Source organism: Poseidonibacter lekithochrous (assembly GCF_018861145.1).
GTDB lineage: Bacteria > Campylobacterota > Campylobacteria > Campylobacterales > Arcobacteraceae > Poseidonibacter > Poseidonibacter lekithochrous_A.
Genome location: NZ_JAHKQT010000003.1, coordinates 57,672 through 114,794, shown reverse-complemented (window position 1 = coordinate 114,794; position 57,123 = coordinate 57,672). Strand labels below are relative to the sequence as shown.

At 27.6% G+C, this 57,123-nt stretch carries 64 protein-coding genes (2 of these 64 running past the window's edge); 32 read left to right on the top strand and 32 right to left on the bottom strand.

Features of this window, described 5'->3' with window-relative positions; genetic code table 11:
• The 5 genes from KO488_RS01425 to KO488_RS01405 form a co-directional block, all read right to left on the bottom strand.
• Window positions 1-184, bottom strand: partial view of a hypothetical protein gene (locus tag KO488_RS01425; RefSeq protein WP_216057002.1) — the 5' portion only. The gene continues 77 nt to the left of window position 1, outside the view; only the first 184 of its 261 coding nucleotides appear in the window; its start codon is at window positions 182-184; the stop codon falls past the left edge of the window.
• Window positions 177-941, bottom strand: a complete 765-nt coding sequence (locus KO488_RS01420; protein WP_216057001.1) for a hypothetical protein — start codon at window positions 939-941, stop codon at window positions 177-179. Before KO488_RS01420 ends, KO488_RS01425 begins: the two co-directional genes overlap by 8 nt.
• A 30-nt stretch (window positions 942-971) precedes the next feature.
• Window positions 972-1,538: an HlyD family efflux transporter periplasmic adaptor subunit gene (locus KO488_RS01415; RefSeq protein WP_216057000.1), complete on the bottom strand. Its 567-nt coding sequence runs from the start codon at window positions 1,536-1,538 to the stop codon at window positions 972-974.
• Between the two features lie 171 nt (window positions 1,539-1,709).
• Complete coding sequence (gene rho / locus KO488_RS01410) at window positions 1,710-3,038, bottom strand: transcription termination factor Rho (protein ID WP_216056999.1); 1,329 nt, start codon at window positions 3,036-3,038, stop codon at window positions 1,710-1,712.
• 192 nt (window positions 3,039-3,230) lie between these two features.
• The gene (locus KO488_RS01405; protein WP_152191287.1) at window positions 3,231-3,827 is read right to left on the bottom strand and encodes a peroxiredoxin; all 597 of its coding nucleotides are present in this window, start codon (window positions 3,825-3,827) and stop codon (window positions 3,231-3,233) included.
• Window positions 3,828-4,118: 291 nt separating this feature from the next.
• Between KO488_RS01405 and KO488_RS01400 the strand changes: the two genes are divergently transcribed.
• The 6 genes from KO488_RS01400 to KO488_RS01375 all read left to right on the top strand — a co-directional run bounded on the left by KO488_RS01400 (window position 4,119) and on the right by KO488_RS01375 (window position 7,525).
• Window positions 4,119-4,394: a 4Fe-4S dicluster domain-containing protein gene (locus KO488_RS01400; protein WP_152191285.1), complete on the top strand. Its 276-nt coding sequence runs from the start codon at window positions 4,119-4,121 to the stop codon at window positions 4,392-4,394.
• A gap of 119 nt (window positions 4,395-4,513) precedes the next feature.
• Window positions 4,514-4,927 (top strand): nucleoside-diphosphate kinase, encoded by a 414-nt coding sequence (gene ndk / locus KO488_RS01395; protein WP_216056998.1) that lies wholly within the window; start codon window positions 4,514-4,516, stop codon window positions 4,925-4,927.
• Window positions 4,928-5,043: 116 nt separating this feature from the next.
• Entirely contained in the window at window positions 5,044-5,331 is a 288-nt protein-coding gene (locus KO488_RS01390) for a hypothetical protein (protein WP_228318949.1), read from the top strand.
• 12 nt (window positions 5,332-5,343) lie between these two features.
• The gene (gene rpmF, locus KO488_RS01385) at window positions 5,344-5,496 is read left to right on the top strand and encodes a 50S ribosomal protein L32 (protein ID WP_216056996.1); all 153 of its coding nucleotides are present in this window, start codon (window positions 5,344-5,346) and stop codon (window positions 5,494-5,496) included.
• Window positions 5,496-6,488, top strand: coding sequence for a phosphate acyltransferase PlsX (gene plsX, locus KO488_RS01380; RefSeq protein WP_216056995.1), 993 nt, complete (start codon window positions 5,496-5,498; stop codon window positions 6,486-6,488). Before rpmF ends, plsX begins: the two co-directional genes overlap by 1 nt.
• Before the next feature lie 38 nt (window positions 6,489-6,526).
• Window positions 6,527-7,525 carry a beta-ketoacyl-ACP synthase III gene (locus KO488_RS01375; protein WP_216056994.1) on the top strand — a complete coding sequence of 333 codons (999 nt, stop codon included), beginning with the start codon at window positions 6,527-6,529 and terminating at the stop codon, window positions 7,523-7,525.
• Between the two features lie 69 nt (window positions 7,526-7,594).
• Here KO488_RS01375 and KO488_RS01370 read toward each other — a convergent pair whose 3' ends face one another.
• The 3 genes from KO488_RS01370 to KO488_RS01360 are packed head-to-tail and all read right to left on the bottom strand — an operon-like array spanning window position 7,595 to window position 9,041.
• Window positions 7,595-7,915, bottom strand: a complete 321-nt coding sequence (locus tag KO488_RS01370) for a branched-chain amino acid transporter permease (protein ID WP_216056993.1) — start codon at window positions 7,913-7,915, stop codon at window positions 7,595-7,597.
• The gene (locus KO488_RS01365) at window positions 7,908-8,594 is read right to left on the bottom strand and encodes an AzlC family ABC transporter permease (protein WP_216056992.1); all 687 of its coding nucleotides are present in this window, start codon (window positions 8,592-8,594) and stop codon (window positions 7,908-7,910) included. The genes KO488_RS01370 and KO488_RS01365 overlap by 8 nt, the downstream gene beginning before the upstream one ends.
• Window positions 8,595-8,606: 12 nt before the next feature.
• A complete protein-coding gene (locus KO488_RS01360) occupies window positions 8,607-9,041 on the bottom strand; it encodes a hypothetical protein (protein WP_216056991.1) in 435 nt (144 codons plus the stop codon).
• A gap of 42 nt (window positions 9,042-9,083) precedes the next feature.
• Here KO488_RS01360 and KO488_RS01355 point away from each other — a divergent pair, with 42 nt between their 5' ends.
• Window positions 9,084-9,731: a transglutaminase-like cysteine peptidase gene (locus KO488_RS01355; protein WP_216056990.1), complete on the top strand. Its 648-nt coding sequence runs from the start codon at window positions 9,084-9,086 to the stop codon at window positions 9,729-9,731.
• Here KO488_RS01355 and KO488_RS01350 read toward each other — a convergent pair.
• Genes KO488_RS01350 through KO488_RS01340 form a run of 3 tightly spaced genes read right to left on the bottom strand, consistent with a single transcriptional unit; the run spans window position 9,713 to window position 12,156 of the window.
• Complete coding sequence (locus tag KO488_RS01350; protein ID WP_216056989.1) at window positions 9,713-10,285, bottom strand: aminotransferase class IV; 573 nt, start codon at window positions 10,283-10,285, stop codon at window positions 9,713-9,715. The two genes, KO488_RS01355 and KO488_RS01350, sit on opposite strands and share 19 nt — an antisense overlap.
• A 28-nt stretch (window positions 10,286-10,313) precedes the next feature.
• Window positions 10,314-11,276 (bottom strand): aminodeoxychorismate synthase component I, encoded by a 963-nt coding sequence (locus KO488_RS01345; protein WP_216056988.1) that lies wholly within the window; start codon window positions 11,274-11,276, stop codon window positions 10,314-10,316.
• 1 nt (window position 11,277) lies between these two features.
• Complete coding sequence (locus KO488_RS01340; protein WP_216056987.1) at window positions 11,278-12,156, bottom strand: aspartate carbamoyltransferase catalytic subunit; 879 nt, start codon at window positions 12,154-12,156, stop codon at window positions 11,278-11,280.
• A gap of 96 nt (window positions 12,157-12,252) precedes the next feature.
• Here KO488_RS01340 and KO488_RS01335 point away from each other — a divergent pair, with 96 nt between their 5' ends.
• The 3 genes from KO488_RS01335 to KO488_RS01325 all read left to right on the top strand — a co-directional run bounded on the left by KO488_RS01335 (window position 12,253) and on the right by KO488_RS01325 (window position 17,033).
• Complete coding sequence (locus tag KO488_RS01335) at window positions 12,253-14,598, top strand: fatty acid cis/trans isomerase (RefSeq protein WP_216056986.1); 2,346 nt, start codon at window positions 12,253-12,255, stop codon at window positions 14,596-14,598.
• 79 nt (window positions 14,599-14,677) lie between these two features.
• Entirely contained in the window at window positions 14,678-15,862 is a 1,185-nt protein-coding gene (locus KO488_RS01330) for an aspartate aminotransferase family protein (protein ID WP_216056985.1), read from the top strand.
• Window positions 15,840-17,033, top strand: a complete 1,194-nt coding sequence (locus KO488_RS01325) for a TolC family protein (RefSeq protein ID WP_216056984.1) — start codon at window positions 15,840-15,842, stop codon at window positions 17,031-17,033. The genes KO488_RS01330 and KO488_RS01325 overlap by 23 nt, the downstream gene beginning before the upstream one ends.
• Window positions 17,034-17,047: 14 nt before the next feature.
• Here the strand turns inward: KO488_RS01325 and pyk are convergent, their stop codons facing one another.
• Complete coding sequence (pyk, locus tag KO488_RS01320) at window positions 17,048-18,496, bottom strand: pyruvate kinase (protein WP_216056983.1); 1,449 nt, start codon at window positions 18,494-18,496, stop codon at window positions 17,048-17,050.
• Window positions 18,497-18,628: 132 nt separating this feature from the next.
• Between pyk and KO488_RS01315 the strand changes: the two genes are divergently transcribed.
• The 4 genes from KO488_RS01315 to KO488_RS01300 all read left to right on the top strand — a co-directional run bounded on the left by KO488_RS01315 (window position 18,629) and on the right by KO488_RS01300 (window position 21,449).
• The gene (locus tag KO488_RS01315) at window positions 18,629-19,345 is read left to right on the top strand and encodes an OmpA family protein (protein ID WP_216056982.1); all 717 of its coding nucleotides are present in this window, start codon (window positions 18,629-18,631) and stop codon (window positions 19,343-19,345) included.
• A gap of 69 nt (window positions 19,346-19,414) precedes the next feature.
• Entirely contained in the window at window positions 19,415-20,452 is a 1,038-nt protein-coding gene (locus tag KO488_RS01310; protein WP_216056981.1) for an SAM-dependent methyltransferase, read from the top strand.
• Complete coding sequence (locus KO488_RS01305; protein ID WP_216056980.1) at window positions 20,433-21,098, top strand: response regulator transcription factor; 666 nt, start codon at window positions 20,433-20,435, stop codon at window positions 21,096-21,098. The genes KO488_RS01310 and KO488_RS01305 overlap by 20 nt, the downstream gene beginning before the upstream one ends.
• Window positions 21,099-21,116: 18 nt before the next feature.
• A complete protein-coding gene (locus tag KO488_RS01300) occupies window positions 21,117-21,449 on the top strand; it encodes a YraN family protein (protein ID WP_216056979.1) in 333 nt (110 codons plus the stop codon).
• 25 nt (window positions 21,450-21,474) lie between these two features.
• On the opposite strand, the gene KO488_RS01295 is transcribed toward KO488_RS01300, so the two are convergent.
• Window positions 21,475-22,659 (bottom strand): YbfB/YjiJ family MFS transporter, encoded by a 1,185-nt coding sequence (locus KO488_RS01295; protein WP_216056978.1) that lies wholly within the window; start codon window positions 22,657-22,659, stop codon window positions 21,475-21,477.
• Window positions 22,652-23,491 carry an AraC family transcriptional regulator gene (locus tag KO488_RS01290; protein WP_216056977.1) on the bottom strand — a complete coding sequence of 280 codons (840 nt, stop codon included), beginning with the start codon at window positions 23,489-23,491 and terminating at the stop codon, window positions 22,652-22,654. The genes KO488_RS01295 and KO488_RS01290 overlap by 8 nt, the downstream gene beginning before the upstream one ends.
• Window positions 23,492-23,733: 242 nt before the next feature.
• On the opposite strand from KO488_RS01290, the gene KO488_RS01285 reads away from it, so the two are divergent.
• From KO488_RS01285 to mqnE, 5 genes are read left to right on the top strand one after another with little or no spacing between them, the layout of a single operon-like run.
• On the top strand, window positions 23,734-24,828 hold the full coding sequence (locus KO488_RS01285) for an aminotransferase class I/II-fold pyridoxal phosphate-dependent enzyme (protein WP_216056976.1): 1,095 nt from the start codon (window positions 23,734-23,736) through the stop codon (window positions 24,826-24,828).
• Entirely contained in the window at window positions 24,825-25,061 is a 237-nt protein-coding gene (locus KO488_RS01280; protein WP_216056975.1) for a hypothetical protein, read from the top strand. The genes KO488_RS01285 and KO488_RS01280 overlap by 4 nt, the downstream gene beginning before the upstream one ends.
• A 1-nt stretch (window position 25,062) precedes the next feature.
• Window positions 25,063-25,713, top strand: a complete 651-nt coding sequence (locus KO488_RS01275; protein ID WP_216056974.1) for a carbonic anhydrase — start codon at window positions 25,063-25,065, stop codon at window positions 25,711-25,713.
• Complete coding sequence (locus tag KO488_RS01270; protein ID WP_216056973.1) at window positions 25,706-26,026, top strand: hypothetical protein; 321 nt, start codon at window positions 25,706-25,708, stop codon at window positions 26,024-26,026. The genes KO488_RS01275 and KO488_RS01270 overlap by 8 nt, the downstream gene beginning before the upstream one ends.
• Before the next feature lie 7 nt (window positions 26,027-26,033).
• Entirely contained in the window at window positions 26,034-27,095 is a 1,062-nt protein-coding gene (gene mqnE, locus KO488_RS01265) for an aminofutalosine synthase MqnE (protein WP_216056972.1), read from the top strand.
• Window positions 27,096-27,114: 19 nt separating this feature from the next.
• Here mqnE and KO488_RS01260 read toward each other — a convergent pair whose 3' ends face one another.
• Genes KO488_RS01260 through KO488_RS01245 form a run of 4 tightly spaced genes read right to left on the bottom strand, consistent with a single transcriptional unit; the run spans window position 27,115 to window position 30,875 of the window.
• Window positions 27,115-28,668: a hypothetical protein gene (locus KO488_RS01260; RefSeq protein ID WP_216056971.1), complete on the bottom strand. Its 1,554-nt coding sequence runs from the start codon at window positions 28,666-28,668 to the stop codon at window positions 27,115-27,117.
• 21 nt (window positions 28,669-28,689) lie between these two features.
• Window positions 28,690-29,304 carry a lysophospholipid acyltransferase family protein gene (locus KO488_RS01255; RefSeq protein ID WP_216056970.1) on the bottom strand — a complete coding sequence of 205 codons (615 nt, stop codon included), beginning with the start codon at window positions 29,302-29,304 and terminating at the stop codon, window positions 28,690-28,692.
• Window positions 29,304-30,614, bottom strand: coding sequence for a tRNA (N6-isopentenyl adenosine(37)-C2)-methylthiotransferase MiaB (gene miaB / locus KO488_RS01250; protein ID WP_216056969.1), 1,311 nt, complete (start codon window positions 30,612-30,614; stop codon window positions 29,304-29,306). The genes KO488_RS01255 and miaB overlap by 1 nt, the downstream gene beginning before the upstream one ends.
• A gap of 15 nt (window positions 30,615-30,629) precedes the next feature.
• Entirely contained in the window at window positions 30,630-30,875 is a 246-nt protein-coding gene (locus KO488_RS01245; RefSeq protein WP_216056968.1) for an HP0268 family nuclease, read from the bottom strand.
• A gap of 158 nt (window positions 30,876-31,033) precedes the next feature.
• Between KO488_RS01245 and nusA the strand changes: the two genes are divergently transcribed.
• Window positions 31,034-32,206: a transcription termination factor NusA gene (gene nusA / locus KO488_RS01240; RefSeq protein ID WP_216056967.1), complete on the top strand. Its 1,173-nt coding sequence runs from the start codon at window positions 31,034-31,036 to the stop codon at window positions 32,204-32,206.
• A gap of 1 nt (window position 32,207) precedes the next feature.
• Complete coding sequence (gene cysS, locus KO488_RS01235) at window positions 32,208-33,611, top strand: cysteine--tRNA ligase (RefSeq protein WP_216056966.1); 1,404 nt, start codon at window positions 32,208-32,210, stop codon at window positions 33,609-33,611.
• Between the two features lie 89 nt (window positions 33,612-33,700).
• On the opposite strand, the gene rpsR is transcribed toward cysS, so the two are convergent.
• From rpsR to holA, 4 genes are all read right to left on the bottom strand, one after another.
• Complete coding sequence (gene rpsR / locus KO488_RS01230) at window positions 33,701-33,958, bottom strand: 30S ribosomal protein S18 (protein WP_216056965.1); 258 nt, start codon at window positions 33,956-33,958, stop codon at window positions 33,701-33,703.
• 18 nt (window positions 33,959-33,976) lie between these two features.
• Entirely contained in the window at window positions 33,977-34,504 is a 528-nt protein-coding gene (locus tag KO488_RS01225; protein ID WP_216056964.1) for a single-stranded DNA-binding protein, read from the bottom strand.
• A gap of 21 nt (window positions 34,505-34,525) precedes the next feature.
• The gene (rpsF, locus tag KO488_RS01220; protein WP_216056963.1) at window positions 34,526-34,879 is read right to left on the bottom strand and encodes a 30S ribosomal protein S6; all 354 of its coding nucleotides are present in this window, start codon (window positions 34,877-34,879) and stop codon (window positions 34,526-34,528) included.
• Between the two features lie 82 nt (window positions 34,880-34,961).
• Window positions 34,962-35,942, bottom strand: a complete 981-nt coding sequence (gene holA / locus KO488_RS01215) for a DNA polymerase III subunit delta (protein ID WP_216056962.1) — start codon at window positions 35,940-35,942, stop codon at window positions 34,962-34,964.
• Between the two features lie 71 nt (window positions 35,943-36,013).
• Between holA and KO488_RS01210 the strand changes: the two genes are divergently transcribed.
• Complete coding sequence (locus KO488_RS01210) at window positions 36,014-36,391, top strand: flagellar assembly protein FliW (protein ID WP_216056961.1); 378 nt, start codon at window positions 36,014-36,016, stop codon at window positions 36,389-36,391.
• Here KO488_RS01210 and KO488_RS01205 read toward each other — a convergent pair.
• Complete coding sequence (locus KO488_RS01205; protein ID WP_216056960.1) at window positions 36,381-38,234, bottom strand: RNB domain-containing ribonuclease; 1,854 nt, start codon at window positions 38,232-38,234, stop codon at window positions 36,381-36,383. The genes KO488_RS01210 and KO488_RS01205 overlap by 11 nt on opposite strands.
• Before the next feature lie 135 nt (window positions 38,235-38,369).
• Here KO488_RS01205 and ilvC point away from each other — a divergent pair, with 135 nt between their 5' ends.
• The 3 genes from ilvC to KO488_RS01190 all read left to right on the top strand — a co-directional run bounded on the left by ilvC (window position 38,370) and on the right by KO488_RS01190 (window position 41,376).
• On the top strand, window positions 38,370-39,392 hold the full coding sequence (ilvC, locus tag KO488_RS01200) for a ketol-acid reductoisomerase (RefSeq protein ID WP_216056959.1): 1,023 nt from the start codon (window positions 38,370-38,372) through the stop codon (window positions 39,390-39,392).
• Between the two features lie 168 nt (window positions 39,393-39,560).
• Window positions 39,561-40,544, top strand: coding sequence for a divergent polysaccharide deacetylase family protein (locus tag KO488_RS01195; RefSeq protein ID WP_216056958.1), 984 nt, complete (start codon window positions 39,561-39,563; stop codon window positions 40,542-40,544).
• 55 nt (window positions 40,545-40,599) lie between these two features.
• A complete protein-coding gene (locus KO488_RS01190; protein WP_216056957.1) occupies window positions 40,600-41,376 on the top strand; it encodes a DNA-processing protein DprA in 777 nt (258 codons plus the stop codon).
• Here the strand turns inward: KO488_RS01190 and nhaA are convergent.
• The 6 genes from nhaA to KO488_RS01160 form a co-directional block, all read right to left on the bottom strand.
• Window positions 41,373-42,563: a Na+/H+ antiporter NhaA gene (gene nhaA, locus KO488_RS01185; protein WP_216056956.1), complete on the bottom strand. Its 1,191-nt coding sequence runs from the start codon at window positions 42,561-42,563 to the stop codon at window positions 41,373-41,375. The genes KO488_RS01190 and nhaA overlap by 4 nt on opposite strands.
• A 74-nt stretch (window positions 42,564-42,637) precedes the next feature.
• Window positions 42,638-43,942: a UDP-N-acetylmuramate--L-alanine ligase gene (gene murC / locus KO488_RS01180; RefSeq protein ID WP_216056955.1), complete on the bottom strand. Its 1,305-nt coding sequence runs from the start codon at window positions 43,940-43,942 to the stop codon at window positions 42,638-42,640.
• Window positions 43,942-44,523, bottom strand: a complete 582-nt coding sequence (locus KO488_RS01175; RefSeq protein WP_216057084.1) for a hypothetical protein — start codon at window positions 44,521-44,523, stop codon at window positions 43,942-43,944. The genes murC and KO488_RS01175 overlap by 1 nt, the downstream gene beginning before the upstream one ends.
• On the bottom strand, window positions 44,516-45,646 hold the full coding sequence (locus KO488_RS01170; RefSeq protein ID WP_216056954.1) for a succinyldiaminopimelate transaminase: 1,131 nt from the start codon (window positions 45,644-45,646) through the stop codon (window positions 44,516-44,518). The genes KO488_RS01175 and KO488_RS01170 overlap by 8 nt, the downstream gene beginning before the upstream one ends.
• Window positions 45,647-45,664: 18 nt before the next feature.
• The gene (locus KO488_RS01165) at window positions 45,665-47,095 is read right to left on the bottom strand and encodes a COG3400 family protein (protein ID WP_216056953.1); all 1,431 of its coding nucleotides are present in this window, start codon (window positions 47,093-47,095) and stop codon (window positions 45,665-45,667) included.
• A gap of 53 nt (window positions 47,096-47,148) precedes the next feature.
• Window positions 47,149-48,597: a TolC family protein gene (locus KO488_RS01160; protein WP_216056952.1), complete on the bottom strand. Its 1,449-nt coding sequence runs from the start codon at window positions 48,595-48,597 to the stop codon at window positions 47,149-47,151.
• Window positions 48,598-48,768: 171 nt separating this feature from the next.
• On the opposite strand from KO488_RS01160, the gene tgt reads away from it, so the two are divergent.
• From tgt to KO488_RS01145, 3 genes are all read left to right on the top strand, one after another.
• Window positions 48,769-49,890, top strand: coding sequence for a tRNA guanosine(34) transglycosylase Tgt (gene tgt / locus KO488_RS01155; RefSeq protein ID WP_216056951.1), 1,122 nt, complete (start codon window positions 48,769-48,771; stop codon window positions 49,888-49,890).
• A gap of 64 nt (window positions 49,891-49,954) precedes the next feature.
• Window positions 49,955-50,245, top strand: coding sequence for an Asp-tRNA(Asn)/Glu-tRNA(Gln) amidotransferase subunit GatC (gene gatC, locus KO488_RS01150; protein WP_216056950.1), 291 nt, complete (start codon window positions 49,955-49,957; stop codon window positions 50,243-50,245).
• Window positions 50,246-50,253: 8 nt separating this feature from the next.
• Window positions 50,254-50,595 carry an arsenate reductase family protein gene (locus KO488_RS01145; RefSeq protein ID WP_216056949.1) on the top strand — a complete coding sequence of 114 codons (342 nt, stop codon included), beginning with the start codon at window positions 50,254-50,256 and terminating at the stop codon, window positions 50,593-50,595.
• Window positions 50,596-50,676: 81 nt separating this feature from the next.
• Here KO488_RS01145 and KO488_RS01140 read toward each other — a convergent pair whose 3' ends face one another.
• The 3 genes from KO488_RS01140 to serB are packed head-to-tail and all read right to left on the bottom strand — an operon-like array spanning window position 50,677 to window position 53,718.
• Complete coding sequence (locus KO488_RS01140) at window positions 50,677-52,041, bottom strand: class II 3-deoxy-7-phosphoheptulonate synthase (protein WP_216056948.1); 1,365 nt, start codon at window positions 52,039-52,041, stop codon at window positions 50,677-50,679.
• Between the two features lie 54 nt (window positions 52,042-52,095).
• The gene (locus KO488_RS01135; RefSeq protein WP_216056947.1) at window positions 52,096-53,088 is read right to left on the bottom strand and encodes a transaldolase; all 993 of its coding nucleotides are present in this window, start codon (window positions 53,086-53,088) and stop codon (window positions 52,096-52,098) included.
• Between the two features lie 9 nt (window positions 53,089-53,097).
• A complete protein-coding gene (serB, locus tag KO488_RS01130; RefSeq protein WP_216056946.1) occupies window positions 53,098-53,718 on the bottom strand; it encodes a phosphoserine phosphatase SerB in 621 nt (206 codons plus the stop codon).
• An 81-nt stretch (window positions 53,719-53,799) separates the two neighbouring features.
• Between serB and KO488_RS01125 the strand changes: the two genes are divergently transcribed.
• The 4 genes from KO488_RS01125 to KO488_RS01110 all read left to right on the top strand — a co-directional run.
• Window positions 53,800-54,711, top strand: a complete 912-nt coding sequence (locus KO488_RS01125) for a methylenetetrahydrofolate reductase (RefSeq protein WP_216056945.1) — start codon at window positions 53,800-53,802, stop codon at window positions 54,709-54,711.
• Window positions 54,708-55,085: a Holliday junction resolvase RuvX gene (gene ruvX, locus KO488_RS01120; RefSeq protein ID WP_216056944.1), complete on the top strand. Its 378-nt coding sequence runs from the start codon at window positions 54,708-54,710 to the stop codon at window positions 55,083-55,085. Before KO488_RS01125 ends, ruvX begins: the two co-directional genes overlap by 4 nt.
• Before the next feature lie 371 nt (window positions 55,086-55,456).
• Window positions 55,457-56,476: a FecCD family ABC transporter permease gene (locus KO488_RS01115; RefSeq protein ID WP_216056943.1), complete on the top strand. Its 1,020-nt coding sequence runs from the start codon at window positions 55,457-55,459 to the stop codon at window positions 56,474-56,476.
• A protein-coding gene (locus KO488_RS01110; RefSeq protein ID WP_216056942.1) for an ABC transporter ATP-binding protein crosses the window boundary here: on the top strand, window positions 56,473-57,123 show its 5' portion. 132 nt of this gene lie beyond the right edge of the window; the window shows 651 of its 783 coding nt (coding positions 1-651); its start codon is at window positions 56,473-56,475; its stop codon lies beyond the right edge, outside the window. The genes KO488_RS01115 and KO488_RS01110 overlap by 4 nt, the downstream gene beginning before the upstream one ends.

The following is a 57,123-nucleotide window of genomic DNA, read 5'->3' as shown; positions in this document are numbered from 1 at the left end:
TCTCATCTTTTCTACCTTCATTTTTTATGCCAGTGATCCCAATATCATACTTATTAATAAACTTTATTAAATTTTCAGATAAATAATCATCAGGGGCAAGTATCTTATACTCATTACTTTCTAATTTTAAATACGCCAATTCTGTAAGTAATCCCATATCTGTAATTTTATTTATACTAGTCATTTTTAAATCCTTTATATTTATCTATTGTATGCATTTCTATTTTTAATACTTCTTTTATCATTTCATCTAAATTTGATATTTCTTTTACAAACAATATAGGTGGTGGTGTTTTCCAACCTAATCTATCTCCATCAAACAATATATCATCTCTAAACCAAGCATACCATCTATGGTTTGGAAAATAAAAAGCTGCTGCTTTAGCTAATGTTTTTTTATTTTTTGTATCTATAAGTAAAAATTCTTTTTTACTATAAAATCCAAAAAAACTATCTTCAATTTTTGTTGTTTGAATTTGATATCTAGCTTTTTTTATATTTATATTCTCAAATGTATAGGGGATTTTATTTATATTGATTCTTACAATATTTTGAGTTCTTTTTCTTAAGTTATATTGATATACAAGTACTTCAACATATCTATCAACATTTTGAGGTATATCATCATAATATGATTGTATATATCTTGTAGTTTCACTACTATTAATAAGAAAACGTGTAACATCAGATAATCCCAAACTCTCAATCTTTCCATTTGCATCACGCTCTGGGTATGAATAAACAACTGGATTCATCTTAAATATTTCAAAATATGTCTTTATTGTTTTTTGAATAAGCACATCCCAAAATGGTAGAAGAACTAAAAAAGCTAAAAATATATTTTTATAAATCTTTCTTTTTATAAATTTTCTAAATATAACCCAAAATATCAGTAATACAATTAAATATAATGTCCACATCATTCCTACTGCAAGTCCCATATTATAATCCTTTAAATTTAATATTTTTCATCATCTAACACTCAAACCTTCATCTAAATACCTAATAATAGGATATATAAAGAACTCAATAACTCTACGTTTACCTACTTTTATCTCAGCAGTTACACTCATACCTGCTTCTAGGTATCGCTCTTTACCTTCAACCATCAAAGTTTCTCCATTTGGTTCAATTTTAACTTCATATATTGGTCCTAGCTTTTCATCATCAAGGGAAAAATTTCCTACATTGATAATCTTTCCTTCAAAAAATCCATATTTTTGAAAAGAGAAAGTATCTATTTTGATTTTTGAAATCATGTCATTTTTTATAAAACCTATATCTTGGTTTAGTACATTTACTTTTACTATTAGTTGTGCATCTTTTGGAACTATAGATATTAGTTTTTCAGCTGGTGTTACTACACCACCTATTGTATTTATCATCATCTTTGCTACAAAGCCATCTGTTGGAGAGATTATAGATTGTTTTTTATTTTGGAATTTTATTGTGTTTATTTCTGATTCTAGGTTTCTTTGTTCTTTTAAGTTTATGATATTCTTTTGTAAGTCATCACTTGGGTAATGGAGTTTAGACATCTATTTTAACCTTAGTTCATATACTGTATATTAAGGATTATAGCTATTTATTTTAAATTAGTTATTAAATAATAATTTAAAATAGTTAAAAAGATTACTTATTTGAGAAGTGTTTATGGGAGAATAAAGTGATTAAGGCATAAAAAAAGGAAAGCTTAAAAAGCTTTCCTTTTATTCATTCATTCCTGCGAAAAATTCCGCATTGTTTTTAGTTTTTTGCATTTTTGAGTAAAGAAACTTTAAAGCTTCAACTTCATCCATTGAAGCAATTGCATTTCTTAAAATCCATGTTTTTTGTAAGATTTCAGGAGTAAGAAGTAATTCTTCTTTTCTAGTACCAGATTTAATAATATCAAGAGCAGGATAAACTCTTTTATTAGCTGCATTTCTTGATAATACAACTTCACTATTACCAGTACCTTTGAACTCTTCAAAAATAACTTCATCCATTTTTGAACCAGTTTCAATTAAAGCAGTTGAAATAATAGTCAAACTTCCACCCTCTTCAATATTACGTGCAGCCCCAAAGAATCTTTTTGGTTTATGTAATGCATTTGCATCAACTCCACCTGAAAGTACTTTTCCAGAACTTGGAGTTACAGTATTATAAGCACGTGCTAGTCTTGTAATTGAGTCTAATAAAATAACTACATCTTTTTTCATCTCTACAAGTCTTTTTGCTTTTTCAATAACAATTTCAGCAACTCTTACATGGTTTTGAGCAGGTAAATCAAAAGTAGAAGAATAAACTTCACCTTTTACACTTCTTTGCATATCTGTAACTTCTTCTGGTCTTTCATCTATTAGTAATACCATTAAAGTAACTTCAGGATGATTTTTAGAAATACCATGAGCTAAATCTTTTAAAAGTTCAGTCTTACCTGTCTTAGGAGGTGCAACGATTAAACCTCTTTGCCCTTTTCCCATTGGAGCAAATAAATCTAACATTCTTCCTGTCATCTTTTTTGAGTCATATTCAAATTTAAATTTATCTGTTGAGTATAGAGGAGTTAAGTTATCAAATAATGGTCTATTTTTTGATTCTTTTATTGGTAGGTAGTTAATAGCTTCGATTTTTAATAGTGCGTTATATTTTTCACTATCTTTATTAGGAGGCCTAACCTGCCCCGAGACGATGTCTCCAGTTCTAAGTGCAAATTTTCTAATTTGCGTTGCACTTACATAAGAATCATTAGAAGTATCAGAAAAGTTACCATCAATAGCTCGAAGGAAACCAAATCCACCATCTTTAATCTCTAAAATTCCTGTAAATAAAATAAATCCACCTGCATCAATTTGAGATTTTAAAATGTTAAACATTAAATCTTGTCTTTTTAATTCTTGTGGGTTTTCTACATCAAGTTCTTTTGCGATTATTAAAAGTTGTTCTAGTGTAAGTTCTCTTAGTTGTTCAATTCTGTACCCTTCAACTGGTACGTGAGTTCTAGCTTTTCTAGGACTCTTTGTTGTTGTTTTGCTCTGAGTTTTAGACTCTTCCATTAGTAATATTTACCTTTGATTGTACATATTTTAGATTATGTAATTTTTGTAGTTTTTGTAGTTTTTTATTAAGTAATAATGTTATTGTAGTGTGAATTTTGAAATTTGTCAATTATTTTGACTTTTTATTAAATTTAAACATAAAAAAAGGTGCCAAGAAACTTGACACCTTATCTTATAAATAAGTAGTGATTATAAATCACCCTCATGTTTTCCTAAATATTCTGCAACACCTTCAGTTGATGCTTTCATACCTTCGTCACCTTTTGACCAACCAGCAGGACAAACTTCACCATGCTCATTAGTAAATAACATAGTATCAACCATTCTAATCATTTCATCAATATTTCTACCTAATGGTAAATCATTAATTACTGAGTGTCTTACAGTTCCATCTGCATCAATTAAGAAAGAACCTCTTAATGCAACAGCTTCACCAAATAATACATCATAATCTTTTGAAATTTGTTTAGATAAATCTGCAACTAATGGGTATTTAATTCTTCCAATTCCACCATTATTTACATCTGTTTCTCTCCACGCAAAGTGAGAAAATTGTGAATCTACAGAAACACCAATAACATTAACACCTCTTGAAGTAAATTCTTCTATTCTTTTAGAAAAAGCAATAATTTCTGATGGACAAACAAAAGTAAAATCTAATGGGTAGAAAAATAATACCGCACCTTTTTCACCAATGTTTTCATATAAATTAAAATCTGATACAATTTGACCATCTGCAAGTACAGCTGTTGCTGTAAAATCTGGAGCTTTTTTTGTTACTAACATATATATTCCTTTAGTTTTTGTTTAGAAGTGTATTATATAATAAATTTCAATAAAAAAAAACTAAAGTTTGCTTAAATTTTAAAATTTAAACAAATATTTATTATTTAATAAATATTATCCTTTCTTAGTAAATAAAACTAAATTATATACAATATAATAAAGACAAAGTTAAATATTAATTCAATTGTTTCAAATTTACTAGTTTTTTTATTAATATTAGTAATTACTCTTTTTTAAAGTTAGTTTTATAATTTGTGTGATAAAGTTTTTTAAATTTAAAAGGAGTTATATATGGCAGTAATAATTACAGATATTTGTATTAGTTGTGATGCATGTTTAGACGAGTGTCCAACAGAATCAATTGTAGATAATGATGAGAATCCAACAGGTGAAGATATTTATTATGTAAACCCAGAAACATGTACAGAGTGTATTGGTGATAATGATGCACCAGCATGTGCTGATGCATGTCCTACTGAGGGATGTATTCAATGGGATGCAAGAGATTCAGCAGCTAATCCAGTTAGAGATGGAAAAACAGCTGGTGAACCTTGTGTTGAAGACTAATATTTAATTAGTTTTACACTTTACATCACTCACAAAAAGGCAAGTAATTTTTAATTACTTGCCTTTTTTTTATTTTTTAGATATAATCCGCGACTTAATAAAAATCGAGGAATAACACTATGGAACAAACTTTATCTATCATCAAACCAGACGCAGTAGCAAAAAACGTTGTTGGAAAAATCTTATCAAGATTTGAAGACGCAGGATTAAGAATTGCAGCAACAAGAAAAATGCAATTAAGTAAAGCAGATGCAGAAGCATTCTATGCAGTTCACGCTGAAAGACCTTTCTTTAAAGACTTAGTAGACTTCATGATTTCTGGACCAGTTGTAGTAACTGTTTTAGAAGGTGAAAATGCAATGGCTAAAAACAGAGACTTAATGGGTGCTACTAATCCTAAAGAAGCTGAAGCTGGTACAATTAGAGCAGACTTTGCAGAATCAATTGATGCAAATGCAGTTCATGGTTCAGACTCAGTTGAAAATGCAAATATTGAAATTAATTTCTTCTTTGCACAAAAAGAAATTTGTTAATTATTCATTAATTAACATATTTTATAATGAAAATAGAATTTAAAAAAGCACCGCAAACTCCCAAAAAATTGGAAGTTATTGTTGATTCAGTTAAAATTGAAGGTACTTTTTGTAAAATGTCGCAATCATTAGTAAAAATTGATGCGATGTTAATTGGAAATACAGATATTGATTGTTGCCGATGTGGAATAACAGACAATATTGAAATTAATGAAAAATTAGATTTTTTATTATCTGACCGTATTATCAAAAATGACGAAAGCGAAGATTTAGTAATTGAAATAGAAGACGGTTTAATTGACTTTGATGAAATAATTCAAGGTGAACTAGAAGCTATTAAGAGTGATTATCATATCTGTGAACAATGTTCAAATGATAATGATGATTTTGAAAAAGAATTTTAAGGAGAAAATAAAATGGCAGTACCAAAGAGAAGAGTCTCTCATAGTAGAGCAGCTAAAAGAAGAACACACTACAAGATTACGTTAAAAAGACCAGTTAAAGATACTGATGGAACGTGGAAAATGCCTCATACAGTTAACCCAAATACTGGTGAATATAAAAGCTAATGCATACAATAGCAATAGATGCAATGGGTGGGGACTTCGGTCCTGAACCTATCATTGACGGGCTTATTAGTGCTTTAAAGAGCAATAATAACTTTACTGCAATAGCAGTAGGTAAAAAAGATGAATTATTATCTTTAATACCACAAAACTTTTTATCAAGAATTGAAATACTAGATACAGATGATGTAATTAGTATGAGCGATTCTGCTACAGACGCACTTAAAAGAAAAGAATCTACAATTTATAAAGCTATAGAATTAGTTCGAGATGGAAAAGCTGGAGCTGTTGTTTCTGCTGGTCATTCTGGTGCTTCAATGTCATTAGCAACTTTAAGAATTGGAAGAATCAAAGGTGTATCAAGACCTGCTATAGCTACACTTATGCCTACAAGCGAGAATCAAAATACATTAGTATTAGATGTTGGAGCAAATGTAGATAGTGATGCTAAAAATTTATTCGAATTTGCTGTTATGGGTCAAGTTTATGCAGAAGATGTATTACAACTTGAAGATCCAATTATTGGATTATTATCAAATGGTGAAGAAGAAAGCAAGGGTAATGAAGTTACGAAAGAAGCTTACGGTTTAATATCAAAAGTTCCCAATTTTGCAGGTAATGTAGAAGGTAGTGATATCTTCAAAGGAACAGTTGATGTTGTTGTTTGTGATGGTTTTGTAGGAAATATCCTATTAAAAACTGCCGAAGGTGTTGCAGATACTATCGGTAAAATCATAAAGAAAAGTCTTAAGAGATCATTAATTTCAATTGCTGGTGCAGTGCTAATGCGAAAAGTATTTAAAAACTTGAAAGTTAGAGTTGATTATGCAGAATATGGTGGGGCTCCATTACTTGGAGTAAAAGCGCCTGTTATTATTGCACATGGAAAATCTAATCCTAAAGCAATACACAATGCAATTCTACAAGCAATTAGTGCAGCTAGTTCTAACCTTAATGAAGATATTGAGGAAAGATTAGCACGATATAGTAAATAATTATTATTTATTATACTTTTTTATATAAGGATATGTAAATGACATATGCAGCTTTTAAATCTATTGGAGCATATATTCCTCCAAAGATTATGACAAACGCAGATTTTGAGAAAATAATTGATACTAGTGATGAATGGATTACTAAAAGAACTGGTATTAAAGAAAGAAGAATCTCTGAAGAAAATGAAGCTTCATCTGATTTAGGAGCAAAAGCAGCACAAGTTGCTATTGAGAGAGCGGGAATTAATAAAGAAGATATTGATTTAGTAATTTGTGCTACTGTAACTCCTGATTATTTATGTATGCCTTCAACTGCATGTTTAATTGCATCTAAACTTGGTCTTCCTCCTGTTATGGCTTATGATATTAGTGCTGCTTGTACTGGATTTGTTTATGCGACAGCTGTTGCTAAAGCTTTTATTGAATCTGGTATGAAAAAAAATGTTTTAATTATTGGAGCTGAAACATATAGTTCAATTTTAGATTATACAGATAGAGGAACTTGTTTCATCTTTGGAGATGGTGCAGGAGCAGCTATTATTTCTGTAACAAATAATAAAGATGAAGCAATTATTGATGTAAATTGTTCATCAGATGGAAACTATGAAGATTTAATTAAAACTCCAGGTGGAGGATCTAAACATCCTTGTAGTCAAGAAGTTTTAGATAGTAAAATGGCTTGTATTAAAATGAAAGGAAATGAAACTTTCAAATTAGCAGTTAGAACTTTAACTTCAGATGTAGAAACTATGATGAAAAAGCATAATCTTACAAGTAAAGATATAAATCACTTTATTCCTCATCAGGCAAACAGAAGAATTATCACTGCTGTTGGAAAAGCTTTAGAAATGACTGAAGAGCAAACTGTGGTTACTGTAGATAAATATGGTAATACTTCAGCTGCTTCAATTCCTATGGCTATGAACTATGCATATGAGCAAGGAAGAATTAAAGCAGGTGATACTGTTTTATTTGATGCCTTTGGTGGTGGACTTACTTGGGGATCAGCACTATTCAGATTTGCACCTAAAAAATAAATTATTTATTAATATAAAAAAGGGGAAGAATAAATATTCTTCCCCTTTTTTATTTCTTTTAATTGACTTCTATAAGTATTGAATCAATCCCATATAAAATATTGTTCCTATAAAAATAGAAATCAAATAGTTCTTCAAAGTTAAATGTAAAATTGCAGTAAATAGTATAGCTCCAACTTCTTTTAAACCATAAGGTGCAATAGTAAAATTAATATCTTTCACAGAATACATTATTAAAATAGTCATAATAACAGCTGGAAAAAATCTTTCTATAAAGACTATGTATTGTGGTAAATCATTTTTTTTAAAAAATAAAAATGGTAAAATTCTTGTAAAATAATTAACTACAGTCATAATAATAATGGCCATATAAATCTCATAATTACTCATTCTCAACTCTTTTTCTAAATAAAAATATTAAAAGAAGTGCAAAAATAATTGAAACAATTAGCATTTTGTCACTGGGAACCATAAATAATGCTATTAAAGAAGCACTTGCTCCTATTATAAAAGGAACTATATTCTGTAAATTTTTATATTGCTCAATACATAAAACTACAAATAATGCAGTTAAAGAGAATTCCAATCCTGCTGTATTAAATTTTATATTTGAGCCTACTATTGCTCCTAGAGTTGAACCTGCAAACCAATAAAATTGATTAAAAGCTGTTAAGAAAAAATAATACCATCTTTTTTTTAATTGATCATCATCTTTTATAGTTGTAAGTAATGCATATGTTTCATCTGTTAAACCAAAGATTAAATAAGGTTTTAACTTCCCTGTCTTTTTAAATCTTTTTAATAAAGATAAGCCATAAAAAGATTGTCTTATATTTATAAACCAAGTTGCTATTGCAATATCTACAAATCCTGCTTTCGCATTAAAAAAGTTAATTGCAACAAATTGTAAAGCTCCTGCATATATAAATAAGGACATAATCGGTGCTAAATACCATGAGTATTCAAAAGATACTAATAACAATCCAAAGGCAAATCCTAAAACTCCATATCCCATCATAACAGGGATAGATACTTCAAATGCTTTTTTTATTTCATTTTTATATTTCAATCTAATTATTTACTATTTAAATTTTTTATTATTAGGATTATTTTTAAATACATTCATTGAGTTTTGCTCTTTATTTTGATTAAATTTGTCAACAGTTGCAACTGAGTTTATATATAAAATTGATTCATCTACAACTATTTGAAAAACACAATGTAAAGGAACTTTTGCAACTGAACCAAAGTTTTCACTTCCATATCCTGCTTCAAATGTAAGAAAATCATCATCTATAGTAACTGTTGTATAAGTATAGTTACTCAAAATAAATAGAGAAAACTTAACAAGCTGATCTTTTATAGCTTTAGGAAGTTCTGGATTAAATGTCATACCTTCAATATTTGCTGTAATTGAGAATTCTTGGTTATTATCTAATAAGAATTCAATTGTTTCTTTTACTTGTTTGCATACCAAATCTTTATATTCATTATTTTCTATAATATCTGTAATCATTTATTTAATTTCCATTTTTGAATTTTAGTGGTATTATAACTTATGAAACAAATAATTATGCTTATTTTTATTACATTTACCATTACAAATAGTTTTGCCTATGAATTTAAACTAACTAAAAAAGATTGGGAATATATTAATAACTCAAAGAAAAAGAAATTTATAGAAAATAGATTAGAGAAATATCAAACATTAAAAGAGAAAGTTAAAAACTATGAACTAATAAGGAAACTTTCCCATGTAAACTCTTTCATGAATAAGATATTCTCAAAACTAGATATAGATTCAAAATCATCAATTGACCATTGGGCAACGCCAAAAGAGTTTTTATTAGAAGGACATGGAGATTGTGAAGATTATGCTATTTCGAAATATTTTACTCTTTTAGAATTAGATATTCCAAAAGAGAAGTTATATTTTGGGGTTGTAAAAGTAAAAGGTACGAATACTGGACATATGGTTTTATTATATCTTGAGAATAAAGATGCAACTCCACTTGTGTTAGATAACTTAAGTTTTAGAGTAATTCCATTAACAAAAAGAAAGAAACTTATTCCAAAGTTTGCTTTTAATGAAATTGATTCATATAAATTTACAAATGAAAGATTTACAAAAAAAGTTAATGTTAACTGGGGAAAAGAAGATAAATGGAATAAACTTTTAAAAAGAATTTATAAAGATAAAGAGTAATCACTTAATTCATCAAAATCAATCATTGCATTCATAAGTGCAATTTTTTGCGCATCTTTTAACATATCTAAAGTGATATCTTTTTCTATTAATAAATTCTCATTTATATATCTAGTTCTTGTAGTACCTTTTAATAAATAAGATGAAGAAGTTATCCATGTACCTTTATATAAAATTGCAATATTTGCAATACTTGTATCATGAACAATACCATTTTTTATAATAATAATTTCATCACAATTATCTCTTTTTTTATAAAGTAAATCTAATCTATCTCTATTTGTAGATTTTTTAGAATATTCAATATTATCATCAAAAATTATTTTAAAAGATTTTATTTCTCTTTTTTTATATTCACTATATACTACATTTAAAACACCTTCATCATTATAAATCACTTTGCATTTTAAAAGTTTATTTGAAGGTGGATATATATAATCTTGTAAATTAATATTTAAAGCTATTGTATTTGCGATTCTATTACAATGATATGATAAGTTTAGAACTTCACAATCATCACATTTTATTGTCTCAAAATAGTTTTCTTTTTCCATAACTCTCTTTATTGTTTAATTTTATTTTCTAAAAAGGTAAATATATTTTATCTTTTAATTCTTCATATTCTAATTCTACTTTTGAATCACTAGTAATTCCGCCACCACTTTTATAAAATAACTCATTATCTTGTTCTTCAATAAATCTAATCATAACAGATGAATCTAATGATTTGCCATCATATACTCCAAACACTCCTGTATAAAATCCTCTATCATAATCTTCTATGTTTTTTAGTAATTCAATAGTTCTTTTCTTTGGAGTTCCTGTAATCGAACCTGCAGGAAGTAACGAGGTAAGAATAGTACCAATATTTTCATGCCAATTATCTTCTAGATTTCCAGATATCTTTGAACTAATTTGAAATAATTTTTTATCACCTGCATTTATTTTATCAATATATCTAAACTTATCAACTCGTACTTTTGAAGCAACTATTGCTAAATCATTTCTAAGTAAATCTACAACCATCGTATGCTCAGCCATCTCTTTTATATCACCTAAGATTTTAGCTTGTGCATTTGGAATTGAGGCATCAATAGTTCCTTTCATAGGATGTGTGTATATTTTATTTTTCTTTATTTCAATGAAACGCTCAGGAGAAAAACATACAAAATTAAAGTCATCTTTTTTAAATCTTAATTTAAATTTTGAGTGAACTTTATCATAAACCTCATCTAAAGAATATTCTGTCTTAATTTTTGTTTTTGCAGTTAGATTTAAAAGATAAGAGTTTCCCATTTTAATTTGCTCTTGAAGAAAATCAAACTTTCTTTTATATTCTACAAATGAAATTGGCTCTTTTAAAAGTCTAGTTTGATGTTTTATTTTTGAAATATGTTTTGAGTTTAATTTATATTTTATATCTACTGGAAGTTGTGATAATTTTTCAATATAAAAATCTTCTAAATCATATGAAAGTACAAACAAAAAAGGTTCTTTTTGCGAACCTAATTTATTTAGTTTATCTCGTATTGCTTCTTTGTTCAAACTAAGCTAATATAAGTTTTTTTAACACAGCTGCTCTTATTGCAACCCCATTTGTAACTTGTTCTAAAACTTTACATCTTGGGTCTTTTAACATCTCATCTGTAATATCAATATTTCTATTAACAGGACCTGGATGTAAAAGTAAGATATCTTTATCAGCCATTAATTCTGATGTAATACAAAAGTCTTTTGCATATTCATTTAAAGATTCAAAATAAGTTAAATTATGTCTTTCAAGTTGACTTCTTAAACTCATCACAATATCTAAATCATCAATTACTTCGGCAATTGTACTAAATTGTTTAAAATCATCACTTTCATATTTAAAGCAATCAGGAGCAATTAAATTTACTTCAATTCCAAATCTAGGAAGTAATCTTCTATTTGATCCTGCAACTCTTGAGTTTCTAACATCACCTACAATTCCAATTTTTTTGCCATCAGTTTTACCATCAAAATGCTCATAAATTGTAAATAAATCTAAAAGCGCTTGAGTTGGATGGGAGTGTCTTCCATCTCCTGCATTTAAAATTGGACAATCTACATATCCCACTAAAGTTTCAGGTAAGCCACATTCTGAATGTCTAATAATAATTGCATCTGGCTTCATTGCATTTATATTTGCAACGGTATCGTATATAGTTTCACCTTTTGATGTTGATGATGAGCCTACATCTAAAGATACAACTTCTGCACCCAATCTTTTAGCTGCAATTTCAAATGAACTTCTAGTTCTTGTTGAGTTTTCAAAAAACAAAGTTACTATAATTTTACCTTTTAAAATCTCATTTGGCTTAGATGTTAAAAAATCTCTTGCATCATCAAAAAGTGATAAAATCTCTTCTTTTGAAAAATCTGAAGTTCTAATTAAGTGCTGCATTTATTTCCTTTATTTTAATTTTGATTTTAGCAAAAAGCTCTTTAAAAATTAGAAGTTTTATGTATAATAGAAAACTTTTTTTTAGGAAATATTTTAATGAAAATACAAATACTCGTACTAACACTTGTTACACTTTTATTTACAGCATGTTCTATAAAACCCTTAGAACCAGTCAAATTTGAAACAATAAAAGAAGATATTTCTTTTACAAATGATATTAAACCAATTTTAGATAATAGATGTGTATCTTGTCATTCTTGTTATAACTCACCTTGTCAATTAAAACTATCATCTTTTGAAGGCTTACAAAGAGGTGCATCAAAAGAAGATATGTATGCAAATAGATTAAGTGCAGCAAATCCTACAAGATTATTTACCGATGCAGTAAATGAAAAACAATGGAGAGAAAAAGGTTTCTTTTCTGTTAGCGATACTCTTGTAAATTCTTTAGATAATTCAAAAGAATCTATTATGATGCAATATCTTTTTCAAAAAGATAAAAACCCTTTAAATATAGGTGAATATTCTCCCGAAACAGATGAATTATCTTGCTCGAAAAATAATGATGAATTAAGTGAATTTTTTGACGATAATCCCCATAAAGGAATGCCTTATGGTTTTCCTGCTTTAGAGAAAAAAGAATACAATTTATTAATGACTTGGTTAAAAAATGGTGCAAAAGATGATACTCCTAAAAATATTATTCCAAAGAAAGAACAAGTACAAATAAAAAGATTCGAAAAGTTTTTAAACAATAAAGATATTAAATACAAAGTTAGTGCTAGATATATTTATGAACATCTTTTTTTAGCTCATATATCTTTTGATGATAAAAGTGAAAACTTTTATGAACTAGTTAGATCTAAAACTCCAAATGGTAATGAAGTGGAGATTATTGCTACAAAATTTCCATATGATGAAGTAAAAGAAGAATTCTTCTATAGATTTAGAAAAATAGAATCTACAATAGTTCATAAAACACATATGGTTTATAAATTAAATAATTCAAAACTTCAAAGATATCATGAACTATTTATAAAACCAAAATGGGATGTAAAACCTTATTTAGCAACTTATGAAAAAGATATTGCAGCAAATGCTTTAAGAGTATTAGAGCAAATTCCAGCAAAGAGTAGATATGAGTTTATGCTTGATGATATTCATTACATCATTATGACATTTATACGAGGTCCAGTTTGTAAAGGTCAAGTAGCTCTTAATGTAATTCAAGATCATTTTTGGGTTATGTTTATGGATCCTAAATATGATGTATCTGTACATGATAAGTTTTTCTTACATGATAATATAGAAAATCTATTTATTCCTAATCAATATGGCGATAATCCAAGTATTTTAAAAACTACTTCTATTTTAGATAATTATGAACTTGCTAAAAAATACCAAGAAAATAAATCTAAAATATATAAACAATATTATCCAAAAGGTTTAGATATCAACTCTATTTGGAAAGGGAACGGTGAAAAAACGCAAAATGATTCGATGTTAACTATATATAGACACTTTAATTCAGCATCTGTTCATAAAGGTGCTTTAGGAAATATTCCTAAAACTTTATGGGTAATTGATTATCCTTTGCTTGAACGTATATATTATTCACTTGTTGCTGGCTTTGATATATTTGGAAATACACCACATCAATTATTAGTTCGAAAACATATGGATAGACTAAGAATTGAAGGTGAAAGTAATTTCTTAGAATATCTACCAAAACAATCAAGAAAAGCATATTTCTCTTCTTGGTATAAAGGTTGGTTAGCCTCACAATTAAGTGTTTATGTTCCATCAGGAAGTCAAAGTTCTATCTCATATAAAACAAATGATTTTAAAGAAGAATTTATTCAAAAAGTTTTCAATCATACAAAAATTAAAAAAGATTCAATTAATTTTATTGAAAAAGGATATATAAATTCAAAAATAAAAGAAAATTATGAGAGCAAAGAAGAAATTGAACAAACACTAAAATCCTTAACTCTTCCAAATAGTTCTGAATTAATTCAAACATTTACCAATTCAAAATCAAATCTTGCTCATATTAGAATAAAAATGAATAATAAAAAAGACTTAGTTTATTCTATTATTATAAATAGATGGCATGAAAATGTTTCTTTGCTATTTTCAGAAGAATCAAGACTAGATAGTACAAAAGATACTATAAATTACATAGAAGGATTTATAGGTTCTTATCCAAATATTTATGTTGAAGTTAAACAAAATGAATTAAATGAGTTTTTCAATCTTCTAAAAAATTATAAAAATAATGAAAATGATAAAAAGAAAATATTTAAATTTGTAATAAATAGAGCTAATCCAAATTTTTGGAAAAGTTTTGATTGGTTTAATAGTGAATTTAAAAGAAAAGATAGTTTAAATTATGGGTTAATGGATTTAAATAGATATATAAGTAAAGCTATTAATGACTAGTATATTAATAATTCGTTTAAATATTTTAGATATAATCTGTTTATAAATATAAAAAAGTATATACAATATAGGAAACAAAATGGTAGAACAAATAGATAAACAATACGTACTTCAAACTTATGCAAGAAATTATGTTAATTTTAAAAAAGGAATAAATGCAACTTTATTCGATGATAAAGAAAAAGATTATATAGACTTTACATCAGGTATTGGGGTAGTTTCTGTAGGACATGGAAATAAAAGAGTTGCAGATGCTATTTACAAGCAAGTAAGTAATATCACACACACTTCAAATCTTTATGCAATTGAACCACAAGCTCTTTTAGCTAAAAAAATAGCAGAGTTTTCAAACATGGATGTTGGAGTATTTTTTGCAAACTCTGGGGCAGAAGCCAATGAAGGTGCTATTAAAATTGCTAGAAAATACGGAGAAACTCAATTTGAAAAGAAAAGATATAAAGTTATAACATTAACTCACTCTTTTCATGGAAGAACAATTACAACTGTAAAAGCAACTGGACAAAAGGCAATGCATACTCCAAGTTTTGCACCTTATCCTAAAGGTTTTTCATATAATCATACTATTGATGATGTTTATAATGCAATCGACGATGAAACAGCTGCAGTTATGATTGAGTTAGTTCAAGGAGAAGGTGGTGTTCAACCCTTTCCTAAAGATAAGATTCAAGAATTAGCAAAGTTTTTAAAAGAGAAAAAAATACTTTTAATTATTGACGAAGTACAAACAGGTGCATTTAGAACAGGAGAATTCTTAGCTTCTAATTTATATGAAATTAATCCTGATATTATAACTATGGCAAAAGGTTTAGGTGGAGGTGTTCCAATTGGTGCAGTTTTAACTATACACAAAGATGTTTTAACTTTTGGAGATCATGGTTCTACTTTTGGAGGAAATTACTTAAGTACAAGTGCAGCACTTGAAGTATTAGATATTTTAGAAGAAACTAAAAACTCTGGAGCTTTAGATGAAACTATTATTCATTTCCAAAATAAAATAAATGAGCTTTATGAAAATAATAAAAAACTATTTACAAAAGAAGTAGGTCTTGGATTGATGAGAGGACTTAGAGTAATTGATGCAGATACATTAAGTGCAATTATTAAAGAAGCTTTTGATTGTGGAGTTCTTGTACTTAAAGCTGGAAAACATACATTAAGATTATTACCACCTTTAACTATCTCAAAAGAAGAAATAAACGAAGGATTTAAAAGGTTAGAGAATGCACTTTCTAAAATCAGCTAATATCAAAGTACTTTTATGTTCTTTGATATCATTAAATTTGTTTTCACAAACTATTTTAAATGATGATTCAATACTTTCAGAACCTAGAAAAAAGACTTTTGAGCTATCTAAGGATCAAATTAAAGAAGATAGTTCAAAACTAAAAAAAGATTGGATAAATCCAATTCAATACCAATTTACAAAAAATTTGGGAGAAGATTATAGTACAGAGAAATCTGTGATCTCTATAAATCAACCTATTTTTCAAAGTGGTGGAATATATCAAGCAATTAAATATGCCAATTCTACATACAATTATGCTTCATTGGAGATACAACAGCAAAGAAAAGAGCTTATTAAACAAGCTGTAAATTTACTATATAATATTGAAAAGACAAACCTAAATATACAAAAAGCAAAGTATACTCTAGCAAATGCAAAAATAGATGTAGATAGAAAAAAAGAGCAAGTTCTAAATGGATTTTTAGATGCTTCATTTTTAGATAATGCCCTTTTAACACTAAACACTACAAAAAATAGTTTAGTTGATTTAAAATACCAAAAACAAGAATTTATCAATAATTTCAATAATATTGCATCAAGTGATTATACAAACTTTGAGTTACCAACTTTTATGATATCTTCAAAAGAAGAGTTTATTAATAATAATATTGAAATAAAAAAAGCAAAAGCTGATATCACAAAAAAAGGAAATTTTTCATTTATGACTATGGCTAAATATCTGCCAAGTGTAAATGCCTATTATACCTATTCAAAATATCATGAAACAGATGATAATTCAGCACTAGATAAAGAAAATGACCAAACACTTGGTTTAACAGTAACTGTTCCTTTTGATACAAGAACTTTTAATGATATTGAAAGTAAAAAAATTGATTATTTAAAATCAAAACTTGATTTAGAAAATACAATTACAGATGAAGAGACATTTTTTAAAACTACTCTAGATAAAATTTCTATGATTGAAGAACGATTACAAATTACAAAAGAAGATTTAGAAGTTTATGATTCAATTTTAAAAATCATAAATGAAGAAAAAGAAGCAGAACTAAAAACACAAAGTGATTTAGATACACTTCAAAACTCACAAAAAATGAAATCTATTGAGCTAAAAACTTATGAGATTGATAAGCAAATAGCCCTACTTAATTTATATGTAAAACTACAATAAAAAAAGAAGTAAAACTACTTCTTTTTTTCTTTAAAATTAATATAATACTCAATCTCTGCAGGTGTTAAAATTTTAATTGTATTTGTACTACCTGGCATTCCAACTGGATATCCTACTGTAGCTACATAAGTTCCTGTTTTATCTAATAATCCTTTAGCATCTAATGTTTTTAACATCTTTTGGAACATTTTTGAAGCTTGTGCTTCTTTTATTATTCCTATTGGATTAACTCCCCAAATTGCTGTTAAAGAGTTTAAAACTTTCTTTTTATGAGTAAATGCATAAATTGGAGTTTTTGGTCTATATCTTGATATTTTTACAGCTGATTTTCCTGAACTTGTAAGTGCTAGAATTCCTTTAGCCCCTAAATCATCTGCAAGTTTTGTTACAGTAGCTTGTATAACATCAAATTCATCTAGATAATCAAATTTACTTTGTTTATCATAATTATAAATATCTTCAGTTCTTGAGATAATATTACTCATAGTATCAACTACATTAATTGGATCTTCACCAACTGCACTCTCTTCAGAAAGCATAACTACATCAGTACCATCTAATACTGCATTTGCAACATCTGAAATTTCTGCTCTTGTTGCTCTTTCATTTTGTGTCATTGAAAGAAGCATTTGTGTTGCAGTAATTACTGGCATTCCTTTTGTATTCGCTTTTTTAATAAGCATTTTTTGAATAGTTGGAACATCATAATAAGGAACTTCAATACCTAAATCCCCACGTGCTACCATAATTCCATCACTTTCTTCCATGATTTCATCGATATTCTCAACTGCATCAAACTTTTCTATTTTTGCAATTAATTTACCTTTATAACCATTTAAAAGTTTTCTAGCTCTTTTCATATCACTTCCATTTTGTACAAATGAAATTGCGAAGTAATCTACATTATTTGCAACACCCCAAGCGATATCTTCTTCATCTTTTTTTGTTATTACATTAATATCAATTACAGTATTAGGGAAATTTACACCTTTTCTTGAAGATAAGATTCCATGATTTTCAATTCTTGCTTGAACTTCTCCATCAATTTGAATTACTTTTGCTCTGATTGTTCCATCATAAAGATAAATGTATTCATCAATTTTTACTTTATCTAAAATATCTGGGTAGTTAATAGAAACTACATAATGTTTATCTTCTTTTTTATATCCTACAATTTCATCTTTTAAAAATGTAATTATATCTCCACGTAAAAGTTCAAAAGGTTCTTTTAAATCTCCTACTCGTACCTTTGGTCCGGAGATATCTTGTAATACACCAACTGTTGTATTTAAGTTCTTCATTGCTTCTTTTATATTATTTAGAGTGTTTAAATGATATTCATGACTTCCATGTGAAAAGTTTAATCTAAACATGTTTGCGCCTGCTTTTATTAAGCCTTCAATTATTTCTATGCTATGGCTTGCTGGGCCTAAAGTTGCTAGTATTTTAGTTCTTTTATTCATTTTTTCTCCTTATTTTAATTGTACAATTATAGCATAATATAGTTACAAGTTAACCACAATATTACTTTACAATTATTTCACAATAAGTCAATAGTATGATAAAATAACTAATTGAAATAATAAGGATATAAAATGAAAATAAAGTTAATGATATCTTCTGTTATCGCGGCTACAATGATTAGTGGATGTGCAACAGGAACAGGAAATCAAACTATTGATAATAATCAAAAAGCAATAATTGGTACAACTTTAGGTGCCTTAGCTGGTATAGCACTTGGGAATAATGTTGGTGGTGGAAGTAAAAGTAGAAATAAAGTAATTGGTGCGATGGCTGGTGCTGCTATTGGTGGAGCAATTGGTTATAATTTAGACAAACAAGCAAAAGAAGTTGCTGATAGTTTAAATACAAATGTAAACAATAATCCAAATGCAGTTTTAGATCCAAATCAAGACTTAATTGTTTCAAATACAGATAACTATGTAAAAATCATGTTCAGAGATGCAATGATGTTTGAAACAAACTCAGCAACTCCTACTTATAGTGCTAGTTCTAAAATATCAAAAGTTACAGGTGTACTTGAAAAGTATCCAAATACTTTAGTTCAAGTAACAGGTCACACAGATAGTAGAGGATCTCATTCTTATAATAAAACATTATCAGAACAAAGAGCTTCAAATGTTGGAAATATTATTTATAATTCTGGAGTACAAAATCAAATTTTCTCAAAAGGATGTTCTTTTGATAAACCAGTTGCACCAAATGATTCAGCAGCTAATATGGGCTTAAATAGAAGAGTAGAAGTATATCTTTACCCAAATGCTCAATCTGTAATCGACACTTGTAAATAAAAAGAGAAATCTTTTTATTTACAAGCCTTTGTTTATATCTAGACTAAATAAATTTTGATACAATTAGCAATGATAAAATTTAGTGAATATTTTAATAACTGGCTATATGGAAATGATGGCTACTATGCTACATATAAAGAAATTGGTAAAGATGGTGATTTTTTTACCTCTGTTTCAACCTCTCCTTTTTTTGGTGGTGCTATTGCCAAGAAGATTATAAAATCTATTGAAGATGGTTTCTTACCACAAGATACAACAATACTAGAAATTGGAGCGCATCATGGCTATTTACTTGCTGATGTAATTCAATTTATATACACACTTAAACCAAAACTTCTAGATACTTTAAACTTTTCAATAGTTGAAAGATTTCCTAATTTACAAGAAAAACAAATATCATATATCAAAGAATCTTTTGGTGATATTATAAAATTAAAACATTATAATGATTTAGAAAATGTAAAACTTGAAAATGCTTTTGTATTAGCAAATGAAATATTTGATGCTTTTTCATGTGAATTAGTATATACAAATGATAAAAATATTTTACAACAAGCTTTTGTAGAAAATCATAAAATAAAATTTATTGATTGTGTTGATAAAAAAATAATAGAGCATTGTAAAAAATATCAAATTACAAAAGGTGAAGTTGGATTATCTTATGAAGAATTTGTAAATACTCTTTGTACAAATATCAAAAACTTTGAATTTCTAACTTTTGATTATGGAGATAGATATCCAAGAAACGATTTTTCTGCAAGAATTTATGAAAAGCATACAGTTTATCCAATATTTGAAGAGGGTTTAGATTTACAAAAACTATATAAAAATTCTGATATTACTTATGATGTACATTTTAATCATTTAAATGATTGTTTTAAAAATAATAGTATTAAAAATGTTATTTTTAATACTCAATTAAAGGCTTTAGTTGAATTTGGAATTATCGAATTACTTGAAATTTTAAAAGCAAACGTAGATGAATCGACTTATTTAAGACAAACTCAAAATGTTAAAACTCTACTAGAACCTACGGGAATGGGCGATAGATTTAAAATAATAAATGTACGGAAACAATGGAGACAAAATGAAAATCTTATTACTTGAAGATGATGTAATGCTAAATAGAGCGATCACTCAATATCTTCAATCGACAAACCATTCTGTTAGGACAACAAGAGATGGTACAAATTGTCTAAGAATCATAGAAGAAGAAGAATTTGAACTATTAATATTTGATATTAATGTACCTGATATTAATGGGTTTGAAGTCTTAGAAACCCTTCATGAAAAGAATATAATTATTCCAACAATATTTATCTCTGCTCTTATTGATATTGAAGAGATATCAAGAGCTTTTGAACTTGGATGTTATGATTACTTAAAAAAACCTTTTCATTTAAAAGAATTAACATTAAGAATAAACAAAATATCACAATCTCAAATAGTTCCAAAACAAAATAAACAGCTATCAGATTCATATAGTTTTAATACAAATATCTTAACTCTTTTATATAACAATGAAGCACATACTCTACCCAAAAGACAAATACAAATTATTCAGCTTCTTGCAAGACATAAGAACTCACCTGTAAATTATGATATGTTTAGAGAGTTTGTATGGCAGGATGATGATATTGATAATGCAACAATTAGAGCAGAAATAAATAGATTAAAAAAAGTATTAAAAGAAGATTTTATTACTAATATTAGGGGTCTTGGATATATGATTGAATATAAAAAAGAAGATTAAAGGTAGTAAATAAATTTTATGAGTAAACAAAAAGGCGATGAAGCAGAAAAGAAAGCTATATCTTTTTTAGAAGATTTAGATTATAAAATAATAGAACAGAACTTTTATGCTAAAAAGCTAGGAGAAATAGATATTATCTCTAAAAAGAATGATATCTACCATTTTTGTGAAGTTAAGTCTGCAACTGAGTATGAGATTGCCATAAATAATATAACTACTTCAAAACTCTCAAAAATCAAAAGAAGCATTGATTACTATTTACAAATAAAAAAACTTGATGTAGCATACTGTATTGACGTAATAATTGTAGTAGACAATGAAATTGAACTACTAGAAAATATTACGATTTAAGCAAGTAAATATTTTCTAACTATTTTTATGAAACATAACTTTTAAATTTTTTAGCTCCTAAAAGCATAAGCACCCCAAAGAATACAATTACAGCAGTTACATATAAAGCATAATCATAATTTCCTGTCCATTCAGTTAAACTTACTGCATATAAAGGAGCGGTAACTTGCCCTATTCCATAAGCAGTAGTTAGTGCACCCATTAACATAACTGGATTTTTACCAGATAACTTACCACCTAAATTCATAAATAAGGCAACTAACCCTGTAAATGTTCCACCATATAAAATTCCACATAATAAATTCAAATAAATATTAGCAGTCATAGTAGGAATTAGAATACCCACAATTTGAATTGACATTGCAATTATAATTATATTTACACTTCCATATTTATGTGCTAATTTCATCCATATAATAGCAGCAGGAATTCCTGCAAGTCCAACTAATAACCAAGATAATCCAGCAACATGTTCTAATCCTGGAAGAGATTTTAAAATAGTAGGAAGAAATGTTCCTTGTATTACAAAACCAACACCCTCAGTAAAATATGCAGCAATTAGAATCACAACAAAAGGTGAAAATAGTGCTTTATTTAATGGATGTTTTTCATTTTTTTGACTAACATGTTTATCAAATGACAAGATATACAAAGGATAAAAAGCTACCAAGGCTCCACTTAAAGTTAATACAATCCATGACGTTTGCCATGATGAAATATATAAAACATATCTACTTATGACATCAGATAATGCAAGCGCAAGCCCAATACCTGAAAAATATATTCCCATAGCTTTTGTTTTATCTTCAAAATCTAATTTTGTCATTACTATAGCAGCTCCTACAACTAAAGCCATAGCAGCTCCAAATCCTGCAACAATTCGTCCTAATAACCATAAGATTTCATTTGTTGTAATTCCCATAATAACAGTTGTCAAAATACATAAAATAATTCCTAATCGAAAATACTTCACTTTTGTATTTATATCTTTTATAAAAATAGCAAATATTGAACCAGATAAATATCCTACATAATTCAAAGAAGCTAATACACCTGAAAAAGTTAAAGATAAAGTATTATCTTCTAACATTGAAGGTAAAAGAGAAGTATATGAAAAACGTGCAACTCCTACACCTATAAATAAACCTATAATTCCGGCTAATAAAATATTAAAGTTTTTATTTTTATCTAATAAATTTAAACTATTCAATTCTTTTTCCTTGTGTACTTTTTAAAATATCATTTTGATATGCTTTAGGTGTCATCGCAAAAACTTTTTTAAAGACATTTGTTAAATGACTTTGATCATAAAAACCAACTTCAACAGCTACTTGCGAGATATCAAAACCTTCACTTATTAATTTTTTTGCTCTATGCACTCTTTTATTTACAATGTAGGCATTTGCAGATAATCCAAAATCTTGATTACAAACTCTAATTATATGAAATGCACTTACATTTAATTCTTTTGATATAGAAGTTAATGTTAATTTTGAAGAAATATTTTCTTCTATATACTCTTTAAATTCTTTTGCTATTTTTGTTGTCTCGTTGATTTTCAAAAACTTCTTCTCATCTATAGATAAACTAAAAATAGTTTTTAAAAAATCCAGTAATTTCATCTCTTTTTCTATAACATCATTTTTATCAGATAAAAAATCAAATAGTTTAAAGAAATCTTTATTTATATTTAAATCGTCAAGAATATTAGGCAGGGCAATAATATTTTCACTTTCAAATACTTGATTTTGTAAAGTTCTATACCAGTTTCTATCTATATAAATTACATAATAGTCTTGATTTTTTTCATCCGAAATTGAATAATGAACTTCATTTGGGTTTATAACAACAAGTTTTTCTTTTTTTAAAAGAACTTCTTTCTCATTTACAATAAACTTAGCACTTCCTTTTTTTAATCCTATAAGACATATCATATTATGGTAATGTTTTTGAGGGCATTCAAAAAATGTTGTACTATATTTTAATTCTAAATAAGGTAATTCATTTATCTTAAAAATTCTATTATTGTTGTTTTCTATCATTTGAGTATCTTACAAAAGAAAGTATTAAAAAGTCTTGGAAAATATTGCTATTGTGAGTATAAAAGATGAAAGATAAGTTGTTAGTAAACTTTCACCTTTTTTATTTTGATTGTATATAAAATTAGTGTTAAAAGTATAACAACTGTTAGTAGCATTAAACTAGCATGATTGTTTCATATAATATATTCAAGTCTTATTTAGCAATTTTTAGTTAATATTCCTAAACACTTACGGAGACCTTTTTGTATTCAAAAGAACTATTATCTATTAAAAAATCAAACCGTTTTAGAACTCGTGAAGTATTTAATAAAAATATAATCGATTTAGCTTCAAATGACTATTTGGGCTTATCTACAAATAAAGATCTATTTCAAAAAGCTTATAAAAGAGTACTTCAAGAACAATATACTTCACCAAAAGCATCTATGCTTGTAAATGGATACAATCAAATACATAAAGATTTTGAAGACACCCTATGTAAAGTTAACAATTTTGAAGCAGGTGTTGCAGTAGGTTCTGGTTTTCTTGCAAATATTTCAATGATTGAAGCCTTATGCAGAAATAATGACACTTTATTTATTGATGAAGAATATCATGCTAGTGGAATACTAGCCACTAAACTTTTAAGACCTGAACAAGTTGTTATATTTAAACATAATGACTATAAAGACTTAGAAGAAAAGATTTTAAAAAATACAAGAAATGGCAGAAAAATTATAGCAATAGAAGGTGTTTATTCTATGGGTGGAGATATAGCACCAAAAGATTTTTTTGATGTATCCTCTAAATATGAAGCTATTTTATTAGTTGATGAAGCCCATAGTTCTGGAGTTATTGGTGATAATTTATTAGGGTTATTTGATTACTATAAAATTAAACCAAATAAATACCATGTAAAAATGGGAACTTTAGGAAAAGCTTATGGTTCATATGGTGCTTATATTTTAGCATCAAAAGAAATCATAGATTTTCTAGTAAATAGAGCAAAGCCAATTATCTATTCAACTGCTCCATCACTTTTTGACATTGCACTAGGATTAGAGTCTTTAAAATATATTATTGAAAATAAAAATACATTAAAAGAAAAGATAAATAAAAATTTAACTATTATACATAGAATGTTACATATAAAATCGCAAAGTTTAATTATTCCTATTGATATAGGAGATAATAAGAAAGTAAAAGAAATACAAGCTTTTTTACAAGAACAAAACTATATAGTAGGCGCAATTAGACAGCCAACTGTTAAAAGTGCTATTATACGGCTTATTGCAAAAATAGATATAAGTGAAGATGATTTAATAAAAGTATGCAAAATATTAAAGGAATTAAAATGAAAATATTAATGATTAGTTTACTTGCATTTTCTGCATTATTTTCAGAAGCTACAATAAATATGAAGAAATGTGAGTTATTAGAAATGTCACAATATACAAAACTATTTTCATGTCATAAAATAGACTATTTAGTTGAGTATAAAATTGAAGCTGATTTAAGTGAAGAAGACAGTATAAAAAAAATAACAATGATAACTCCTACTACTCAAAAAGTAATAAAAACAGGAAAATAGAATGATTATAAATGATTTAATAAAAGGCAATCAAAAGTTTAGAGAAGTTTCTTTCCCTAAATTTCAAGGAAATGTTCAAGACCTAGTTGAAAATGGTCAAAAACCTGAAATACTTTTTGTAGGATGTAGTGATAGTAGAATTATCCCTGATTTAATGCTTGATACAAAACCAGGAGATATGTTTATTTTAAGAAATGTAGGAAACTTTGTACCTCCCTATAGTCATGATGAAGATTACCATGGTAGTTCAGCTGCTATTGAGTATGCAGTTTCTGTTTTAGGTGTTAAACATATAATTATTTGTGGGCATTCTCACTGTGGTGCTTGTAAAAGTTTATATCAAGATATTGGAGATTCACCAGATTTAATACATGTTAAAAAATGGTTAGAATTAGGTAAAAAAGCAAAAGAATATACTCTTCTTGCTATTCAAGATAAAAGTGATAAAGAAAAGTTATATAGAGCAACTGAAAGAATTTCAGTAGTTCATCAAATGGAAAACTTACTTACATTCCCTGATGTTGAACGAAAAATAAAAGATGGTAGTTTACAAATTCATGGTTGGTACTATAGAATTGAAGATGGAACTTTAGAATCTTACGATGGCGAAAAATGTTCATTCTTGCCACTAGTGGAGAATGATGATGACTAAGAATGAAGTAAGAAAATTACCAAGAAAAACAATAATTATTATTGGTGTTTTAATTCTTGCAGGAATTGCTGTATTTACAATATTAAAAACACTAAAACAAGATAAAATGACTGAAATTCTTGCCACTTTAGGTCACAACAATATTCAAAAAATTGAAGTAATTAATAAGTTAAGCGTTGAAGATAAAGAAACAAGATATAAAAGTAAAGTATATAAAGTTAGATTTTATGATAATGACTTAGATAAAACATGTATAGGTTTTATTCATATGGGTAGATATAATAAAAACACAAAAGACTTTGACTGTAAATAGGAATAATATGAGTATTATAGAAAAATTAGAAAATAATGAACGATTAGAATATGAAGATGCGATTAAACTTTATGATTTAGATTTATTTACACTTGCAAAATATGCAAATAAAATAAGAGAAGAAAAGCATGGTAAAAAAACATACTTCAATATTAATAGACACATAAATCCAACAAACGTTTGTAAAGATGTTTGCCAATTTTGTGCATATAGTGCTAGTAGAAAGAATCCCCTACAATATACAATGACACATGAAGAGATAATTGAGATTGTTAAAAACTCTTCTAAAAATGATATTAAAGAAGTGCATATAGTATCTGCACACAATCCAGATACTGGTTTGCAATGGTATATGGATGTATTTAGAAAAATAAAAGAGAATTTTCCATCAATTCATGTAAAAGCACTAACTGCTGCTGAAATCCACTTTTTAAGTACTGAATATAATCTTACATACCAAGAACTAATTGATATGATGATTGAGCATGGAATAGATTCTATGCCAGGTGGTGGTGCTGAAATTTTTGATGAAAAAGTTAGAAAGAAAATCTGTGGTGGAAAAGTTACATCAGATCAATGGATTGAAATTCATAAGACTTGGCATAATGCAGGAAAACAAAGTAATGCAACAATGCTATTTGGACATGTAGAAAGCAGAGATCATAGAATTGACCATATGATTAGACTAAGAGACTTACAAGATGAAACAGGTGGTTTCAATGCCTTTATTCCACTTGTATATCAAACTGAGAATAATTACTTAAAAATTGAAGCTCCTCTAACAGGTGTTGAGATTTTAAAAACATATGCAATTGCTAGAATTGTTTTAGACAATATTTCTAATATAAAAGCATATTGGGCAACATCAACTGTAAAACTTGCTTTAATAGCTCAAGAGTTTGGCTCAAACGATGTTGATGGAACAATTGAAAAAGAATCAATTCAAAGTGCGGCAGGTGCAACTAGTGCCAAAGGAGTTGCTTTAAAAGAGTTTGTTGACTTGATTAAAAATACTGGTTTTACTCCAGTTGAGAGGGACTCTGTTTATAATGAACTAAAAACTTGGTAAAAGTTTTTAGTTCTACTTCTTACTTTGGCTGATTAAATACTAATTTAAACTCTATTTCTAAGAAGCCATCTTCATTTTTTGTCATTATTATAGGATACATAATATTTATAGAATATAATTCATTATTTAACATCTCAATTGTATTAAAAAATTTAGCTGGTGTTTCTACCATCATACTTACTGAATAAAAAAACTTTGTAATATCTTCATTCTTACTAGAATTAAATTTAATAAGTGTATCATCAGGAAATAAAATTTTTAATTGCTCACTAACTCTTGAAATTGGTAAGAACTCATCTGTAATATATTTATCCGTATATGTTTTATAAACAACATCTTCTAAAGGTAATGCATCTTTAGCAGTTATTTCCCCTGATATCATATTTTTTTTATTATTTTCAACTTTTATATCTATTTGAGTATACATATCATCTAAACTTGGTTTTACTGATTTTATAAAAGTATCATCAGCTAATAGTGTTGCATTAATTTCTAAGCTATTTTCTTCAAGTTTTAAACTTTTAAGAACTATATCATAAGGTATTCTTTTAAAAATTGATTTTATTCTTTTATTAATTTTATCATTTATATTTACGTGATCAGGAAGATCAACAATTTTTTTGATCTCTTGTTTTTGCTCGTTTGTTGATTCTTGCATATTTATATACAATTTATAAATACCAAAAAAAGCAACAACAAAAAACACTAAAATAAATAGATTATTAAAATTAGTTTTTTTAGCTTTCTTTCTAGGCTTTATAAAACTCTTTCTTAAATGCTTATCTTTTGATAACTCAAAAATTTCTTCATCAATATTTATTGGATGATAATCAATGGGTAAGAGTAACTCTTCACTTAATTGCTCTATTTGTTCATTTGATAACTGTTTTAAAGCATATAGAATTACAATTTTTTCTACAAATATATCTTTAGATTTTTTATAAAACTCATTTAGCATATTATGAATTATTTCATTTAGTTCTAAGTAATATATCTCATCATAAAGCTTTTGACCAGCAATATCATCTTCATAAAAATGTGTTTTTTTTATCGATTCAAAAGTAGGTAAATCAACTGTTTTATTAAATACAATAGAAGCATCATTTCCTAATATTAAAATATGAGCTTTATTATTAAATAAAAAAACTAATAATTGATTTTTACAAATATTTTGTTCTAAATGTAGATTTAATATATGAAAAGCAGAATAAATATAATCTACACCTGTTTTATCAAAGTAGTTTTTTGTTTCAAAAAGAGTTGTTTTTAAAACAGCAATATCAAATTCATTATTCAGTTCTGCGATTTCACAATCTTTTAGTTTTGAAGATAATGCTTTTGGAACTAATCTTGTTGTATCACTTATTAAAAGTGTTGATATATAAGTATTATTAATTTCATTTTGAGAAGCATTTATTTTATGAGCAATATCATGTGCTAAAATTTCATCATCAACTAAAAATACTGAATTATTAGCTTCAATGATTTCATTATCATTTAACTTTTTATAATCAAGCTTTAATTGTGTATCATATTTAATAGCATTAATATATAAAGACTCTTTAGTAAACATATACTTCCTATTTAAATTTTTTTAGGGCATTGCATGAGTCATCATCTTTTTTTTGATAAACTCTTTTGCCTCTTCAAATTCTAAACCTTCAATACAAAAAGGTTCTGATAAATAAAAATCTATTTTTCCAAAAGGTTTTGGCAAAATAAACTTATCCCATGAACTAAACTGCCAATAAGTAGATGGCTTTGAATTTAAAACAATAATCTTTGCTTTACTTTTTTGAGCAATTGCAATAACACCATCTGCAACACTATATCTAGGACCTCTTGGACCATCTGGCGTTAAAGCTACATCTGAGCCTGCTTTAATCTCTTTAATTGTACTAATTAAAGCTTTAGCAGCACCTTTAGAAGATGAACCTCTTATTAATCCTGTTCCTAAAAGGGCATAAATCTTCGCAATAATTTCACCATCTTTATTATGACTAATCATTGCTTTTACATTTCCATTTGGTCTAAATTTAAAATAGTTAGTAGGTTGAGCTAATAAATCTCCGTGCCATGCAACAAAGATAAAAGCTTCATCACTCTTAATTTCTGAGTGATGAAAAACTTTTTTGTTAGTAAAATAAATAAATTTTACAAGAAAATATAATATGTAAGGTAAAATATTTGTCTTAAAATATTTTTTCATTACTGAACTATTTCACCTTTTAACGATGTTCTTGAGTTATCAGTAATTTTTACATTTACAAATTTACCAAGAAGTTCATCACTTCCTTTTGCAAATACTTGTAAATAATTATCAGTGAAACCACAAACTTCACCATTTGGTTTTAAACTTTCAACTAAAACAGAAAAAGTTTGTCCAACGTATGTAGGCATTATAGCTTCTAAATGTCTTTTGTGTAATTCAATTAACTCAATTAATCTAGCACTCCCAATTTTATCTGGTACTGCTAAATCTTCCATCTTTAAAGCTTCAGTTCCAGGTCTTGGAGAGTACTTGAAGTTAAAGATTTGATCAAATTTAGCTTCTCTTACAACATCTAAAGTATCTTGATAATCAGCTTCTGTTTCACCAGGAAAGGCTACAATAATATCAGTAGTAATTCTTAAATCAGGAACTAATGATCTTATTTTTGCAGTTCTATTTAAGAACCACTCTTTTGTATAACCTCTTTTCATAGCTTTTAAAATTGATGTTGAACCACTTTGTAAAGGCATATGAATACATCTTGATATCTTTTTATTTTTTGCAAACTCTTCAATAAATTCATCATCCATATGCAAAGGATGAGGAGATGTAAATCTAATTCGCTCTAAACCTTCAACTTTTGAAACTTCTTGTAAAAGTTTAGTAAAAGTAGATTTTTCTCTACCATCAGAAAATCTTCTTCCATAAGAATTTACATTTTGCCCTAAAAGCATTACTTCAACAGCACCTTGATTAACTGATTTTTGAACTTGATCAACAATCATTTCAACAGGAATAGATAATTCTTCACCTCTAGTACTTGGAACAATACAGTAAGTACATTTTTTATCACAACCAACTGAGATATTTACACTTGCTCTATATTTGTTTGTTTTTGCAGTTGCAAATTCGTACATAGAGTCATCATTATCAATTGAAATTTCAACTGAACCTTTAATATCTACAACATCTTTAATTTTAGATATATTTCGTGCACCTACAACGAAATCTACGTAAGGTGCTCTTTTAATAATATCTTTTCCTAAATGTGATGCAGTACAACCACAAACACCAATTTTAGCGCCATCTTTTTTCTTCTTATTAAACTGACCAATTTCTGAAAATAGTTTCTGAACTGGTTTTTCTCTTACAGAACATGTATTTATAATAATTAAATCTGCATCTTCCATAACATCAGTTTGCGAATAGTCTTTATGTTTTTCTAACTCAGCTACTATATGCTGACTATCGGTGTCATTCATCTGACAACCAAGTGTTTGTATAAATAGTTTTTTATTTGAACTCATAGCTTTATCACTTGATTAAAGTGCATGAACCTCATATAAATATTCATCATCTGCTAAACCATATTTTACTTCTCTGAAGTAAACATTATAGTCATCATCTTCAAGTGCATCAACTAATGCCATCATATCTTTATGTGAGTTATCTCTGTCAAAGTACAATAGCTCTGCATTTGAACCTTTTTTTAATTCTTCTTTAATTTTATCTAGTTGCATTTTTTTTGGTTTTTTACTTAATTCTTCTCTTGCAATTAATAATTCCATATTAGTAAACCTTTTCTTTTTAATTAGCTAAATATTATATCTAAAATTACTTTTATTTTCATAAAAGGAGTTTTCGATATAATATAACTCTACACTACATTGAATTCATAAACATTACATTTCAATGTCAACAAATAAAAGATTATTAAAGGTTATTAATGGACAAAATTATAGATATTTTAGACTCAATTGCATATGAGAAGGGTCTACAAATTGAAAATGTTGAAAATGCTTTAAAAGAAGCACTTATAAAAACAGCAGAAAAAATGGTTGATGAAACGTTAAGATTCGATGCTAATATTGATAGAGAAAATAAAAAATTACAATTATCACAAAAAATAGAAGTTTTGGCAGTTGGTGATGAAAGACTAACTGGTGAAGTAGAAGATGAATATGGAAATGAAATCAATGCTGAAAATTTTATTGATTTAGATGAAGCAAAAGAGATTGATGCAGACTTAGAAATTGGTGATTTTATTGATTACGATTTAGAGTTTGAAAATATGGGAAGAAATGCTGCAACAATTTTACATAATAATTTTGAATATAGAATACAAAGATTTATTGAAGAAAACTTACTTGGCAAATACAAAGATAAAATTGGAAAAGTTGTATCTGGTGTAGTAACTAGAGTTGATAGACAGGAAAATACTTACATCGAAATTGGTGAAGTAAAAGGAATGCTTCAACGAAAAAGTAGAATTAAAGGTGAAACTTTTAAAGTTGGAGATACTGTAAAAGCTGTAGTTCGTGGTGTTAATATAGATAAAACTAATGGTTTAATCATTGATATTTCAAGAACTAGCCCAAAATTCTTAGAGTGTTTACTAGCACTTGAAGTTCCTGAACTTAAAGATGAAAAAGTAATCATAGAAGCAAGTGCTAGAATTCCTGGTAGTCGAGCTAAAATTGCATTAACTAGTATAGATCCACAAATTGATCCAATTGGTGCAGTTGTTGGTGTAAAAGGTATTAGAATTTCTGCTGTTTCTTTCCAACTAAGTGGAGAGAATATTGATTGTGTAGAGTATTCAACAATTCCTGAAATGTTTATCTCACGAGCTTTATCACCTGCAATTATTTCAAAAGTTGAGATTACACAAGCACCTACATTTACAGATAAAGGTAAGGCAATTGTAACAATTCCTAGTGATCAAAAATCTAAAGCCATTGGAAAAGCTGGTTTAAATATTAGACTTGCATCAATGCTTACTAAATATGAAATTGAATTAGTAGAAATTGAAGGTTCTGCTCCAACTGTTGAAGGTAACAACGAAAGAAGAGAAGAAAGAACAACAGATACTTCTTCATTAGAAGCACTATTTAAATAAAATGAATAATATATATATTTATGATTCAGTAAAAAAAGAAAAAGTTTTATTTGAATCAATAGAAGAGAAAAAAGCAAAGATTTATGTGTGTGGACCAACAGTTTATGATGATTCACATCTAGGTCATGCTAGATCTGCCATTGCCTTTGATTTACTTCATAGAGTTCTAAAAATGAACGACTATGAAGTAACAATGACAAAAAACTTCACAGATATTGATGATAAAATCATCAAAAAAATGTATGAAACTTCAAGAACATTGGAAGACATTACAACTCAATATATCAACACATATAAAGCTGATATGAAAGCTTTAAATGTTTTAGATAATACAATAGAGCCAAAAGCTACGCAGAATCTTGAAATCATGAAAGAGATGATTAATAATCTAATCTCAAGAGATATAGCTTATGTAATTTCAAATGGTGTTTATTTTGATACATCGAAAGATTCTACTTATGGTTCAATTTCTCATAGAGCAAGTGACGAAAACTCACAAGCAAGAGTTGAAGCAAATGAAGAAAAAAGAAATCCAGCTGATTTTGTTTTATGGAAATTTGCAAAAGATGAAGATGTAGTTTTTGAAGCAGAATTTGGAAATGGTCGTCCTGGTTGGCATATTGAGTGTTCTGCTATGATTGAAAAACATTTAGCTTATAAAAATACTCCTTATCAAATAGATATTCATGGTGGAGGGGCTGATTTACTTTTCCCTCACCATGAGAATGAAGCCTCTCAAACAAGATGTTCATCAAATCAAGAACTTGCAAAATATTGGATGCACAATGGTTTTGTAAATATTGATGGAGAAAAAATGAGTAAATCACTTGGTAACTCATTTTTCTTAAAAGATGTTCTTAAATCTTATAGTGGAGAGGTTATTAGATTTTATTTGTTAACTGCTCATTATAGAACTGATTTTAACTTTAATGAAGAAGATTTATTGTCTTCTAAAAAACGATTAGATAAACTTTACAGAGTTAAAAAAAGAGTTTATGGTGGTGCAAAATCAGAAGTTAATAAAGAGTTTAAAGAAAAACTATTTAATGCTTTAAATGATGATATTAATACATCAAAAGCCCTTTCTACTATTGATGAAATGATTTCAAATGCAAATGATAAACTGGATATTAATCCAAAAGATAAAGTATTAAAAAAAGAACTAGTTTCAAATATAGAATTTATTTCAGATATTTTAGGAATTGGGTCATCTGATGCTTACGAATATTTCCAATTTGGAATAAGCAATGAAGAAAAAATTAGCATTGAAAAACTAATAGAGAAAAGAAGTGAAGCAAAAAAAGCTAAAGATTTTGAAGCTGCTGATAAAGTCAGAGATGAAATTACAGCACTTGGAATTTCACTTATGGATACACCAGCAGGTGTTGTTTGGGAAAAGGTTTAATTACTTTTCTCAAATAAAAAATAAATTTTAGACATAAAAAAAGGGAAGATGCAATTGCATTTTCCCTTTTTTATAAACTTTTACTAGAATTATCTAGCGAAAGCTGCATCTGTAACATTATGAGTGTTAACGATGTATGGAACTAAAGCCATATGTCTAGCTCTTTTAATTGCAGTTTCTACCATCTCTTGAGAATTCTTAGAATTTCCAGTAAGTCTTCTAGGCATAATTTTACCTCTTTCACTCATTGAAATTTTTAATAAATCAGAGTTTTTATAATCAATGAAAGTAACTTTCATCTCAGTATATTTACAATATTTTTTTCCGTATTTTCTTCTTTCAGCCATGTCGTTTTCCTTTATTTACTAAAACGGTATTTCGTCTTCGTCTATATCTATTTCAGGTATTTTTTGTTCAGGCATTTTTGCTGCTTGATTATTACCACCATAGTTGTTTTGAGCATTTTGAGTATTAGCAGTATTATTGTATTGATTTTGTGCTGGTTGATTATACGATCCTTGTGGATTATAACCTTGGTTATCCCCAGCATTATTATTCATAGAGTCACTTTTTGAATCTAACATTTTCATAGTTTCAACTCTTAAAGAGTGTCTATTTCTGTTAGTTCCATCTTGTGCCGTCCACTGTTCAAATACAAGTCTACCTTCTAATAAAACTTTAGAACCTTTTCGTAAGTATTGATTAGCAACCTCAGCAGATCTTCCAAACATATTAAAATCTAAAAAACAAACTTCATCTTTTTGTTCTCCAGCTGCTGATTTAAACTTAAATGATGTTGCAATTGCAGATTTTGCTATTGCTGCACCAGATGGTAAATATCTTAGCTCAATATCTCTTGTTAAATTTCCAACCATGATTACTTTATTATACATACTAAATTCCTATAATTTTAATTAGTTAGCTTTTTTAGCTGCTTCGCCACACATATAAGTCCATGCTGCAATCTCTTTTTTATTTTCATATTTAATGAAAATGAATCTAATGATATTTTCATTGATTCTGTAATTTCTTTCGATTTCAGCAATTCCTGCAGGTTCACCTTTGAAATATACAAGGTAGTAGTAACCTCTTTTGTGTTTTTCAATTTCGTAAGCTAATTGTTGAGAACCCATATTGTCACATTGTACAATTTCTCCACCATTCTTTTCAATAATAGCTTTTACACCATCAATTTGAGCTGCAGTTTCTTCTTCAGTTAACGTTGGCTTAATAATAAACATTGTTTCATAATGTCTTAATTTACTCATCTATTTTCTCCTTCTAGATTATGCCAATATTTTAGTTTTACACTAATATTAGCAAGGGTACTTTTTTATAAAGTCATGGATTTTACCCAAATAAAACTGTAAACTTTCTTAGAGTTGCTTGTAAATATAGATTTAAGTTGTCTATCTTTGAAGATTTGAGTTCTAACTCAATATTTAGTAAGTATTCTAGCATTTCTTGAAACTTTTCTGGTTTTATATTTATTGCTAGTTTTGATTTCTTTTCCCAGATATTCTTCGGAGGAATGAATCCTAATATTTCTTTAGGATTTGGTGCTCCAATTGCTCTTGTATATGAAGAAATCATAAACAGTTGTTGAATAAATGATGTTACTTGATTTATTAAGAATATTTCATTAACACCCTCTTCTAATAAAAGGGTTAAATCATTTGCTATATCTTTACCACTTAATAAATCATGCAAAAAGTCTTCAAAAGAAACAGCACCTATTCCAAAACAATGTGTATTTACAATATTTGAACTTATCTTTTCATCCAAAATAGCAAGTTTTGATAAGTCATTAATACATAATGATAAATCATTTTTATGCATAAAGTATAAATGATTTAGTGCAGACAACTCATAATTAATATTTAGGTTCTTTGCTTCATTTTCAATTAGCCGTACTGCTTCATTGTCATTAGGAGAAAACATTCTTACTGCTACAGAATTTGTTTTAGCAGAAAAGCTTTTCTCCATTGTTCTAAAATCTGTATCTCCTATACAAGAAAAGATAACTGTACTATCAGGATTTGCATTACAAGCTTCGACTAAAGTATCTACTTCTTTTTTAGGTATTTTTTTATCACATTTTATTAGTAATATATTATTTGATGAGAATAGTGAAGATTGTAGTAACTTGTCTTTTGCGTATTTAAAATCGTATTCATCAAAATACAATTTTTCAATTTCATCTTTTTGTCCAAGAGAAGAAGTTACAATATATGAGTAATGCTCAACTAAAAAGGTTGATTGTCCATAGAACATATAAGCATTAAATTTTTTATTTTGTCTTAAATGATTATCAAATTCGTTTTTATACATAGGGTATATCTTATCCTAAGTTATCTTTCAATAAAATTCATCTAAGAATGAAATATATAAAAAGGTTATTAATGTACAAAATAGAACTTCCCCTACTAGGTTTTGAAGAATTTAAAGAATTAGATATAAAATCTCTTGATAATAACTTTGTAACATTAGAATTAAATCAAGAAAAAGACTTAAATATTAATCTTGTAAATATCACTTATTTTAAAGATACTAATTTCAATTTTAACATTGATGATGATATTTTAGAAAAAATGCAAATTAAAAAACAAGAAGATTTCAAAATATTTTTCTGTATTGTAATGCAAAATCCAATAGAAGAATCTATTGTAAATCTTGCAGCTCCAATTTTAATAAATGAAGAAAAGAGGCTAATAGGTCAATACGTTCTTAAAGACAGAATTCCAAGACTATTTACAACACTAAACGAAGTTAGTATTTAATACTCGCAATTATCTGCTTTGTAACAATATCTACTTCTTTAATCTTAACTTTTAATTTTGTAAAAAGCTTCTGACCCTTTACGTTATCAATAGTTACTTTCAATCCAGAAATAGCATCATAAGAAACTGCTTTGTTTCTTTCAGTATCTACAATCTTTACTTTTATCATAGCTCCAATATTATCATTTGCCCATCGTGCATATTTTCTATCTTCATAATCCCAAACAAGTTGAGCTACTTTTCTTTCATTTAATGATATATGCTCACATATCTCATCTATGTTTTTTGGAGTTTGTTTAGATTTTAGCATTCTATGAAGTACTAAATCTGAATATCTTCTAATTGGACTCGTAAAATGTGAATATGATGAGAAACCTAAACCAAAGTGTCCCAAGTTTTTTGATGAGTACTTAGCTTGTGTTTGAGATTGAATAATAAGTTCATCAATTTCTTCACTCATCATTGAAGCTTTTGCCTTCTTTTGTATATGAGTAATTGTTTCATGAACATCACTTTGAACTTTTACTTTTACACCTAATATATTTACATCATCAACTAATCTTGAAATTGCTTTTAAAGATGGTTCTTCATGTATTCTATAAATTCCTACTGTATTTACTTTTTTACTAGCTTCAATATTTGCTAAAAGCATACACTCTTCAACTAATTGATGAGATGCTGTAGATTCTTCTTTTTCAACTGCTACTACTTTAAAGTTTTTAAGTTTTTGTCTTAATTCTGTAGTTCTAAAATCATAACCTTTTTCTAATCTCTTAGCTCTAAAGCTCTTTGTAATTTCATATAAAGGAAGTAGATAATCAAAAATTGTTTTATCAACGGCAGAATACTGATCTAAGTGTCCTTCTAAAACTCTATCAATTCTTCCATAAGAGAATTTTTTATGAGAGTTTATAATAGCTTCAAAAAGTTGTGCTTTCTTTGCTTTTTTATTTTGTAAATCTAAATATATTTTAAAAACAAAAGAGTATCTATCTACTCCTTCTTTTAAAGAACACATATCTTCACTTAATTCATTAGGTAGCATTGGTAATACTTTTCCAGGCAAATAAACTGAAGTTGATTTTAAAAATGCAAGTCTATCAAGGGCACTTCCCTCTTTTACAAAATATGACACATCAGCGATTGCTACATATAGTACTTTTTCTTCATCATCATAATAAATTGCATCATCATGATCTTTTGCAGAATTTGGATCAATAGTACAAAAAGGGAGATATGTTAAATCAACTCTTTGCTTTTCATCATTCATTTTTGCATCAACTTCTATAGGTTTTTCAAGTCTTATTTCTTCATGATATAAATGCAATGATATTAACTCATCAACTTTTGGGTCTTGAATATTTCCTAAGCTTTTTACTAAATCTAAAGATTGATTATCAACTAAAAGGATATCTCCCTCTTCATATTTAGATGCACCTTTGTTTTCCAATTTTATATTTTCTTTTACAGTATAAAAAGATTTATCTTTTATATAAACTAAAATATCATTTTTCTTACCATCTAAAATTTCAATAATATTTGCTTTGATTTTTGAACGTGGATTAAAAACTCTTTTGGCTAAAACCAAGTCTCCATTATATGCACCATTTAAATTATCAAACTCTATTTTAATATTTTTATGTTCACTTACTAAATCTTCAAGTATTACTAAATTTTTACCTACATTAACAATTGCTACTTTGTACTTTGAATTAAGTTCATAAGAATTATCATCTTGTTTTATAATAATATCTTTTTTTATAAATTTCTCAATTTCAATTAATTCCAATTTACTATAAGTGTTATTTTGTGTTTGTATCTTTATAAAGAGCTCTTTTAGCAATTTTCTTTCCTTTTATATATATCTCGTAATCCTAGCTAAAATATGTTAAGTATTACTATTTTTTATGGTAAATTACCAAGTTTTTAACTTTTTTTCAGTATAATCTCTAAAAATTTTACTAAGAGGGACATAATAATGGCATTAAATGTATACTATGACAAAGATTGTAATATCGAGTTAATCAAATCAAAGAAAGTTGCAATGATTGGATTTGGATCACAAGGGCACGCACACGCAGAGAATTTAAGAGATTCTGGTGTTGAAGTTATTGTTGGTTTAAGAAAAAATGGTTCTTCATGGGCTAAAGCTGAAGCTAAAGGTTTCACTGTTAAAACTGTTGCAGATGCAACTAAAGGTGCAGATGTTGTTGTAATCTTATTACCAGATGAAAATCAATCTGATATCTGGGATGCTGAAATTAAAGATAATTTAAAAGATGGTGCTTATGTATCATTTGGACATGGATTTAACATTCACTATGGAAGAATTACACCTGCAAAAAATATTAATGTAATGATGGTTGCTCCTAAAGCTCCAGGTCATACTGTAAGAAATGAATTCACTAAAGGTGGAGGAATTCCTGATTTAATTGCAATTCATCAAGATGCTTCTGGAGATACTAAAGAAGTAGCATTATCTTATGCTTCTGCAATTGGTGGAGGAAGAACTGGAATTATTGAAACTACTTTCAAAGATGAAACTGAAACTGATTTATTCGGAGAACAAGCTGTATTATGTGGTGGAGCTGTATCTTTAGTTCAAGCTGGATTCGAAACATTAACTGAAGCTGGTTATGCACCTGAAATGGCATACTTCGAATGTTTACATGAATTAAAATTAATCGTTGACTTAATGTATGAGGGTGGAATTTCTGATATGAGATATTCTATTTCTAATACTGCTGAGTACGGAGATTATGTTTCTGGAAAAAGAGTTATCAATGATGAGTCTAAAGCTGCTATGAGAGAAATCTTAAAAGAAATTCAAGATGGTAGATTTGCAAAAGACTTCATCTTAGAAGGTCAAGCTGGATACCCAAGAATGAATGCTGAAAGAACAAATGCTAAAGCTTCATTAATTGAGAAAACAGGTAATAACTTAAGAGAAATGATGCCTTGGATTTCTTCAAGTAAAATCGTTGATTTAGACAAAAACTAGTATTAAAATAAGAAGAGTTTTCTCTTCTTATTTACTTCCTAAATTATGAGTAAAAAACAAACTAAACGTAAAAAATCATCAGCAACAGTTTCAAAAACTAAATTAGTAAAAATTTTTCTACTAATATTTTTATTTGCATTTATAGCGAGTGGCGTAAGCTACTTTATAATGAAGAATGAAGATAAAAATTCAAATGAAAATATTAATAATATACTTAAAAAAGAGAAAAAACAAACTCTAAATACACCTGCAAAAGAACTTAAAAAATTTCAAGATGAAAAACTTGATAAGTACTTTGATAAATTAGAAACTCCAAAAGAAAAGTTTGAAGAAGATACTGAAGAATTAAAAAAAGTTCATATAGATGAAGAAGAAATAAAACCTAAAATAAAAGAAATTAAAAAGCAAGATGAAAAAAAGAAAGAAACAAAAAAAGAAGAAGTAAAAAAAGTAACTATTACAAAAAGTAAAAAAGATTTATATACTTATGATAAAAAAACTAAACCAAAACTTGCAATTATACTTGATGATATAAGTAGTAGTAAACAAAAAAAAGCAATTTTAAATATAGGATATAATGTAACAATGGCTTTTCTTCCTCCACAAGAAGGTCATTTAAATTCTGCAAAAATTGCACAAGATGTACCAGTTCATATGATTCACTTTCCAATGCAAGCCTCATCTAAATTTAAATCAAAAGAGAAAACCACACTAAATATAAATGACTCTTACGAGAAAATTGAAGGTATTGTAAAAAAACTAAGACAACAATATCCAAAAGCAAAATATACAAATAACCATACAGGTTCAGTATTTACGCAAAATGATGCAGCAATGGATAAACTATTTCGCGCTTTAAAAAAATATAACTTTGTCTTTGTAGATAGTAGAACAACTGCAAAAAGTGTAGCTAAGAAATATGCAAAAAAATATGGAATGCCTTATATTGTGAGAAATACTTTTCTTGATAATGAAAGAAATTTTCAGTATATTCAAAATCAATTAAAAAAAGCTATTAAAATTGCAAAAAAAAGAGGATATGCAATTGCAATTGGACATCCTTACTCTATAACGATACAAGTTTTAAAAGAATCAAAACACCTACTAAAAGATGTTGAACCAATTTTTATAAATAAACTTCCTTACCTTTAAGCTTTAAGATATATAATTAAATATATTATTATATATCTACTTACAAGGCTTTTTAATGATTAGAGAAATAGACTTTAATATTCCTGAATTAACTAATATGAAAAAATATCCAAAAGAACTTTTCTATATTGGGAATACACAACTTTTACAAAAGAAAAAAATATCTATAATAGGCACTAGAAGGCCAAATTCATATACAAAAGAGTTTACACACAAGTTAGCTCATAAACTCTCTTCTTTGGATATTTGTATAGTAAGTGGAGCTGCTATGGGTGTTGATGCAATATCACATCTTGCCGCAAAACCTGAAAATACAATAGCCGTTGTTGCAAATGGCTTAGATATAAGATATCCAAGTGTAAATAAAAATCTAATTTCAAATATTGAAGAAAAAGGTTTAGTACTATCTGCTTATAAAGTAGGTGAGAAAGCTAGAAATTATACCTTTGTACTAAGAAATGAAATAGTTGTAGCTTTAGGAGATATTTTAATAGTAACTCAAGCTGATTTAAATTCAGGAAGTCTTACGTCAGTGCAATATGCAATAAAAATGAAAAAGAAAATATATACTTTACCACATAGAATAAATGAAAGTTTAGGAACTCAAGAACTTGTAAAAAAAGGTTTAGTTGAACCTATTTATAATATCGAAGATTTTATTTCAAAATACACAAATACAAATGAAATAAAAAAAACTACAGATGAACTTTTACTTTTTTGCGAAAATAATCCAAGTTATGAAGAAGCTGTATTAAAATTTGGAAATAGAGTATTTGAATATGAACTAGAAGGAAAAATTGCAATTAACAATGCAAAGGTCTCAGTAATTTAATTTACTGAGCAATGCTTTCTTCCTTTTACTTTTAGTAAGATTAAATATCCTACAATTCCAGACAATAAAGAACCTATTAAAATAGCTAACTTATCAGTATAAAAAAACTGTGATGAGTCTTCAAAGGCTAGTGAATCTACAAATAAACTCATAGTAAAACCAATACCGGTTAAAACACTTATTCCATATATCTGAGCCCAGGTTGTACATTTGGGGAGTTTTGCCCATTTAAGTTTTACAGCTATAAAAACGAATAAAAATACTCCCATTTGTTTTCCAAGAAAAAGTCCTAAAATAATACCTAATGAAACAGGATTAAAAACTTGACTCATATCTAAAGTTCTTAAATCAATTCCTGCATTTACAAATGCAAAAATTGGTAGAATATAAAAAGCAACCCAAAAATGTATATAGTGTTGTAAACTTTTTACAGGTGAGACACGTTTTCTTTTTTCATTGATTGCGTTAAGAGGAATTGTAAAAGCTAATATAATTCCAGCAAGTGTTGCATGAACTCCAGATTTTAGTACAAATACCCATAAAATCAATCCAACTAAGGCATAAGCACTTACTAATGTTATTTGCATTCTATTCATTGTTACTAATATAATTATACAAATTAATGCAAAAAATAAAGACGTAAGAGATAAGCTTGAAGTATAAAAAAATGCAATTATTAAGATAGCTCCCAAATCATCAAAAATAGCTAATGCCATTAGAAATATCTTTAAAGAAACTGGTACTCTTTTTCCAAGTAAAGCTACAATACCTAAAGCAAAAGCAATATCAGTTGCAGTTGGAATTGCCCAACCTCGAAGAGCAAAATCATTATCATAATTAAAAAATATATAAATTAATGCAGGAAATAACATCCCTCCAATAGCAGCAATTCCTGGTAATGCAATTTTTGAAAAAGAGGAGAGATGACCAAGCAAGAGTTCTCTTTTTATTTCTAAACCAATAAGAAGAAAGAAAATAGCCATTAAGCCATCATTTACCCATAATATTAATGGTTTAGATATTTCTAAGAGAGTACCTATTTTAAATTCAATAGTAGTGTGTAAGAAGTTTGCATAAAATTCTGATAAAAAGGTATTACTAAATATTAACGCAAGGACCGTTACGATCATTAAAATAATACCAGCTGTTGATTCTTTTTCCAAAAATTTTCTAACTAAAATCTTCATAATACCTGCCTTTTAGAGCGTAATATATAATTTTAGTATAAACTGCTTTATTAAATATTAAAGCAGTTTATAAATTAATGTCTAAGTTGATAAGTAATATCTCCAGCTCCAACGCCTAAGAATATTCCTTCGTCATAACTTTTTATAATTTTCTCATCTTTTATTAAATCAATTCTTCCATTTGTTGAAGAGATTCTATCTGCAAAAATAGGATTATATGTAGCAAATTCTTTTTCAAAGTTTATATCAATTTTTTGCTCACCTGGAATTGTCCAAATAGGAAGTATAATTAACTCATCACATCTTCTAAAGCATTTTTTAAAACCTTCAAGATTATCACTTGTTCTTGAGTATTTATGTGGTTGCCATAAAACAATTCTATTATTTAAATTTGTTAAATTATCATATAATTCAATTGATTTCATCGTAACTTCAATTTCTGTTGGATGATGCGCATAATCATCAATTACAACAAACTTATCATTTGCTTGAACAACATCAAATCTTTTTTTAATCCCTTTGTATTTTAAAAGATTAGTTCTAATACTTTCAATATCAAGTTCATTAAGTGCAGCTAAAATAGCTAGTGATGCATCAACTGCAATGTGATATCCAAAGCCCCAAACTTCAAAACTACCTAAATCTTTTAATTCAAATCTAGTACATGGCTCTTTATCTTTTAGAGTATACGATAAGTTTTTAATATCAACACTAGGATAAAGATACGTAGCTTCTTCAATCTTTAACTTTTTAATATCTTTATCTTCACCATTTAATACTCTTTTTTTAGCAAGTGCTATAAATCTTTCATAAGACTCATAAAACTTATCATAATCATAGTGATAATATTCCATATGTTCTGGTTCTGCATTTGTTACAATCGCACAATATGGGTTTGAAAGTAAAAAAGAGGCATCTGATTCATCCGCTTCAAAAGCAACTAAATCATTTACATACTTAAAATTTGAACCAAACTCTTTTGAGATTGCACCAATTAATGCTGAACTTTGTAAAATAGAAGCTAGTATTGCAGTTGTAGTTGATTTTCCATGAGCACCTGCTACACAATAATTTTTCTTATCTCCTAAAACAATAGGTAAAGCTTCTTTTCTTGAAAGTGTTCTAATTTGTTTAACTCTTGATTGAATTAATTCTGGATTTTCATCTGTTACTGCTGCAGAATAAATTACTAAATCAAAATCATCTTTTATATTATTTGCACTTTGAGGGCAAGAAACGTGAATACCTTCATTTTGAAGTTCTTTTGTAATAGGTGAACTTTTCATATCTGAACCACTTATTTCATGACCATCATAATTTAAAAATCTTGCTAAGGCTGAAAGTCCAATTCCACCTATTCCTATAAAATGTACTTTCATTAGCTTTCCAATAAATGTTTTAAATTTTTATACTCTTTTTCAAGTATTTCCTTATTATCATTTAAAAATTCATCTATATCAAATTTAAAATTCATAATAAAGTATCCATACTTTTCTTCACTACTTTCTTTTTCAAGATCAACACTTGTATCATAGAAAAAGTCTAATTGATTTTTTGTTGATAAAACTATTAATAAAACATTTAAAGCTTTCTCTAAAGTCTCATCATCAATTATATTAGCTAAAACAAAAACTAGTTCTTTAGCCCCATCAAAATTATCGTATGACCATTTTTCAATTGCATGTTCATAAAAAGCTCTTACATAAAGTAAGTTTTCATTTTCTAACTTTAGCTTTTCATTTTTATTTACAATTTGCTCAACATTTTCAAAAGAAGTTTTTAAAATCTCTTCATAAAGTTTATTTATCTTTTCTTCATCTAAATCTAAAATTAACATTGAATCTAATGTTTCATACATTACATTAATATTTTTTTCTGCAATAGATTTAACTCTAGCCTCTTCTAAATACTTTAGAAAATCTGGATTTGTTCTTGCATCATTTAACTGCTCTTTATCCATCAATAAAATCCTTTAATCTTTTTAATACTTCTTCTGTTTTTTGTGCATTTTCAACTAGTGCTATTCGTACATAACCTTTTCCAATTCCTTCTCTACCTAAGAAAGATCCTGGAAGTACTTTTATATTTTTTTCTTTATATAAATTTCTTGTAAATTCTATTTCATCTTCAACTTCAAGCCAAATATAAAATGTAGCTTGTGGAGTAGCAACTCCTAATATTTCACGTGCTAGTTCAAAGTTCTTCTTATAAATACTTCTAAAATACTCTACATGACTTTCTTCATTCCATGCAGCTGCAGCTGCTAGTTGAAGAGGTACAGGAGAAGCACATCCAACATAAGTTCTATATTGCATATAATTTTTAAGTATTTTTGCATCACCTGCAATAAATCCACTTCGTAATCCTGGAGCAGAACTTCTTTTTGAAATCGAATTCATTACTAAAACATTTTTAAACTTTTTATTTCCAACTAAGATACTAGCTTCAAGTAAAGAAGCTGGTTTATTATCTTCATCAAAATAAATTTCTGAATAACATTCATCATTAATTAAAATAAAATCATATATTAAAGCTTTTTCTACCCATTCTCCTAATTCTTCTTTACTCATAGATGCAGAAGTTGGATTATTTGGGAAGTTTAAAACTACTAAATCACATTTTTTTAGCTGCTCTTCGTCTAAATATGCTTTAAAATCATTCTCTTTAGTTAAATCAATATGGATAACAGAAGCCCTACTTGCTATTGCAGCACCTTCATAAATTTGATAAAAAGGATTTGTAAAAGCAATAGTTGGCTCTTTTTTATCAAACAATGCAAATTGAGGGAAGTTAAATAGAACTTCTCTTGTTCCAAAAGTTGGAATAATTTGCGTATAATCTAAAGCAACATCAAATCTTTTATTTACAAAATTAATCATTGCATCTTTAAGCTCAGAAATTCCTGCTGATGCTGGATATTTTTTCAATAAAGAAGTTGATTGCTTTAATGCATCTTGTATAAAATCTGGTGTTTCAAACTTCGGTTCACCAATAGTTAAAGCAGATAATTCATAATTCTCATTAGGTATAACATCTGCTAATATTTCTGTTAATCTTTCAAAAGGGTATTTCTCAAAATTCATTTAATTTTTCCTTGCCATCTAGTGTTCTTCAACTATTGGTATTAATAATTGGTTATATTTATTCATATCAAAAGAGATACAATCAGTATTTGTATAGAAGAATTTCCATGAAAATCTTTTTTTAAGCATCTCTTCTTTTAAAGGTAAAATTTGAAGCATATTTTTTTCTTTTAGTAATTCTCTTACTGGATTTTTATTATTTGATATAATTTCGATTTTTTCATTAAATATTTTTGCTAAGTTTTCAAAGTGATCTAATAAATTTGTTTTATCTTCATCCTCTCCAATTGGGTCTAAATCAAAGATTCTTGTTTTTGTTTTGATTTGACTTGCAACATCAAATACAATTGGAGATATTTGTTCATAAGAGTGAGTATCATTTAATAAAACTACAGTTTGTTTTATAGATTTCATACTCTCTTCTCCTAATTTAAAAATAGGAACTTTATAATCAACTATAATTCTTAAAGAATCTTTTGATTTAAACATTTCTTGAGTTAGAATCATCATTCCAATATCATATTTTCTAAAATCTTCTTTTAGAATTTTATTAAAACCTTTACTCGAATAATCAACTCTTACTACAATACTGTCAAAATATTTTAACTTTTCTTTTATATAATTCATAATAGCAGGTGTTGTAGGTCTAGTGATTCTAATAATTAATTTATTATTTTTTAACCTTTGGTTTAATGTTTTTGCTTCTTCAATAGCTTTTTTTACACTTTTTTCATCTTGTAAATAAAGATCTAAATATAAATAAATATTGTGACCAAAAGGCATAGGAAACTGCCCTTGTGTTTTTCCAATTGCATTATATACTTGCATTAAAACATAAGGTTTTCCAACTACTAAAATCACATCATTTGGTTTTAAAACTAATGATGGCTTAATATTTACAAGTTGTTGATTTCTATAAAGTGCAAATATTTTCCACTCTTTTTGCTCAATTGAACCTAAGTATCTATATGCATAAGAGCTTCCAAATGGAACTCTAATCTCCATAATTTCACCCTGCTTTAAACCAATATTTTGGGCTACAACAGGAATATTTGGAAGTCGTTCAACCATTCCATTTGCAAGAACATCGATACCTTTATATACATTTATATATGGATCTTTAAAATCTAAACCCCAATAATCTAAAATTGTCATTTGTAAGTTTTGTTTGTGACTTCTAATATTCTTTGTTACATTAATCATTTCATCTTTTGAATTAAGTGCGATTAATACTTCTGTATGAATATTTTTATCTAAAACCATTGCAAGTTTTGATTTAGACGTTGGATCAAATTTATAAAAAGTAAAGTTCGAAGGTTTTTGAACAGGGAGGATAACATCACTCATATATATAATATCATAAGCGTTATCACCAGTATTTGCTTCTACGATTCTGTGCATTAATTTTTTTGCAACAATGCCGTCTAAAATAATCAAGATTTTTTTCATTTGGACATTATATCTTTTTTAAATTAATAGTAGCAGAAATAAAGCTAATTTTTTTACTTTACTTCCTGTCCTATTAAGTTGTCAATTTTAGCTAAAGATAATAAATAATCATGAACATATTTTAAATAATCAGCTTTTACATAAGATTCAATATATTGTGCTTCTATAACTTTTTGTGGTTCAATAGCATCTATTTGATAACCTCTTACATTTAACTCTCTACTATCACGTGCTAGTTTTTTTGCTTTTTTCAATGTTTGAATTTGTTTAAAACCAATAAGTGCATTATTAAGTTCATTTTTAATTTGTAATGCAACTCCCTCTTTTAACATATCTTGTAATAAATATAGTTTCTTTTTTTCTAACTTCTTTTCACTCACCATATTTGTCGTTTTAAAGCCATCAAAAAGTGGGATTTGTGCTGCAAAGCCAATATTCCATGTATTCTCTTTATCATCAGATAAATATCCATATTCATAAGAATTATATGTGTGAGCAAGTTCTCCCATTAAAGCAACACTTGGATAATGACCTGCTTTTTGTTCTTTTATTTGCTCTTTTGATATTTTTAATGCAATATCCATTTTTCTAATATCACTATTTGTTCTATATGCATCTTGAACTAATTTTGATAAAGAATACTTTGGAGGTAATAATTCATTATTTGTATATTTTAATTTTATTTCACTATCCCATGCTAAACCCATAGCATTTGATAAGGCTGATCTAACCATAAATCTATTTGCTTCAATTTTAGCAACTATTGATTCTATTAAAGCAACTGTAACTTGTATAGATAAATAATCTGTTTTTTTAACATTTAAAGACTCTCCACTTTCATAAAACTGTTTTGTTAAAGTAGATATATAATTCATTCTAGTAAGTGTAGATTTCGCGATTTTATATAACTCATTTGTTAAAACATATCCATAAAAATATTTTTTAATATCGTAAACAACATCTAAATCATTTCTTCTAATTGTATTCATTGCTAATAATTTATTTAATTTAGCTTGTTCAATTACTGAAGATATTTTCCCACCTGTAAATAATGGATATAAAAGGTTTAGAGAACTTTTAATGGTATCTCTACCTAATGCAGTTGAATCTATATCTGCACTTATTGTTCCTTCTGGGAATGCACTTAATGGTGTTGCAGCAATTTGAGATTGAGCATAAGTTCTAGTTGCACTATCAGATATACTTAAAGTATTTGCTAAAGCTAAGGTTTTTGTAAGCTCCGAAGGTAAAGAAAATGTACCTCTTTGTTGAAAAATAACATCTTCATTTTTTCTTTGTCCAACAACCATTGCATTTAACGCTGGATAATTTGCACTAAGGGCTTGATTATATTGAGCATTTGCAATTTCTAGTGCAACTTTTGAAATCTTACTTTTGTGATTATTCTCTAAAGCAATATTTATTACTTCTTTTAATGTAAATTCTTTTGTTTTCGCAAATATTACATTTGTACATATTAATAAACATAACAATAATTTCATACTTTTCCTTGAAAAATTTATAGTTTCATAGTATAACTAAAAAAAACAAAAAAATAAATAATTCTAATAATCCTAGAGAATAAGTCATATTTAGAATTAATAATTATAAATTTAAATATTAATCTACTTTAGATATAATTCTATTAATTTAAAGAAAAGGTACTATATTTAATGGAATTTAAAATAGACGCAACATCACACCACAAAGCTAGAGCTTGTACAATTAAAACAGCTCATAGCACGATTCAAACACCAGTATTTATGCCTGTTGGGACGCAAGGAACTGTAAAAACTCTTGATGCAAATGATATGTTAGATATGGGTGCAAAAATCATTTTAGGTAATACTTACCATTTATACTTAAGACCAGGAAGTAAAACAGTTAAAAAGTTTGGAGGACTTCATGGTTTTTCAAAATTTCCTAACTCTTTTTTAACAGATTCAGGAGGTTTCCAAGCTTTCTCTCTTAGTAAAAATACTAAGCAACATGAAGATGGAATCATGTTCAAATCTCATATCGATGGAAGTAAGCATTTCTTTACACCACAAAGTGTACTTGATACTCAATATGATTTAGGTTCAGATATTATGATGATATTAGATGATTTAGTTGCTCTTCCAAACACAGAAGAAAGAATAGAAAAATCTATTCAAAGAACAACTAAATGGGCACAAGAAGCAATTACTTATCATAAAGAACAACAAGAAAAAGGTATTGGAGTTAATCAAAATATCTTTGCAATTATTCAAGGTGGAACAAGTAAAAAATTCAGACAAATGAGTGCTGAGCAATTATGTGCACTTGAAGATTATGATGGTTTTGCAATTGGTGGATTAAGTGTTGGTGAACCAAATGCAGAAATGTATGAAACAGTTGAGTGGACTACAGATTTTATGCCAAAAGATAAACCTAGATATTTAATGGGTGTAGGAACTCCTGAAGATTTAATTGAAAATATCGAACGTGGTGTTGATATGTTTGATTGTGTAATGCCTACAAGAAATGCTAGAAATGGAACACTATTTACTTCATTTGGTAGAATAAATGTAAGAAATGCAATCTTTAAAGAAGACGAGGGACCAATAGATCCAGAGTGTGATTGTTATACATGTAAGAACTTTTCAAGAGGATATTTAAATCATCTTTATAGAGCCGGTGAAATGACATACTTTAGATTAGGCTCATTACATAATGTACATTACTATTTAAATTTAATGAGTCAAGCTAGAGAAGCAATACTTGCAGATAATTGGCTTGAATTTAAAAAAGAGTTCTACGATAAAAGATCGTAGATTAAAAGAAGATTTTCTATTTTTATGTTAAAATAGATAAATATTAGAAATTATAAGGAAAAATATGACTGTTGATGATAACTTAATTGCGAAACTATCAAAACTATCTAGTTTAGAAATAGATGAGTCAAAAAAAGAAAATTTAAAAGCAGAACTTGCTGATATTATTAATTTTGTTGAAAACTTAAATGAAATAGATGTATCAAATATTGAAGCTACATTTAGTACAATTGAAGGTGGAACACCACTTAGAGAAGATAATGCCAATCAAGACTTAGAATTATCAAATCACATTTTAAAACATGCTCCAAAAAGTGAAGATGGATTTTTTGTTGTACCAAAAATTATTGAATAGGAAGAAAAATGGTTAAGGTTTATGGAATAAAAACCTGCGATTCTGTTAGAAAAGCCTTAAAGTTTTTTAAGGACAATGAAATAGAAGTTGATTTCTTTGATTTTAAAAAAGAAACACCAAGTTCAGATCTAATAGATTCATGGGTAGAAAAATCAGATTTAAATTTACTATTTAATTCAAGAGGAACTAAATATAGGACTTTAAAATTAAAAGAGTTAAATTTAGATGATGAGGGAAAAATACAATGGCTAAAAAAAGAGCCAATGCTTTTTAAAAGACCTGTTATTGAATATGATGAAAAAGTTTTAGTAGCTTTTAATGAAGAGATTTATAAAGAAACTTTTTTATAAAAGTTTTAAACTACTAGATATAAAAAAAGGGGATAGTTTTTTAACTATCCCCTTTTTTATGCACATAATTAAAAGATTTAATTAAATAATTAAATCTTTTCTAGCTTCTTTTAAAGTATCAGCAATCATAAATGATAATTCAAGTGCTTGATCAGCATTTAATCTTGGATCACATTGTGTATGATATCTAGATGCTAAGCCTTCAGTTGTAACTGCTGAACTTGCACTTCCTGTACACTCAGTAACATCTTGACCAGTCATTTCTAGATGGATTCCTCCAGCATAAGTACCTTCTGCTTTATGGATTTGGAAGAATTGTTTTACTTCACTTAATATTGCTTCAAAATCTCTTGTTTTATAACCATTATCAGCTTTAATAGTATTTCCATGCATTGGATCACATGACCATAATACATTTTTTCCCTCACGCTTTACTCTTTCAAGTAATTTAGGATAAAAATCACCAACTTTATTTGCACCCATTCGTACAATTAAGTTAAGTCTTCCTGCTTCATTTTCTGGGTTTAAAGTATCAATTAATTGAATTAATTCGTCTTCTTTCATTGATGGACCTACTTTACAACCTATTGGGTTTTTAATCCCTCTAAAGTATTCAATATGTGCATCTTTTAAATCTCTAGTTCTATCGCCTATCCATAACATATGAGCAGCACAGTTAAACCAATCACCTGTAATTGAATCTTTTCTAGTTAATGCTTGCTCATAATTTAATAATAATGCTTCATGAGATGTAAATAGTGTTGTTTGTGCTAAATTAGGTGCAGTTTGACTATTAATTCCACATGCTTTCATAAAATTAAGTGCTTCAGTGATTTTTGAAGACACCTCATCATATTTTTCACCTAAAGTATTATCTTTTATAAAATCTGTATTCCATAAGTTAACTTGATTTAAATCTGCCATTCCTCCACGAGAAAATGCACGAAGTAAGTTCATAGTTGCTGCACTTTGATTATATGCTTTTAATAACTTCTTAGGTTTAGGACCTCTTGCTTTTTCATTAAATTCAATATCATTTACAATATCTCCTCTATAAGAAGGTAATGAAATTCCATTTACTTCTTCAAAATCTGAAGATCTAGGTTTTGCAAACTGTCCAGCAATTCGTCCAACTTTAACAATAGGACAGCCTCCTGAAAATGTTAAAACAACTGCCATTTGCATCATAACTTTAAATAAATTCTTAATATTATTTGCATCAAATGAAGAAAAAGACTCCGCACAATCTCCACCTTGAAGTAAGAATGCTTTTCCGTTTACTACATCAGCTAATTGATTTTTTAAATTTAAAGCTTCCCCTGCAAAAATAAGTGGAGGATAAGATCCTAACTCTTTTTCTACTTTTTTTAACTTATCTAAATCTGTATAAGTTGGTTGTTGCTTTATTGGAAAATCTCTCCAACTGTTTGGTTCCCAATTCTTCATTTTTTACCTTTTATTTTATTTTACTTATATTTTGAAATATTATCTTATTTTAACTTAGTTAATTAACTTTGATAATAAATCTTTAAATGAAACTTTAAATGCTTCTAAACCTTGACTTAAAAGATCATCATAAACTTTTTTCATATTTACATTTTTCTTTTTTAACTCTGTAAAATATGCATTACAATCTTCTTCACTCATAATGTTTGTTTCTTCTTTAACTCCATCTTTTACCCAATCTTCAATAGTTGATAAAGGTGCAGTATTTACAGAGTTTGGAAAGATTAAGTTATCAATATAATAACTTGGTGCTAATTCATTTCCTTTAACTCCAGTACTTGCAAATAGTGTTCTAATATTTGAGTTTTTGAATTTATTAACTTCATGATAACACTTAATTGCATTTGTAATACCTAGTTTAGAAGTTGCTAAACCTTTTGTAATAAATTCCCCATCACACATTCGATCAAATCTAGAAACAAAAACAGAAACAACTGCTTTTATATCTTTATTAGAGTCTTTAATACCTTCATCTAAAGCTTGTGTGCATTTAATAGCTTGTTCAGGTGAAAAGATTAATGTTGCATTTACATGAATACCTTTTGAAGTTAATTCTCTCATTGCAATATATCCAGCTTCTGTTGCTGGTACTTTAATCATCACATTTTCAGCACTTATTGAAGAGTAAAGTCTTAAACCTTCATCAATAGTTCCTTGAGCATCATCACATAATGAAGGATCAACTTCTATTGAAATAAATCCATCATCAGTATCTTCTTTATGTAAAGGAGAAAGTAATTTAGCGGCTCTTTTAATATCAGTTAAAGCTAATTCTTCATAAATAGTTTTTGCATTATTTGCTTGTAACATATCAAGTTGTTGTTTATATGCAACAGAATTTGAAATTGAAGATTCAAAGATTGCTGGGTTTGATGTAGCACCTTGAATTGTTTTGTCTTTTATAATCTCTTGGAATCTATTCTCTAAAAAATCTCTTTCTATAAAATCACACCATAAAGAGTAATTAATATCTTCTTTTAAGCTCATCTGTTATCCTTATATCTTTTCTAATATTTTTGTTAAATCTTTTTCATCTATTATAATATTTGCTTCTTTTTTTAATACATCTCTTGCACAAAAAGCAATTCTTGTATCAGCATGAGCAAACATAGATAAGTCATTAGCTCCATCACCACATACTAAAGTATCAGCACGTGTTACACCTAATAATGATTGTAGTCTTTGAATCATATCACCTTTTGAGTGAGAAAACATCATATCACCACCAACTTGTCCTGTTAAAATACCATCTTTTTCATGTAATATATTTGAGAAGTCAGCATCCAAACCTAAGATATCTTTGGCAGGACTAGTTCCAATTCTAAAGCCACCTGAAAAACATACTACTTTATAACCTTTTTCTTTAAGTGCTGGAATCAATTCTTTTGCTCCTGGCATTAAAGGTAAATCTTTACAAATATCGACAGCTTTTTGATACTCTAAACCTTTTAATAAACCTACTCTTGTAGTTAAAGATTCAAAAAAATCTAATCTTCCAGACATCGCTTCTTCTGTAATATGTGCAACTTCTTGTCCTATTCCTAACTCATCTGCTAGAAAGTCTATTGTCTCTCCATCCATAAGTGTTGAATCAAAATCAAAAACAGCTAATTTCATTAATTTTCCCTAGTTTTAGTCTTTTAAGGATATAATATTATCTAAATTAAACTAAATATACTAAAAGGATTGTTTTTCACTATGTTTGAAACACTACTACAAAAACTACAAGAAGACTATTATTTAACATTAGAAACAACACCACAACATGAACCTTCTATGCATAATATTATTGAAAGAATTAAAAAATTTAAACTACAAAATAAAGTAGATGGTTTCTCTTGTACAGATAACCCACTTGCTAAACTAAGATACAATGCTCTTTTCGCATCTTTAAAATTACAACAAGAGTTTAAAAAACCTGTAATTGCAACAATGACAATGAGAGATAGAAATAAAATTGCTTTACAATCTGACTTACTTGGAGCTAGTGATTTTGATGTACGTGCAATTTTAGCACTAACTGGTGACCCAGCTAAAATGAGTGATCAACCAAATACAAAAGGTGTTTTTGAAGCAAACTCAATTATGCTTTTAAAAATCATAAAATCATTTAATTATGGAATGGATTATTCAGGACATCCTTTTAAAATTGAACCAAAACAAATCTTTCCTTTTTCTGTTGTAAATTCTTATGCAAAAAGTTTTACTTCATTAGAGAAAAAAATGCACAATAAAATACAAAATGGCTCATTAGGAATAATTTCTCAACCTGTATTTGATATTGAAAATGCAGAAAAATTACTTGAGTCATTTAATAGAGCAAAAGAAGATGTAGAAGGTGATAAGAAAAAAGCTCAGCTGATATTTGGATTATTCCCTATTACGAAACTCCGAACTGCCCTATTTCTTTCAGCACAAGTTCCAGGTATTCATGTACCTCAAATGTGGATAGATAAACTTGAAGTAGCTCACAAGATTTCTGAAGAAGAAGAGTATAAAGTAGGAATGGAATTAAGTCAAGATGTTTATAAAAAAATCAGAAAGTTTCATCCAAAAGTACACTTAATGACAGCAAATAGATTTGATGTTGCAAATGAGATTATTTCTTGAGTATAGCAAGTATTGATATAGGTCTTAAAAGAATTGGAGTTGCAATATGTGTTGGTTCAAATATTGTAACTCCTAAAGATCCAATTTTACGAAAAAATAGAAATCAAGCAGCACGAGATGTAAATACTTTTTTAAAAGAATGGGATATCAAAAAACTAATTGTTGGATTTCCTAGCTCAAGTGATGATATGCAAAAAAGAATAAAACACTTTGTAAATCTATTAGAACTTGAAATTCCTTATGAGTTTCAAGAAGAAAATATGAGTTCAATTGAAGCAGAAGATATGATGAAAGGTCAAATCAAATATAAAAGAGATGGAAGAGTTGACTCAATAGCTGCTAAGATTATTCTTGAGAGATATCTTAGTAAATAGTAAAAAGGAATTATTTCTTACTTAATTTAGATAGTGAATTTATTAATATTCTTTCCAATATATAATGATTAATATTATCTTTTGAGATATCCTATATTTCATTTATATACAAATCAAATTTTAATTCTTTTCTTTTTTAGAATAATTATATTGTAAGATACTAATTATTTATATTAAAGTAATTATAACATTGATTTATGTACAATTATTTTAGTTCAAGATGGCTTTATATCAGCTTATTGTAAATATGCTATTTCTGCATATTAATAAAAATATAGTGTTTTTATTAGAACATATTTGTCTTCATATTAAATATGCATTTTTTGCATATTAATAAAAATTAATTTATAAATGCAAAGGTCATATTTATTATGAAAAAAATTTTATTCTTACTTATATCAATAATACTCGCTATAAGTATCTTAGTATCTTTTGGTGTAGGACAATACCCAATAACTCTTAATGAATATATAGATGTCATCTACTACTGGCTAGGATTAGAACAAAGTCCTGAAATATATAAGAAATCAGAGTCTATAAATATGATTTTACAAGAGATTAGATTACCTCGTATTTTAGCTGCAATTCTTGTAGGAGCTTCCCTATCTATTTCAGGTGCAGTTTTTCAAGGAATGTTTGTAAATCCTTTAGTTTCACCTAGTATTTTAGGTGTTTTATCTGGTGCATCTTTTGGAGCAGCACTAGGAATGCTCTTAGGTGAATCTTTATTATTTATACAATTTACTGCATTTCTTTTTGGTTTTATAGCTGTATTTTTAGCAATGATGATTGGCAAAACTTATGGTGGAGGAAATAGTCTTTTAATGCTTGTATTAGGTGGAATAATAAGTTCTTCTTTATTTAGTGCTTTCTTATCACTTATAAAATATATGGCTGATCCTTATAATACTCTTCCTTCAATTGTTTACTGGCTAATGGGTTCTTTATCTTCTGTTACTCTTGAATCTGTAGGATTAATTTTTCCTTGGGTTCTTATTTCTACTTTTTTATTGATACTTTTTGGTAAGCATTTAAACCTTATGAGTTTAGGAGAAGACGAGGCTTTATCTTTAGGTGTTGATGTAAAAAAAGTTAGATTTATAATGATTATTTTAGCTACTTTATTAAGTACTCTTAGTGTAATGCTAGCTGGAATTATTGGTTGGGTAGGATTAGTAATTCCACATATAGCTCGTTTTATAATAGGTTCAAATCATATAACACTCATACCTTTTTGTGCGATTTTAGGTGCAACTTTTTTAGTAATTGTTGACACTATTTCAAGAACAATATCACAAACAGAAATACCTCTAGGAATTATTACATCTCTTGTTGGTATACCTGTGTTTATTTTTGTATTACGTTATAACCTTAAAAGGAATGAAGGATGATACAAGTACAAAATCTTTCATGTGGATATGGTTCAAAAGAGATATTAAATGATATCAACTTTAGTATAGAAGAAGGAGCTGTTTTATCAATTTTGGGTGCAAATGGAAGTGGGAAAAGCACATTATTAAAAGCAATGGTTGGAATACTTCCTTATAAAGGAGATATTTCTATAAATAAAAATGATACACGAGGTCTTAATAGAAAAGAACGCGCTTCTTTAGTTGCTTATGTTCCTCAAAGTTCTAGTATCCCTTTTGATTTTAATGTGCTTGAAATTGTCTTAATGGGTCGTTTTCATAGCTCAACTTTAAATCTATCTTATTCACAAAAAGATAAATATGAAGCTTGTGAAGCATTAAAACAAGTAGGAATTGAAGATTTTAAAGAAAGAATTTTTAGAAAATTAAGCGGTGGAGAAAGACAACTTGTTCTAATAGCTAGAGCATTAGCCCAAAAAAGTAAGATTATTATTATGGATGAACCCGTTACTGGTCTGGACCTTGGAAATCAAATGCGACTTTTAGATTTGATTAGTACCCTTGCCCAAAATGGGAAAATCGTTATTCAGACTACACATTATCCTGATCATGCTTTACGTGTTTCAACTCATGTTTTATGGTTAGATAAAGGGGAAATTCTAGCTTTT

What these genes read in the sequence shown, in the direction of transcription:
- KO488_RS01420 (WP_216057001.1), bottom strand. Translation starts at nt 941, where the DNA reads ATGGGACTTGCAGTAGGAATGATGTGGACATTATATTTAATTGTATTA.
- KO488_RS01415 (WP_216057000.1), bottom strand. Translation starts at nt 1,538, where the DNA reads ATGTCTAAACTCCATTACCCAAGTGATGACTTACAAAAGAATATCATA.
- rho (WP_216056999.1), bottom strand. Translation starts at nt 3,038, where the DNA reads ATGGAAGAGTCTAAAACTCAGAGCAAAACAACAACAAAGAGTCCTAGA.
- KO488_RS01405 (WP_152191287.1), bottom strand. Translation starts at nt 3,827, where the DNA reads ATGTTAGTAACAAAAAAAGCTCCAGATTTTACAGCAACAGCTGTACTT.
- KO488_RS01400 (WP_152191285.1), top strand. Translation starts at nt 4,119, where the DNA reads ATGGCAGTAATAATTACAGATATTTGTATTAGTTGTGATGCATGTTTA.
- ndk (WP_216056998.1), top strand. Translation starts at nt 4,514, where the DNA reads ATGGAACAAACTTTATCTATCATCAAACCAGACGCAGTAGCAAAAAAC.
- KO488_RS01390 (WP_228318949.1), top strand. Translation starts at nt 5,044, where the DNA reads ATGTCGCAATCATTAGTAAAAATTGATGCGATGTTAATTGGAAATACA.
- rpmF (WP_216056996.1), top strand. Translation starts at nt 5,344, where the DNA reads ATGGCAGTACCAAAGAGAAGAGTCTCTCATAGTAGAGCAGCTAAAAGA.
- plsX (WP_216056995.1), top strand. Translation starts at nt 5,496, where the DNA reads ATGCATACAATAGCAATAGATGCAATGGGTGGGGACTTCGGTCCTGAA.
- KO488_RS01375 (WP_216056994.1), top strand. Translation starts at nt 6,527, where the DNA reads ATGACATATGCAGCTTTTAAATCTATTGGAGCATATATTCCTCCAAAG.
- KO488_RS01370 (WP_216056993.1), bottom strand. Translation starts at nt 7,915, where the DNA reads ATGAGTAATTATGAGATTTATATGGCCATTATTATTATGACTGTAGTT.
- KO488_RS01360 (WP_216056991.1), bottom strand. Translation starts at nt 9,041, where the DNA reads ATGATTACAGATATTATAGAAAATAATGAATATAAAGATTTGGTATGC.
- KO488_RS01355 (WP_216056990.1), top strand. Translation starts at nt 9,084, where the DNA reads ATGAAACAAATAATTATGCTTATTTTTATTACATTTACCATTACAAAT.
- KO488_RS01350 (WP_216056989.1), bottom strand. Translation starts at nt 10,285, where the DNA reads ATGGAAAAAGAAAACTATTTTGAGACAATAAAATGTGATGATTGTGAA.
- KO488_RS01340 (WP_216056987.1), bottom strand. Translation starts at nt 12,156, where the DNA reads ATGCAGCACTTAATTAGAACTTCAGATTTTTCAAAAGAAGAGATTTTA.
- KO488_RS01335 (WP_216056986.1), top strand. Translation starts at nt 12,253, where the DNA reads ATGAAAATACAAATACTCGTACTAACACTTGTTACACTTTTATTTACA.
- KO488_RS01330 (WP_216056985.1), top strand. Translation starts at nt 14,678, where the DNA reads ATGGTAGAACAAATAGATAAACAATACGTACTTCAAACTTATGCAAGA.
- KO488_RS01325 (WP_216056984.1), top strand. Translation starts at nt 15,840, where the DNA reads ATGCACTTTCTAAAATCAGCTAATATCAAAGTACTTTTATGTTCTTTG.
- pyk (WP_216056983.1), bottom strand. Translation starts at nt 18,496, where the DNA reads ATGAATAAAAGAACTAAAATACTAGCAACTTTAGGCCCAGCAAGCCAT.
- KO488_RS01315 (WP_216056982.1), top strand. Translation starts at nt 18,629, where the DNA reads ATGAAAATAAAGTTAATGATATCTTCTGTTATCGCGGCTACAATGATT.
- KO488_RS01310 (WP_216056981.1), top strand. Translation starts at nt 19,415, where the DNA reads ATGATAAAATTTAGTGAATATTTTAATAACTGGCTATATGGAAATGAT.
- KO488_RS01305 (WP_216056980.1), top strand. Translation starts at nt 20,433, where the DNA reads ATGAAAATCTTATTACTTGAAGATGATGTAATGCTAAATAGAGCGATC.
- KO488_RS01300 (WP_216056979.1), top strand. Translation starts at nt 21,117, where the DNA reads ATGAGTAAACAAAAAGGCGATGAAGCAGAAAAGAAAGCTATATCTTTT.
- KO488_RS01290 (WP_216056977.1), bottom strand. Translation starts at nt 23,491, where the DNA reads ATGATAGAAAACAACAATAATAGAATTTTTAAGATAAATGAATTACCT.
- KO488_RS01280 (WP_216056975.1), top strand. Translation starts at nt 24,825, where the DNA reads ATGAAAATATTAATGATTAGTTTACTTGCATTTTCTGCATTATTTTCA.
- KO488_RS01275 (WP_216056974.1), top strand. Translation starts at nt 25,063, where the DNA reads ATGATTATAAATGATTTAATAAAAGGCAATCAAAAGTTTAGAGAAGTT.
- KO488_RS01270 (WP_216056973.1), top strand. Translation starts at nt 25,706, where the DNA reads ATGACTAAGAATGAAGTAAGAAAATTACCAAGAAAAACAATAATTATT.
- mqnE (WP_216056972.1), top strand. Translation starts at nt 26,034, where the DNA reads ATGAGTATTATAGAAAAATTAGAAAATAATGAACGATTAGAATATGAA.
- KO488_RS01260 (WP_216056971.1), bottom strand. Translation starts at nt 28,668, where the DNA reads ATGTTTACTAAAGAGTCTTTATATATTAATGCTATTAAATATGATACA.
- KO488_RS01255 (WP_216056970.1), bottom strand. Translation starts at nt 29,304, where the DNA reads ATGAAAAAATATTTTAAGACAAATATTTTACCTTACATATTATATTTT.
- miaB (WP_216056969.1), bottom strand. Translation starts at nt 30,614, where the DNA reads ATGAGTTCAAATAAAAAACTATTTATACAAACACTTGGTTGTCAGATG.
- KO488_RS01245 (WP_216056968.1), bottom strand. Translation starts at nt 30,875, where the DNA reads ATGGAATTATTAATTGCAAGAGAAGAATTAAGTAAAAAACCAAAAAAA.
- nusA (WP_216056967.1), top strand. Translation starts at nt 31,034, where the DNA reads ATGGACAAAATTATAGATATTTTAGACTCAATTGCATATGAGAAGGGT.
- cysS (WP_216056966.1), top strand. Translation starts at nt 32,208, where the DNA reads ATGAATAATATATATATTTATGATTCAGTAAAAAAAGAAAAAGTTTTA.
- rpsR (WP_216056965.1), bottom strand. Translation starts at nt 33,958, where the DNA reads ATGGCTGAAAGAAGAAAATACGGAAAAAAATATTGTAAATATACTGAG.
- KO488_RS01225 (WP_216056964.1), bottom strand. Translation starts at nt 34,504, where the DNA reads ATGTATAATAAAGTAATCATGGTTGGAAATTTAACAAGAGATATTGAG.
- rpsF (WP_216056963.1), bottom strand. Translation starts at nt 34,879, where the DNA reads ATGAGTAAATTAAGACATTATGAAACAATGTTTATTATTAAGCCAACG.
- holA (WP_216056962.1), bottom strand. Translation starts at nt 35,942, where the DNA reads ATGTATAAAAACGAATTTGATAATCATTTAAGACAAAATAAAAAATTT.
- KO488_RS01210 (WP_216056961.1), top strand. Translation starts at nt 36,014, where the DNA reads ATGTACAAAATAGAACTTCCCCTACTAGGTTTTGAAGAATTTAAAGAA.
- ilvC (WP_216056959.1), top strand. Translation starts at nt 38,370, where the DNA reads ATGGCATTAAATGTATACTATGACAAAGATTGTAATATCGAGTTAATC.
- KO488_RS01195 (WP_216056958.1), top strand. Translation starts at nt 39,561, where the DNA reads ATGAAGAATGAAGATAAAAATTCAAATGAAAATATTAATAATATACTT.
- KO488_RS01190 (WP_216056957.1), top strand. Translation starts at nt 40,600, where the DNA reads ATGATTAGAGAAATAGACTTTAATATTCCTGAATTAACTAATATGAAA.
- nhaA (WP_216056956.1), bottom strand. Translation starts at nt 42,563, where the DNA reads ATGAAGATTTTAGTTAGAAAATTTTTGGAAAAAGAATCAACAGCTGGT.
- murC (WP_216056955.1), bottom strand. Translation starts at nt 43,942, where the DNA reads ATGAAAGTACATTTTATAGGAATAGGTGGAATTGGACTTTCAGCCTTA.
- KO488_RS01175 (WP_216057084.1), bottom strand. Translation starts at nt 44,523, where the DNA reads ATGGATAAAGAGCAGTTAAATGATGCAAGAACAAATCCAGATTTTCTA.
- KO488_RS01170 (WP_216056954.1), bottom strand. Translation starts at nt 45,646, where the DNA reads ATGAATTTTGAGAAATACCCTTTTGAAAGATTAACAGAAATATTAGCA.
- KO488_RS01165 (WP_216056953.1), bottom strand. Translation starts at nt 47,095, where the DNA reads ATGAAAAAAATCTTGATTATTTTAGACGGCATTGTTGCAAAAAAATTA.
- KO488_RS01160 (WP_216056952.1), bottom strand. Translation starts at nt 48,597, where the DNA reads ATGAAATTATTGTTATGTTTATTAATATGTACAAATGTAATATTTGCG.
- tgt (WP_216056951.1), top strand. Translation starts at nt 48,769, where the DNA reads ATGGAATTTAAAATAGACGCAACATCACACCACAAAGCTAGAGCTTGT.
- gatC (WP_216056950.1), top strand. Translation starts at nt 49,955, where the DNA reads ATGACTGTTGATGATAACTTAATTGCGAAACTATCAAAACTATCTAGT.
- KO488_RS01145 (WP_216056949.1), top strand. Translation starts at nt 50,254, where the DNA reads ATGGTTAAGGTTTATGGAATAAAAACCTGCGATTCTGTTAGAAAAGCC.
- KO488_RS01140 (WP_216056948.1), bottom strand. Translation starts at nt 52,041, where the DNA reads ATGAAGAATTGGGAACCAAACAGTTGGAGAGATTTTCCAATAAAGCAA.
- KO488_RS01135 (WP_216056947.1), bottom strand. Translation starts at nt 53,088, where the DNA reads ATGAGCTTAAAAGAAGATATTAATTACTCTTTATGGTGTGATTTTATA.
- serB (WP_216056946.1), bottom strand. Translation starts at nt 53,718, where the DNA reads ATGAAATTAGCTGTTTTTGATTTTGATTCAACACTTATGGATGGAGAG.
- KO488_RS01125 (WP_216056945.1), top strand. Translation starts at nt 53,800, where the DNA reads ATGTTTGAAACACTACTACAAAAACTACAAGAAGACTATTATTTAACA.
- KO488_RS01115 (WP_216056943.1), top strand. Translation starts at nt 55,457, where the DNA reads ATGAAAAAAATTTTATTCTTACTTATATCAATAATACTCGCTATAAGT.